The 56,869-nt window shown below is 66.4% G+C and carries 48 protein-coding genes and 2 pseudogenes (1 of these 50 cut by a window edge); 21 read left to right on the top strand and 29 right to left on the bottom strand.

Features of this window, described 5'->3' with window-relative positions; genetic code table 11:
* Positions 1–393 carry the beginning of a 2-oxoglutarate dehydrogenase E1 component gene (locus tag ARGLB_RS19640; protein WP_043419908.1) on the bottom strand. It extends 2,871 nt beyond the left edge of the window, so the window shows 393 of its 3,264 coding nt (coding positions 1–393); the start codon lies at positions 391–393; the stop codon falls past the left edge of the window.
* Positions 394–593: 200 nt separating this feature from the next.
* Between ARGLB_RS19640 and ARGLB_RS19635 the strand changes: the two genes are divergently transcribed.
* Positions 594–1,523, top strand: a complete 930-nt coding sequence (locus tag ARGLB_RS19635; RefSeq protein ID WP_003805805.1) for a LysR family transcriptional regulator — start codon at positions 594–596, stop codon at positions 1,521–1,523.
* Between the two features lie 45 nt (positions 1,524–1,568).
* Here ARGLB_RS19635 and ARGLB_RS19630 read toward each other — a convergent pair whose 3' ends face one another.
* Positions 1,569–2,741 carry an acyl-CoA dehydrogenase family protein gene (locus ARGLB_RS19630; protein ID WP_003805804.1) on the bottom strand — a complete coding sequence of 391 codons (1,173 nt, stop codon included), beginning with the start codon at positions 2,739–2,741 and terminating at the stop codon, positions 1,569–1,571.
* A 222-nt stretch (positions 2,742–2,963) separates the two neighbouring features.
* Here ARGLB_RS19630 and ARGLB_RS19625 point away from each other — a divergent pair, with 222 nt between their 5' ends.
* From ARGLB_RS19625 to ARGLB_RS19610, 4 genes are all read left to right on the top strand, one after another.
* Complete coding sequence (locus ARGLB_RS19625) at positions 2,964–3,530, top strand: MaoC family dehydratase (RefSeq protein WP_003805803.1); 567 nt, start codon at positions 2,964–2,966, stop codon at positions 3,528–3,530.
* On the top strand, positions 3,527–4,417 hold the full coding sequence (locus ARGLB_RS19620; protein WP_003805802.1) for an HpcH/HpaI aldolase/citrate lyase family protein: 891 nt from the start codon (positions 3,527–3,529) through the stop codon (positions 4,415–4,417). The genes ARGLB_RS19625 and ARGLB_RS19620 overlap by 4 nt, the downstream gene beginning before the upstream one ends.
* A complete protein-coding gene (locus tag ARGLB_RS19615) occupies positions 4,410–5,555 on the top strand; it encodes a CaiB/BaiF CoA transferase family protein (protein ID WP_003805800.1) in 1,146 nt (381 codons plus the stop codon). Before ARGLB_RS19620 ends, ARGLB_RS19615 begins: the two co-directional genes overlap by 8 nt.
* 70 nt (positions 5,556–5,625) lie before the next feature.
* Positions 5,626–5,841 carry a hypothetical protein gene (locus ARGLB_RS19610; RefSeq protein WP_139023422.1) on the top strand — a complete coding sequence of 72 codons (216 nt, stop codon included), beginning with the start codon at positions 5,626–5,628 and terminating at the stop codon, positions 5,839–5,841.
* A gap of 30 nt (positions 5,842–5,871) precedes the next feature.
* Here ARGLB_RS19610 and ARGLB_RS19605 read toward each other — a convergent pair whose 3' ends face one another.
* Positions 5,872–6,663 (bottom strand): IclR family transcriptional regulator, encoded by a 792-nt coding sequence (locus ARGLB_RS19605; RefSeq protein ID WP_003805797.1) that lies wholly within the window; start codon positions 6,661–6,663, stop codon positions 5,872–5,874.
* 112 nt (positions 6,664–6,775) lie between these two features.
* Here ARGLB_RS19605 and ARGLB_RS19600 point away from each other — a divergent pair, with 112 nt between their 5' ends.
* Positions 6,776–7,567 (top strand): alpha/beta fold hydrolase, encoded by a 792-nt coding sequence (locus ARGLB_RS19600; RefSeq protein WP_003805796.1) that lies wholly within the window; start codon positions 6,776–6,778, stop codon positions 7,565–7,567.
* Positions 7,568–7,569: 2 nt separating this feature from the next.
* Here ARGLB_RS19600 and ARGLB_RS19595 read toward each other — a convergent pair whose 3' ends face one another.
* The 5 genes from ARGLB_RS19595 to ARGLB_RS19575 form a co-directional block, all read right to left on the bottom strand.
* Positions 7,570–8,232, bottom strand: a complete 663-nt coding sequence (locus tag ARGLB_RS19595) for a carboxyltransferase domain-containing protein (protein ID WP_003805795.1) — start codon at positions 8,230–8,232, stop codon at positions 7,570–7,572.
* Between the two features lie 36 nt (positions 8,233–8,268).
* Complete coding sequence (locus ARGLB_RS19590) at positions 8,269–10,011, bottom strand: acetyl/propionyl/methylcrotonyl-CoA carboxylase subunit alpha (protein ID WP_003805794.1); 1,743 nt, start codon at positions 10,009–10,011, stop codon at positions 8,269–8,271.
* A complete protein-coding gene (locus tag ARGLB_RS19585; RefSeq protein WP_003805793.1) occupies positions 10,004–11,623 on the bottom strand; it encodes a 5-oxoprolinase subunit B/C family protein in 1,620 nt (539 codons plus the stop codon). Before ARGLB_RS19585 ends, ARGLB_RS19590 begins: the two co-directional genes overlap by 8 nt.
* Positions 11,607–12,944, bottom strand: coding sequence for an MFS transporter (locus tag ARGLB_RS19580; RefSeq protein ID WP_003805791.1), 1,338 nt, complete (start codon positions 12,942–12,944; stop codon positions 11,607–11,609). The genes ARGLB_RS19585 and ARGLB_RS19580 overlap by 17 nt, the downstream gene beginning before the upstream one ends.
* 68 nt (positions 12,945–13,012) lie before the next feature.
* Complete coding sequence (locus tag ARGLB_RS19575) at positions 13,013–13,771, bottom strand: LamB/YcsF family protein (RefSeq protein WP_003805790.1); 759 nt, start codon at positions 13,769–13,771, stop codon at positions 13,013–13,015.
* Between the two features lie 137 nt (positions 13,772–13,908).
* Between ARGLB_RS19575 and ARGLB_RS19570 the strand changes: the two genes are divergently transcribed.
* On the top strand, positions 13,909–14,625 hold the full coding sequence (locus ARGLB_RS19570; RefSeq protein ID WP_003805789.1) for a GntR family transcriptional regulator: 717 nt from the start codon (positions 13,909–13,911) through the stop codon (positions 14,623–14,625).
* An 83-nt stretch (positions 14,626–14,708) separates the two neighbouring features.
* Here ARGLB_RS19570 and ARGLB_RS19565 read toward each other — a convergent pair whose 3' ends face one another.
* From ARGLB_RS19565 to ARGLB_RS19540, 6 genes are read right to left on the bottom strand one after another with little or no spacing between them, the layout of a single operon-like run.
* Positions 14,709–16,247, bottom strand: a complete 1,539-nt coding sequence (locus ARGLB_RS19565; RefSeq protein WP_003805788.1) for an amino acid permease — start codon at positions 16,245–16,247, stop codon at positions 14,709–14,711.
* On the bottom strand, positions 16,248–17,147 hold the full coding sequence (locus tag ARGLB_RS19560; protein ID WP_003805787.1) for an alpha/beta fold hydrolase: 900 nt from the start codon (positions 17,145–17,147) through the stop codon (positions 16,248–16,250).
* A 10-nt stretch (positions 17,148–17,157) separates the two neighbouring features.
* The gene (locus ARGLB_RS19555; protein ID WP_003805786.1) at positions 17,158–18,321 is read right to left on the bottom strand and encodes a pyridoxal phosphate-dependent aminotransferase; all 1,164 of its coding nucleotides are present in this window, start codon (positions 18,319–18,321) and stop codon (positions 17,158–17,160) included.
* Positions 18,321–18,929: an RraA family protein gene (locus tag ARGLB_RS19550; RefSeq protein WP_003805785.1), complete on the bottom strand. Its 609-nt coding sequence runs from the start codon at positions 18,927–18,929 to the stop codon at positions 18,321–18,323. Before ARGLB_RS19550 ends, ARGLB_RS19555 begins: the two co-directional genes overlap by 1 nt.
* Positions 18,926–19,588, bottom strand: a complete 663-nt coding sequence (locus ARGLB_RS19545) for an RraA family protein (protein ID WP_003805784.1) — start codon at positions 19,586–19,588, stop codon at positions 18,926–18,928. Before ARGLB_RS19545 ends, ARGLB_RS19550 begins: the two co-directional genes overlap by 4 nt.
* Complete coding sequence (locus ARGLB_RS19540) at positions 19,588–20,256, bottom strand: RraA family protein (RefSeq protein ID WP_003805782.1); 669 nt, start codon at positions 20,254–20,256, stop codon at positions 19,588–19,590. Before ARGLB_RS19540 ends, ARGLB_RS19545 begins: the two co-directional genes overlap by 1 nt.
* Before the next feature lie 79 nt (positions 20,257–20,335).
* Between ARGLB_RS19540 and ARGLB_RS19535 the strand changes: the two genes are divergently transcribed.
* A complete protein-coding gene (locus ARGLB_RS19535) occupies positions 20,336–21,235 on the top strand; it encodes a LysR substrate-binding domain-containing protein (RefSeq protein ID WP_003805781.1) in 900 nt (299 codons plus the stop codon).
* A gap of 83 nt (positions 21,236–21,318) precedes the next feature.
* Here the strand turns inward: ARGLB_RS19535 and ARGLB_RS19530 are convergent, their stop codons facing one another.
* From ARGLB_RS19530 to ARGLB_RS19500, 7 genes are read right to left on the bottom strand one after another with little or no spacing between them, the layout of a single operon-like run.
* Positions 21,319–22,743: an NtaA/DmoA family FMN-dependent monooxygenase gene (locus ARGLB_RS19530; protein ID WP_003805780.1), complete on the bottom strand. Its 1,425-nt coding sequence runs from the start codon at positions 22,741–22,743 to the stop codon at positions 21,319–21,321.
* A 10-nt stretch (positions 22,744–22,753) separates the two neighbouring features.
* A complete protein-coding gene (locus tag ARGLB_RS19525; protein ID WP_003805779.1) occupies positions 22,754–23,905 on the bottom strand; it encodes an LLM class flavin-dependent oxidoreductase in 1,152 nt (383 codons plus the stop codon).
* Positions 23,902–24,768, bottom strand: a complete 867-nt coding sequence (locus tag ARGLB_RS19520; RefSeq protein WP_003805778.1) for a DUF1684 domain-containing protein — start codon at positions 24,766–24,768, stop codon at positions 23,902–23,904. The genes ARGLB_RS19525 and ARGLB_RS19520 overlap by 4 nt, the downstream gene beginning before the upstream one ends.
* Positions 24,746–25,912 (bottom strand): LLM class flavin-dependent oxidoreductase, encoded by a 1,167-nt coding sequence (locus ARGLB_RS19515; RefSeq protein ID WP_003805777.1) that lies wholly within the window; start codon positions 25,910–25,912, stop codon positions 24,746–24,748. Before ARGLB_RS19515 ends, ARGLB_RS19520 begins: the two co-directional genes overlap by 23 nt.
* Entirely contained in the window at positions 25,909–26,931 is a 1,023-nt protein-coding gene (locus tag ARGLB_RS19510; RefSeq protein WP_003805776.1) for an ABC transporter substrate-binding protein, read from the bottom strand. The genes ARGLB_RS19515 and ARGLB_RS19510 overlap by 4 nt, the downstream gene beginning before the upstream one ends.
* 11 nt (positions 26,932–26,942) lie before the next feature.
* Positions 26,943–27,767, bottom strand: coding sequence for an amino acid ABC transporter ATP-binding protein (locus tag ARGLB_RS19505; RefSeq protein ID WP_043419906.1), 825 nt, complete (start codon positions 27,765–27,767; stop codon positions 26,943–26,945).
* A gap of 5 nt (positions 27,768–27,772) precedes the next feature.
* Positions 27,773–28,864: an amino acid ABC transporter permease gene (locus ARGLB_RS19500; protein ID WP_003805773.1), complete on the bottom strand. Its 1,092-nt coding sequence runs from the start codon at positions 28,862–28,864 to the stop codon at positions 27,773–27,775.
* A 258-nt stretch (positions 28,865–29,122) separates the two neighbouring features.
* On the opposite strand from ARGLB_RS19500, the pseudogene ARGLB_RS19495 reads away from it, so the two are divergent.
* Together ARGLB_RS19495 and ARGLB_RS23735 are read left to right on the top strand one after the other, a co-directional pair.
* A pseudogene (locus ARGLB_RS19495) lies at positions 29,123–31,036 on the top strand (FAD/NAD(P)-binding protein); the annotation flags it as partial.
* A gap of 30 nt (positions 31,037–31,066) precedes the next feature.
* Entirely contained in the window at positions 31,067–31,591 is a 525-nt protein-coding gene (locus ARGLB_RS23735) for a GNAT family N-acetyltransferase (RefSeq protein ID WP_175305030.1), read from the top strand.
* Here ARGLB_RS23735 and ARGLB_RS19490 read toward each other — a convergent pair.
* The 4 genes from ARGLB_RS19490 to ARGLB_RS19475 form a co-directional block, all read right to left on the bottom strand.
* Positions 31,540–32,829 (bottom strand): ammonium transporter, encoded by a 1,290-nt coding sequence (locus ARGLB_RS19490; protein WP_003805771.1) that lies wholly within the window; start codon positions 32,827–32,829, stop codon positions 31,540–31,542. The two genes, ARGLB_RS23735 and ARGLB_RS19490, sit on opposite strands and share 52 nt — an antisense overlap.
* Before the next feature lie 201 nt (positions 32,830–33,030).
* Positions 33,031–34,218 (bottom strand): hypothetical protein, encoded by a 1,188-nt coding sequence (locus ARGLB_RS22535; protein ID WP_003805770.1) that lies wholly within the window; start codon positions 34,216–34,218, stop codon positions 33,031–33,033.
* On the bottom strand, positions 34,215–36,437 hold the full coding sequence (locus ARGLB_RS19480) for a multicopper oxidase family protein (RefSeq protein WP_003805769.1): 2,223 nt from the start codon (positions 36,435–36,437) through the stop codon (positions 34,215–34,217). The genes ARGLB_RS22535 and ARGLB_RS19480 overlap by 4 nt, the downstream gene beginning before the upstream one ends.
* A 303-nt stretch (positions 36,438–36,740) precedes the next feature.
* A complete protein-coding gene (locus tag ARGLB_RS19475) occupies positions 36,741–38,306 on the bottom strand; it encodes an FG-GAP-like repeat-containing protein (RefSeq protein WP_245531573.1) in 1,566 nt (521 codons plus the stop codon).
* A 156-nt stretch (positions 38,307–38,462) separates the two neighbouring features.
* Here ARGLB_RS19475 and ARGLB_RS19470 point away from each other — a divergent pair, with 156 nt between their 5' ends.
* Entirely contained in the window at positions 38,463–39,473 is a 1,011-nt protein-coding gene (locus ARGLB_RS19470) for a LacI family DNA-binding transcriptional regulator (RefSeq protein WP_003805767.1), read from the top strand.
* A 94-nt stretch (positions 39,474–39,567) separates the two neighbouring features.
* Here ARGLB_RS19470 and ARGLB_RS19465 read toward each other — a convergent pair whose 3' ends face one another.
* The gene (locus ARGLB_RS19465; RefSeq protein ID WP_003805766.1) at positions 39,568–42,252 is read right to left on the bottom strand and encodes a CBM35 domain-containing protein; all 2,685 of its coding nucleotides are present in this window, start codon (positions 42,250–42,252) and stop codon (positions 39,568–39,570) included.
* 189 nt (positions 42,253–42,441) lie between these two features.
* On the opposite strand from ARGLB_RS19465, the gene ARGLB_RS19460 reads away from it, so the two are divergent.
* From ARGLB_RS19460 to ARGLB_RS19415, 10 genes are all read left to right on the top strand, one after another.
* A complete protein-coding gene (locus ARGLB_RS19460) occupies positions 42,442–44,532 on the top strand; it encodes a glycoside hydrolase family 36 protein (RefSeq protein ID WP_003805765.1) in 2,091 nt (696 codons plus the stop codon).
* Positions 44,533–44,593: 61 nt separating this feature from the next.
* Entirely contained in the window at positions 44,594–45,904 is a 1,311-nt protein-coding gene (locus tag ARGLB_RS19455) for an ABC transporter substrate-binding protein (protein WP_003805764.1), read from the top strand.
* A 58-nt stretch (positions 45,905–45,962) separates the two neighbouring features.
* Positions 45,963–46,910, top strand: coding sequence for a carbohydrate ABC transporter permease (locus tag ARGLB_RS19450; RefSeq protein WP_003805763.1), 948 nt, complete (start codon positions 45,963–45,965; stop codon positions 46,908–46,910).
* Positions 46,907–47,791: a carbohydrate ABC transporter permease gene (locus ARGLB_RS19445; RefSeq protein WP_003805762.1), complete on the top strand. Its 885-nt coding sequence runs from the start codon at positions 46,907–46,909 to the stop codon at positions 47,789–47,791. The genes ARGLB_RS19450 and ARGLB_RS19445 overlap by 4 nt, the downstream gene beginning before the upstream one ends.
* A 25-nt stretch (positions 47,792–47,816) precedes the next feature.
* Entirely contained in the window at positions 47,817–48,932 is a 1,116-nt protein-coding gene (locus ARGLB_RS19440) for a LacI family DNA-binding transcriptional regulator (RefSeq protein ID WP_003805761.1), read from the top strand.
* 92 nt (positions 48,933–49,024) lie between these two features.
* On the top strand, positions 49,025–50,779 hold the full coding sequence (araB, locus tag ARGLB_RS19435; RefSeq protein ID WP_003805759.1) for a ribulokinase: 1,755 nt from the start codon (positions 49,025–49,027) through the stop codon (positions 50,777–50,779).
* Complete coding sequence (locus tag ARGLB_RS19430) at positions 50,776–51,486, top strand: L-ribulose-5-phosphate 4-epimerase (RefSeq protein WP_003805757.1); 711 nt, start codon at positions 50,776–50,778, stop codon at positions 51,484–51,486. Before araB ends, ARGLB_RS19430 begins: the two co-directional genes overlap by 4 nt.
* Before the next feature lie 57 nt (positions 51,487–51,543).
* Entirely contained in the window at positions 51,544–53,064 is a 1,521-nt protein-coding gene (gene araA, locus ARGLB_RS19425) for an L-arabinose isomerase (protein ID WP_003805756.1), read from the top strand.
* The gene (locus ARGLB_RS19420; RefSeq protein WP_003805755.1) at positions 53,061–53,975 is read left to right on the top strand and encodes an aldose 1-epimerase family protein; all 915 of its coding nucleotides are present in this window, start codon (positions 53,061–53,063) and stop codon (positions 53,973–53,975) included. Before araA ends, ARGLB_RS19420 begins: the two co-directional genes overlap by 4 nt.
* A 13-nt stretch (positions 53,976–53,988) precedes the next feature.
* Positions 53,989–55,005 (top strand): LacI family DNA-binding transcriptional regulator, encoded by a 1,017-nt coding sequence (locus ARGLB_RS19415; RefSeq protein ID WP_003805754.1) that lies wholly within the window; start codon positions 53,989–53,991, stop codon positions 55,003–55,005.
* Positions 55,006–55,094: 89 nt separating this feature from the next.
* Here the strand turns inward: ARGLB_RS19415 and ARGLB_RS19410 are convergent, their stop codons facing one another.
* The 3 genes and pseudogenes from ARGLB_RS19410 to ARGLB_RS19400 form a co-directional block, all read right to left on the bottom strand.
* Positions 55,095–55,304, bottom strand: a complete 210-nt coding sequence (locus ARGLB_RS19410; RefSeq protein ID WP_003805753.1) for a hypothetical protein — start codon at positions 55,302–55,304, stop codon at positions 55,095–55,097.
* A gap of 34 nt (positions 55,305–55,338) precedes the next feature.
* Complete coding sequence (gene mmsB, locus ARGLB_RS19405; protein ID WP_003805752.1) at positions 55,339–56,655, bottom strand: multiple monosaccharide ABC transporter permease; 1,317 nt, start codon at positions 56,653–56,655, stop codon at positions 55,339–55,341.
* Between the two features lie 6 nt (positions 56,656–56,661).
* Positions 56,662–56,869: pseudogene (locus ARGLB_RS19400) on the bottom strand (ABC transporter ATP-binding protein); the annotation flags it as partial.

Below are 56,869 nucleotides of genomic sequence, written 5' to 3'. Positions count from 1 at the left end.
ATGGCCGGCCGCAGTCTCTACGTCCACGGCCACGCCGAGGTTCACCGTTGCTTCTTCGACCAGGACCAGGTCCTTGTCTGCGGCTTCAATCCTGCGCCTGGCTGCGGGCACAGGACCCTGTGCCGCCCGAGCCATTGCCGTGGCAAGGACTGCGGCGATGGGGACGTTGAAGCCTTCCTCCCGCAGCTTCTCGCGCCACTGCATCAGCGCCGACACCTCGAACGTCCGGATGGTTGACGCTGTGGGGATTGCCAGGCTGGCCTCCATGTTCCGGGCCATCGCTGCAGACCGGCCGCGGAGCGGGCGCCGAACGTCGGTGCCCGTCGTGTTGCCGGTGCCGGAAGCGGACCCGGCGGAATTGGAATCGGGGGTGGTTACGTTGTGAAGCATCATCTTCGACTTTCGCGGGGGACAGGGTCTCAGGTGCCATGAGGAGGGAAGGCTGCGGCGGCACCCCAAACGGGATGCATTCCATACTCCTTGTTATGGATAGCGGCCACCAATACTTTTCTGTGATGGGTGTATGTCATAGTGTGATCGTGCGACTTCAGCTGGGTCGAGTACGGCATGGCCCAGTCAGGGACGGAGAAAACATGGAAATGAGGCAGCTCCAGGCACTGCTGGCCGTCGCGGACACGGGTAGTGTCACGCGAGCCTCCGAGCTCCTGCATGTTGTGCAGCCTGCCGTCACGCGGCAAATCCACAACCTGGAAACCGAGCTCGGGGCAATCCTTTTTGACCGGAGCCGGGCGGGGATGCGCCCGACGGACATCGGCATGCAGGTCATCGAACGCGCCCGCCGGGCACTCAGTGAGCTGGACCGTGCCCGGGAAGAGGCGCGATCATCGGGGGCGGGCCTGTACGGCATCGTCACTGTCGGTCTTCTCGCGAGCACTGCCGCGTTGCTCGCCGTGCCCGTGGTTTCTGCAGTGATGGAGCGGCATCCCGGCGTACGGCTGCGGGTGGTGACCGGATACGGAGGCCACCTCAGCCGCTGGCTTGAGGCCGGGGACCTGGACGTTGCCCTCACATACAACCAGCCGCCGGCAGCCGCCCTGGACGTGAAACCGCTTTTGGAGGAGGACCTCTGGGCAGTTGCGCCCCCGTCCGCAGGACATGTCGCGGCTGAGGGTGTGGACTTCCGCGAGCTGTTGCAGCGTCCCTTGGTCATGCCCAGTGCGCCGCATGGCATCCGCACGCTCGTTGATGGCGCCGCGGCGCGTGTCGGGCTCCAGCTGGACATTGCCGTGGAAACGAACGACGCGGGCGTCCAGAAACAGCTCGTGCGGGGCGGCCTTGGATGGACAGTGCTGCCAGGCATTATGGTGGCGCAGGAAGCAGCGGGCGGCGTCCTCAACGCGGCTCCCATCGTCAATCCGGTCATCCCGCGAAGGATCGTCCTCGCCAAGCCGACCAGCGTCCGGTCTACGAGCGCTGTCCGGATGGTTGCTGGGATTTTGGAGGAAGCTGTTCTTGGCCTGATTGATGCCGGACGGTGGCCATCCGCCCGCCTCGTCCAATAATGGGCTGGCCTTGAGTGCGCCGACGCGTCCCCAGCTGACGGCGTATCAGTAGGAGCGGGGCAGGCCCAACACCTTGGTGGCCACGAAGGACTTGATCATGTTGTTGTTGACCGGGGCCACCTGGAACATGCGCGTTTCGCGGAACTTCCGCTCGACGTCGTACTCATCCACGAAGCCGTACCCGCCATGGGTGTCCAGGCAGGCGTTGGCGGCCGCCCAACTGGCTTCAGACGCGAGGTGCTTGGCCATGTTGGCCTCGGCGCCACAGGGTTCGCCGGCGTCGAAGAGCCGTGCTGCCTCGTAACGCATCATGTCGGCTGCCCGGACCTTCATGTAGGCGTCGGTGATGGGGAACTGCACTCCCTGGTTGGTGCCGATCGTGCGGCCGAAGACGGTGCGGCTGTTGGCGTACTCGACTGCCCGGCTGGTGAACCAGTAGCCATCACCGATTGCCTCGGATGCCAGGAGGATGCGTTCCGCGTTCCATCCGTCGATGACGTAGCGGAAACCCTTGCCGACTTCGCCGATGACGGCAGATTGCGGCACGCGCATGCCTTTGTAGAAAATCTGGTTGGTGGCGTAGTTGAACATCGTGCGCACCTTGACGACTTCGAGGGTTTCCGGCTGTTCGGCGCGTACCTGGCGCAGATCCACCAGGAAGAGGGTCAACCCGTGCGTCCGGTCGGCTCCCTTGTCGCCGGGCTTGTCGGACGTGCGGGCAAGAACAAACGCCAGGTCCGATTCGTCGATCCGGCTGGTCCAGCTCTTGTGGCCGGTAATCACATAATCATCGCCGTCCTTGACCGCGGCGGTTTCGATGCTGGTTGTGTCCGAACCGGCCGCGTCCTCCGTGATCGAGAACGCCTGCAGGCGGAGCTCGCCCGAAGCAATCGCCGGAAGGTAGGCGTTCTTCTGCTGCTCGTTGCCGTGCCGGAGGAGGGCGCCCATGGTGTACATCTGCGCGTGGCACGCCGCGGAGTGTCCGCCGGACTTGTTGATCTCCTCCATGATCACACTGGCCTCGGTGAGCCCGACGCCGAGGCCGCCGTACTCGGCGGGGATAAGCGCCGCCAGGAGCCCTTCCTTGGTCAGCCTGTCCACGAACTCCTGCGGGTACCGACGGTTACGGTCCGTTTCGCGCCAGTACTCGTCCGGAAACAAGGCGCAGAGGGTGCGCGTCTTCTCCCGCAGCTGCTCAACAGAGGTTTCAAGTGTCATTGGGTGCTCCTTCGGATGTGTGGCTAGTGCGCCTTTGGTAGCCCGATGTCCACAATACAAAATATATTTGCGATGGCGCAAGGGCTGGTTTTGCTCTTCTGCTGAACCGCTCGGCTCTAGAAACCCTTGACAGTCCCGTGTTGAACCGGGAATTCTTGGTCTAGTACAAAATATATTCACGATTCATGAAGTCGTGAAACTGGTCGAAGGAGACGACAAAGCATGACTGAAACAATGCCGCAGCCCACCGCGGGCCAGACGCGGATAGTGCCGGGATGGACCGGACGGCTCTTTGAAGACTTCGCAGTAGGGGACCTCTACTACCATCCGTTCGGCAAGACCGTCACCGAAGCTGATAACCACAGCTTTACCCTGATGACGCAGAACGTCGCCAAGACCCATGTGGACAGGAACTTTGCAAAGGCCACCGAGTTTGGCCTGCCGCTCGTGAACTCGACGCTGACGCTGGCACTGGTCACCGGACAATCCACCATCGATCTGTCAATGAACGTGTTTGCGAACATGGGCTGGGATGAGGTCAGGATGCCCAACCCGGTCTTTGAAGGCGACACCATTTACTCACGGTCCAAGGTGCTGGCTGTTCGGGAGTCCAAGTCCCGCCCCAACCTGGGCCTGGTGACGGTGGCCACCGAGGGATACAACCAGGATGGGAAGATCGTGATCAGCTACCGGCGCACGTTCATGGTGTACCGGCATGGCCACCTTCCGGGCGTGGAGTCTGCTCGCCCGGACGAATCAAGCCTTCCTCAGACCGGGGATTTCCAGTGACGGCGGGGGAGACGACGGCACCTGCCGCAATGTCGGCCACGGCTACCGGGGCGGAGCTCGTTTCGGCAGCTGTGACCGCTCTGTTTGTTCCGGGTGACCGCCCCGAGAGGTTTGCCAAGGCAGCTGCCTCAGGTGCCGACGTCGTGATCATCGATCTTGAGGACGCCGTGGCTCCGGCGGACAAGCCGATGGCCCTGGCGTCAACTGTGGACGCGTTGGCGCGCGGCGGCATGCGCGCCCTGGTGCGGGTGAATCCCGTTGGAACGGCCAGCCATGACGCCGAGGTCTCGGCGTTGCTGGCACTCACTGAATGGCCGCATCACGGACTGCTGGGAATTGTGCTTCCCAAAGCTGAGCGGGCCGCCGCGCTGAACGGGCTGCGCGTCTCGCTCCCGGCGGATCTTGCGCTGGTGCCACTTGTCGAATCGGCGCTGGGACTCGTTCACGCCCTGGATCTGGCTGGCGTGCCCGGCGTGACCCGGCTGGCGTTCGGTGCCATCGATTTCTCCCTCGACATCAACGCTGACAGCGCCGACCGATTCCTTGACCACGCCCGCTCGGGGCTGGTCGTTGCTTCAAGAGCCGCGGGCATAGCGGCGCCGCTGGACACTCCGTCTACTGAGATCCGCGACGAAGGTGCCGTTGCGGCTTCGGCCAAACTCGCCCGCAACTTCGGGTTCGGCGGGAAGCTGTGCATTCACCCTGCCCAGATCGGTGCGGTGGATGCAGCTTTCCTTCCTTCCGACACGGAAATCGAGTGGGCCCACGGCGTGGTGGGTGCCGAGGGCGGCGCCACCCAGGTGGACGGTCAGATGATCGACCGCCCCGTCACGGAGCGCGCCAAGCGGATACTGGAGCAAGCGCGGAAGGAGCCCTCACGTGGCTAAACTTCCCCTGGCGGGTCTCACCGTAGTCTCGCTCGAACAGGCGGTCGCGGCCCCGTTCGCCACCCGGCAGCTCGCAGACCTGGGGGCGAGGGTCATCAAAGTGGAACGGGATACCGGCGACTTCGCCCGCGGATACGACCGCAAAGTCAACGGGATGTCGAGTTACTTCGTGTGGCTGAACCGCGGCAAGGAAAGCATCGTCCTGGACCTCAAATCCGACGAAGGCCTCCGAGCGCTCAAGGAACTGGTGTTGCGCGCCGATGTTTTGGTGCAGAATCTCGCGCCGGGAGCCGTCGAACGGCTGGGGCTCGGACCGGACGATGCCCTGGCACTGAATCCGCGGCTGGTGCATGTGTCCATTTCCGGGTATGGACGGGGCGGATCACACGAACAGAAGAAGGCCTACGACCTCCTGATCCAATGCGAGGCCGGGCTGTTGAGTGTCACGGGAACTCCGGACTCACCGGCGAAGGTCGGCGTATCCATCGCCGACATTTGCGCCGGCATGTACGCCTATTCGGGTGTCCTCACTTCCTTGCTGCAGCGTGCCACCACCGGACGGGGCGACGTGCTGGAAGTGTCCATGCTGGAAGCGCTTGGCGAATGGATGAGCCAGCCCTACTTTTATGCCGAGTACGGCGGTGCACCGCCTGTCAGCAGCGGGGCGCAGCACGCAAGCATTGCACCCTACGGTCCGTTTGCCACGGCCGACGGAACGGTGTTCTTCGGGATCCAGAACGAGCGTGAATGGGCGATTTTCTGTGCGGAGGTCCTGGGACAGCCCGGCCTCGCGGCGGACCCCCGGTTCAGCACCAACACGCTCCGGGTGGAGAACCGTGCCGAGTTGCATGCCTCGATCCACGAAGTCCTCGGCAGCCAAACCACAGATGACGCCGTCGCCCGGCTGGACGCTGCCAACATCGCCAATGCGCAACTGCGCGACATGCACGGCTTCTCGGCGCACCCCCAGCTCGAGGAACGGAACCGCTGGCGCGAGGTCGAATCACCTGTGGGGCCACTGCGAAGTCTGATCCCGCCGGTCACGTCCCGGGAGGCAGGTTTCCGCATGGGCCCCGTTCCGGAACTCGGAGAGCACACGGCGAAGATCCTGGCAGAGCTGGGGGTGACGGCCCGGTGACATCCCTTCGATGCCCTGGTGCCGGGTGCCGCGCGCCCAGAGGCAGGGTAATACGGTGCCGCACGTGCCGATGAACCGGGAAGACTGGGCCCACCTGGTAGGCGGCATTGTCGAAGTGCGGCTGAATGGCACCCTTATCCGCGTGGGCAGGGTAATCCAGGCCACTGCCGATTCCTCGATGCTCTGGACCGAGGCCGACGCCGTGGAGCAGCGGACGCTTTACTCCAAGGCTTGCGGGTACGAGGTGAGGCCCCGTTACGCCCTTGGTGGGGTGGGCCGGTACTGAATTTGGGCTCGTTTCGTCCCCGGAGGCACCCTACGCCTCGCCCGGAAACCGACCGCCGATCAGCCTGGTCATGTGCTCGGCGGTCGCAAGCAGCGGCTCCACCCAGGCCTCACAGGTCTCCAGGGGCATGCGCAGGGTAGGTCCGCTGATGGTCACCGCGCCCACCAGTCCGGCCGCGGAGTCGAAAACCGGTGCGGAAAGCCCCGAAGCCCCGTGTTCGCGCTCAGCCACCGTGATCGCAAAGCCGTCCGTCCGGGTCTGCTTCACCACGCTTTCCAGGTCTTCGGAACTGGTAATCGTGGACTCGGTTATCGGCTCCAGCGGATCCTTGAGGACGGCGTCCATGAGCTCGGGATCCCACGCCAGCAGGACCCGGCCCGCGGAGCCGGCGTAGAGTGGAAGCACCTTGCCAAGATGCATCTCCCGGCGCAGTGCGTGGCGGGTCTCAGCCATGGCGACACACACCCGGTAATGCTGCTCGGCCTTGAAGAAGCAGGCCGTCTCGCCAGTGGTGTCCCGCAGGGTCTTCAACAGGGGGCTGAGAACGTCGATGACTTCCATGCCCCGCGTGGCCGGAGCCGCCCAGTATGCCATCCGCATGCCGATGCGGTAGGCATCCTCCTCCCGGTCCAGGAAGCCCTGGGAGGTGAGGTTGGTGACCAGCCGCTGGACGGTGGAAGTGGGCATCCCGGTGTACTCCCGAATGTCGCTCAGCGAGAGCACCGGCCGGGAGAGCGAGAAGGCATCCAGGATCGACGTGATCTTCCCCAGGACGAGCAGGGGGTTGCTGCTGGATTTGGCTGAAGCATCGGCTGCCGACATAGGACTCACGCTAGACCGTGGCTTCACCACGGTCCAATTTCGCTGGCCAACCCCACAGCCCATTCTTCGCCCAGTCTGCAGTCCGGCCCTCTGCAGGTAAATTGAACGGGTGATGTTGAAAAGGGCCGTCGCTCCCGACGGGGCCGAGCTTGCCTGGGCTGAGGAAGGCCAAGGCGAACCGCTGCTGCTGGTGGCGGGCCAGGCCACAGGAATGGCCGGCTGGAACCCGGTGGTGCCCGGCCTGGCCCGGTCGTTCCGGGTCATCCGCTTCGACCACCGCGGCATCGGCGCCAGCACCGAAGGCTGTGCGGAAAACTACGGCACGCGGGCATTTGCTGCGGACGCGGTTGCGGTTCTCGACGCGGCCGGCGTCGGCAAGGCGCACGTCTACGGGCACTCGATGGGCGGCCGGGTCGCCCAGTGGTTGGCCGTGGACTTCCCATCCCGGGTGGTTTCGCTCGTCCTGGCGGCGACGAGCGCTGGCGACGCCGGGGGAGTAGGACGCGACCCCTCCGCGACCGCCGCCCTCATCAGCGGAGACCCCGCGCAGATGGCACCCTTGTTTTTCAGTCCTGACTGGACCCGCGCAAACCCGGCGGCCGTTGCCGCGTTTTTCCGGGTCCAGGCATCGGCCGCCGTGAAAAGCCGGCACTTCAGGGCAAGCCGGCTGCACGACGCCTGGGACGTTCTTGCCTCAATCCAGGCCCCGACCCTGATCATCCACGGCAGCGAAGATGCCCTCGCGCCAGTTGCCAACGCCGTCATGATGGCGGAGCGGATTCCAAACTCGCAGCTGATCCAGGTCGACGGCGGCCGGCACGGACTTCATCTGGACGAGGCCCGGGTCCAGACGTGGATCGAGGACTTCCTGTCACTGGCGGTCCCCGCGGGAGCCGCGCACTGAATTCAGCGCCGGGGCATCCGGAAGCGGATCCTGTCGCCAATGCGAAATGATGCTGTTTCCGGATCTACACAACGGGCCGGAACTGTTCCGATCACGAGGTCGTAGGTTGCTGTTCCCGCTGCCGTCACCGCGAAGCCCTCGCTGGATATGGTGAGCGTCCCGGGCAGTACCAGCCGTGCCACTTCCCGGGGCCGGTAACCAGCGGACAGTCCCCGGAAGTCCCTCCTGAAGAGCTGTGGCGAGATCCCCGGCGTCGCGAAATCCTGGACGATGTGCGTTCTGCGGGTAAGGCGGGCAACGAAGGCCTCGGGCGTGAGTTCGCTGGCGGCGGCAGCGAGCTGCAGGTCTGCATCCTCTGCTTCCAACGACAACGGCCACTCGAAGAGCTGGGCAGGCGGGGACTCCAGGGGTTGGGCGACAGTGGATTCAAGGGCGATCAGTGCTGCCTTGATGGAAGCGTGGCTCCACAGCAGGGGGTCGTAGTCCACCACCAAGGAGCGGCCCGCCGTCGTAACTTCCCCGATACCCGGCAATCCATACAATTCGATGGCTTTTTCCAGGGATATGATTTTGCGCCGGACGGCGAGGGCGTCTGTCCCGCTGATGATGGCGGAAGCTTGATTTTGTCCGGAGTTGATCACCGTGAACGTCGGTGAGAATCTCATGGTTCTTGCTTTCCTGACTTGCGTTGAACGGGGGCTTCAGACGACTGTGGCCAGCTTGGTTCCGGTCTGGACATCGTCGCCGGCCGCGACCGTGAGTTCTTCGACGGTTCCTGAGCGGGGAGCTGGGACCTGGGATTCCATCTTCATTGATTCGAGTACCAGCAGTGGCTGGCCCTGGGCCACTTCGTCTCCTTCATCGACCAGCCATTTGACGACTTTGCCGAACATGGGTGATTGAACCGTTCCGTCCGCCTCTCCAGAGTCAGCCTCGCGGCCGTTATGATCGCCGGGGGCGCCAATGCCTGGGGTCAGCAGCGCGAGGAGCTGTTCCGGCAGGCCGACGAGGTGGCGTCGCCCGTCGATCTCCAGCGGGAGTTGGCGGAGGGCCTGGTCGAGTGTGGGCTGCGGGGCGTAGGCGGGATCGGGCAGGATCCCGGCCTGGAATTCTGTTTCGATCCAGCGGGTGTGCACTTTGAAGGATGTGGACTCACAGAACTGTGGTGACTGGACCACAGCCTGGTGGAACGGCAGGACCGTGGGAACGCCGGTAATGGACAGTTCCGTGAGCGCGCGGCGTGCCCGCCGGAGTGCCTGCTGCCGGTCCGAGCCGGTCACAATCAGTTTGGCGATGAGGGAGTCGAACTGGGGTGGGACGTCGGAACCGCTGGTGACACCGGAATCGAACCGAACCCCTGGACCGGTAGGTATCTGGAGGGTGTCAACTGTTCCGGGTGTGGGCAGGAAGCCGCGGCCGACGTCTTCGGCATTGATGCGGAATTCAAAGGAGTGCTTCAGCGGGCGCAACCCGTCCTGTACTTCGAGCGGTTTGCCCTGCGCGATGTGCAGCTGCTCCATAACGAGGTCCACACCATAGGTTTCTTCGGTGACCGGATGCTCTACCTGCAGGCGGGTATTTACTTCCAGGAAAGCGATGTCCCCGGCCTCGGAGACAAGGAATTCAACTGTTCCGGCACCACGGTAGCCGGCTTCCCGGCAGATCGAGCGCGCGGCGTCATGGATGGTCTCTTCCTGTGCAGCGGTCAGGAAAGGCGCCGGGGCTTCTTCTACCAGCTTCTGGTTCCGCCGCTGCAGCGTGCAATCACGGGTCCCGATGACGACAACGCGGCCGGAGTTGTCTGCCAGGACCTGGGCTTCGACGTGCCGGGGCCGGTCCAGGTACTTTTCGACAAAGCATTCGCCTCGGCCGAAGGCCGCTTCGGCTTCCCTGACGGCGGAATCAAAGGACTCCTCGACGGTGTCGATGTCCCTGACGACCTTCAGCCCACGTCCGCCGCCTCCGAAGGCGGCTTTGACGGCCATCGGCAGCCCGTGTTGTTCGGCAAAAGCCTTTGCCTCGGCTGCGGAGCGTACCGGGCCGTCGCTGCCCACGACGAGGGGTACTCCGGCGCGGACGGCCAATTGTCGGGCCGTGACCTTATTGCCCAGTTCACGGATGGTTGCCGGCGGGGGTCCGATCCACACCAGGCCCGCGTCGAGCACGGCCTGGGCAAAGTCTGCATTCTCGGAGAGGAAGCCGTAGCCGGGGTGGACGGCGTCGGCGCCTGCGCGCCGGGCAGCGTCGATGAGTTTGTCGATGTTGAGGTAGGTCTCCGCGGGGGAGTTGCCGCCCAGGCCGTATGCCTTATCGGCGGTGCGGACGTGAAGGGCGTCGATGTCCACGTCGGCATAGACGGCAACAGATTCCAGACCGGCATCATTACAGGCGCGGGCGATGCGCACAGCAATTTCGCCGCGGTTCGCGATCAGGACTTTATGCATCGGTGGTCTCTTTCTGCGGTGAAGATATTCGGAGGCGCACGGAGCTTCCGGGGCGGATCTGGGCTGCCTTTTCCAGCTGGTTCTCGGCCAGGACGGCGATGACCGGGTAACCGCCGGTTGTGGGATGGTCGGACAGGAACACGACCGGCTGTCCGCTGGGCGGTACCTGGATACTGCCTGCAATGGTGCCCTCGCTGGGCAGTTCCCCGGTCCGTCCCCATTGCAGGACCGGACCTTCGAGCCGCATGCCCACACGGTTCAGGTCGTTGCTGACTTCCCAGCTGGTGCTGCCCAGCAGAGCAAGTGCTTCGTCGGTAAACCAGTCATGCCGGGGGCCAAGGGTGACATCGAGGACCGTCGCGTCAGGATCTGAGAAGTCCGGCTGTGGCTCCGGCCATCCCACGCAATGAAGACCTTTTACCGGGGCCACGGAAAGAAGCTGTCCCGGGGCAACGGGGGCAGGGCCAAGTCCGGACATGGTGTCCGTGGAACGGCTGCCCAGTACCTTGGGGGTGTCAAAGCCGCCTCGAGCGGCCAGATAGCAGCGGAAACCGCTGGTGGGCTTACCCAGGGTAAGAACCTCACCCGTGAGCAGCGCGAACGGATGTGCCATCGGAACGGTCCTCGCCCCGTGGGGGGATGTGATCCGGAGTTCGACCGGGGCGCCCGTAACGGCCAGGACCTGATCACCAGCGGCTTCCACGCTGAGCCCGCCGTCGACGATTTCCAGGCCCGCCGCACCTGGTGGGTTTCCGACGACGCGGTTCGCGCGCTTCAGGGAGGGACGGTCCATGGCTCCGGAGGTGGAGACGCCGACAGCTGCGTGCCCGGTCCGGCCGAGATCCTCGATCAGGGTCAGCGGAAGGGACTGGATGACGCGCAGCCCCTCCCCGGTCCCATCCTTCTTCTCTTCGGCGCGGGAGTCGGCGGAAATGGTGGAGGCCAACGCCCGGACGGGCTGGAACGCGACTCTCGTGCCGGGCATGACCAGGGCGGGGTTTTCCCGCCCGAGGTCCCACATGGTCGCATGGGTGCGGCCGATGATCTGCCAGCCGCCGGGTGACTGGCGCGGGTAGACCGTGGAGTAGTGTCCTGCCAGTGCGACCGATCCTGCAGGGACGGACGTGCGGGGGCTTGACCGCCGCGGGACGTCCAGGATGTTGTTTTCCCCGACCATGTACGCAAGTCCGGGGGAGAACCCGGTGAACGCGGCAGTCCAGGTCTGCGCCGAGTGGACGTTCACGACTGCTTCCGGCGTCAGGCCGCAGCGGTCTGCGACGTCACGCAGGTCTTCTCCGTCGTAGACGACGTCGATTGGTACCAGTTCACTGTCGCCCTGTTGGCGGGGCGGGAAGACCAAGCCAAGCAATGCTTTGCGGATGCGATGCGCGGCTTCGGGGTTGGCGCAGGTGATCAGGACGGTTTCAGCTGCGCTGATGACCTCGAGTTGGTCCGCCATGGGGTTGCGGGTGAGGTGTTCCTGGAGTGCCAGGACGTCGTCGGTGCGCTCGAGTTCTGCCAGGAGCGCCCGTTGGCCGACGAACCTGACTTCGCGGACCCGGCTTGCGCCGGCGTCAGGGGTGGCAGGTTGGGCGTCATACGTGGGCTTCATCGACCAGCCTCAGGTCTTCTTCGGGGCGCGGATCGCGGCCCAGGGCCATGCCGATGACGGTGATGATGGCCATGGCGCCGAGGTAGATCGGGATCAGGTTCCAGCTGCCGCCGCTGGCTGCGGTCAGTGCCGTGAAGACCAGGGGTGCGATGGCTCCACCGACGACGCCGGCGAGGGTGTAGGCCAGTGAGCTGCCGACGTAGCGGAGGCGGGCGGGGAATTGTTCGGTGATGTAGGCGGCCTGCGGGCCGTACATGAGGCCCTGGATGGACAGAGCAACGGCCACGCCAACGATGAGGGTCACCGGTGATTTGTCCTGGGTCATCATGAAGAACAGAGGGATGTAGATCGCGGCAGCGATGGTGCTGAGGGTGTAGACGAGTCGACGGTTGAAAATGTCCGTGAGGATGCCGGCCAGCGGGATGACGCACATCTGGCAGGCGGATCCGATGAGGATGGCGGCGAGGACGTTGCTGGCGGTCAGGCCGAGTTGGCTGGTTGCATAGACGGCGACGTAGACGGTGAAGAGGGAGTACATGACGTCCGGGAACAGCCGTGACAGGGCTGCCGAGATCAGGGCCCGGGGCTGGGTCTTGAAGACCTCGGACACCGGTGCCTTGGACCGTTCGTCCTTGGCGACGAGGGCCTGGAAGACGGGTGTTTCTTCGAGCTTGAGGCGGATGACGAGCCCGAAGACCACCAGCAGGGCGGAGGCAAGGAATGCTACGCGCCATCCCCAGCCCAGGAAGTCAGTGGTGCTGAGGCTTGCCGCCAGCAGGGCGAGGACGCCGTTTGCCATGAGGTTGCCGGCGGGCGGGCCGATTTGGGCCGCGGAGGACCAGAAGCCGCGGCGTCGGGGGTTGCCGAATTCGCTGGAGAGCAGGACGGCTCCGCCCCATTCGCCGCCGACGCCGATGCCCTGGGCCAGGCGCAGGAGTACCAGGAGGGTGGGCGCCCAGATGCCGAGGACTGAGTAGTCGGGCAGGACACCGATCAGGACTGTTGCGATGCCGATGAGCAGAAGGGTGATGACCAGGACGTGGCGGCGTCCGATCTTGTCACCGAGCCGGCCGAAGAAGATACCTCCAAGGGGGCGGGCAAGGTACCCGACGGCAAACGTGGAAAAGGACAGCAGTAGCCCGACGAATTCGTCATTTCCCGGGAAGAAGATTTTCGGGAAGACGAGGGCGGAGGCAACGGAGTAGATGGCGAAGTCGTAGTACTCCAAAGACGTCCCGCTAAGGCTGGCGACGTAGGCTTTGACCGCACTGCGGGTTTTGCGGCGCCTGAAGTCTGCGGTGGTCAGGTCTTGCTCTGGCATTGTTGCTCCCATGATGTGCTCCAAATGATGAGGGGGAGTGGGTTGATGTGCGAGAGGTGTTTCGGCTGTTAGACGAAACTCCTGATGACGATTCCTGCTGATTCGAGCGCTTTACGGACACGGCTGGCCATGGTGACGGCCCCTGCTGTGTCGCCGTGGACGCAGATACTCTCGGGGGAGACGTCGATGTCCACGCCGTCGAGAGTGGTGATCTTTCCTTCTGTGACCATGCGGACGACGCGTTCTGCGACCTCGTCGGCATCGTGCAGTACGGACCCGGGAAGGGACCGGGGCGCCAGGCGGCCGTCGGCGGTGTAGGCACGGTCGGCGAACGCCTCGGGGACACCCCGGAGGCCGGCGGCCTCTGCCCGTGTCAGGATCTCTGAGTTGGGCATGGCCAGGATGGGCAGCGTGGCGTCGACGGCCTTCACGGCGTCTACAACGGCCTGCGCATGCGCGGCGTGGTGGACGATTGCGTTGCCCAGTGCACCGTGCGGTTTGACGTAGGTGACGCTGGTTCCGGCCGTCTTGGCGATGGCCTGGAGGGCGCCGACCTGGTAGATGATCTCATCCGTCAGCTGGATCGGATCAACATCCAGGAAGCGCCGTCCAAAGTTGGCCAGGTCGCGGTATCCGGGGTGGGCGCCGACCTGGACGCCGCTGGCTGCGGCGGCGGCGCAGGTGGCGCGCAGGACGGAAGGGTCCCCGGCGTGGAAGCCACAGGCGACGTTGGCGCTTGAAACGGAACGGAACATTGCGGCGTCATCGCCGAGTTCCCACCGGCCGAAGGATTCGCCGACGTCGCTGTTCAAATCGATGGTGTTCATGGCTGTGATCCCTATCTCACGAGGTGTTCACACAATCATGCCCCAAAAACCAGAATCGTTCTACGATTTTTTCCAGATTTCTTAAATTCGTTCAACGATTGATGGACGCTGGCGGCGAGGAAGTGTAGATTCTGGGTATGGAATTGCTGAAGACCGCGGAAGTCGACCCTGGGGCGGAACCGGGTGCGGGCGTACCCGAAAAGACAGCCAGCACCGCCGTTGCAGCGAAAGTGGCAGCAGAGCTTCGGCGGCAGCTCACGAAGGGCCGGCTCAAGCCGGGGGAGCGCCTTAGCGAACCAGGGTTGACCAAGAGCCTCGGGGTGTCCCGGAATACCCTCCGAGAAGCATTTGCTGAGTTGAGCTCGGAGCGTCTGGTGGTTCGGCTTCCCAGTCGCGGGGTCTTCGTCGCATCTCCTGGCCCGGCAGATCTGCGGGACTTTTACGTCGTGCGGCGCACTGTCGAGGTCAGCGCGGCACGCAACGGGGGAACAGCGGAAAGAATTGCCGCTGTCGGCCAGGCAGTCGAAGAGGGCCGGGCAGCAGCAGCATCCGGGGATCTCAACGCCCTCGCAACCGCCAACCAGCGGTTCCATGGGGCCATTGTGGAAATGGCCGAAAGCGACCGGCTGAACAGCCTGATGCAGCAGGTCCTGGCCGAAATGCGCCTGTTCTTCCACAAGGAAACCGTGGACGTTGCCTTCTATACGCGGTACTTGCAGGAGAACGAATTGATTGCCGAAGCCCTGTCGGCGGGGGATTTCCGCGGAGCCGGTGACATGCTGTTGGAGTATCTGCGCCGGTCTGAAGACCACCTGATGTCCATTTACCTCTACGGCGAAGGGCGCAGGGACTGACGCTTTAAAACTGCACGGGGACGGGCGGCTGGTTGGCTGCCCGTCCCCGTGCATACGGCCGGGAATTTACAGGGTTATTGGCCCTAGCGTTCCGGCTGGTTTGTCACCACCGGGAAGCTGCCGGTGTAGCCCTGCCGTTCCCGGGCAGCGGCGTGGATCCCCTTGCGCGCGGAAAACCAGCCCGCGATCAGGAGCGGAATCACGATCAGAAGCGATGCCAGGACCCACCGGCCGGTTTCGGAGAACCCCATCGATGCCAGGACGAAGCCCAAAAAGGCCAGGGTCAGCCAGGCTGTGAACGGGGTGCCGAAGAGCCGGAAGGCTGGCCGGACCAGCCTGCCTTCCCGGGCCTGCCGGTGCAGCTTCATCTGGCACAGGATGATGGTGGCCCAGCAGCCGATGATGCCGAGCGCGGATACTTCCAGGACGATTTCAAAAGCCTGCGACGGGGCCAGTGCGTTGAGTCCTACACCGAGCAGGGTCAGCACGGTGGTGAGGAGAATTCCCCCGTAGGGGACACCGTTGGCGCTCATCCGGGCGGTGAAGCCAGGGGCCGAACCGTTCAGCGCCATGGACCGCAGGATCCGCCCGGTGGAGTACAGCCCTGCATTGAGGCTTGAAAGCGCGGCGGTCAGGACGACGAAGTTCATCACCGACGCGGACGCGACACCGGCGTCGGGGTTGCCCAGGTGGGAGAAGAACGTCACGAACGGCGATTCACCGGCCTTGTAGGAAGTGAAGGGTAGAAGCAGGGAGAGCAGGAGGACCGACCCGACGTAGAACACAGCGATCCGCAGCACCACGGTGTTAATGGCTTTTGGCATGGTCTCGGCGGGTTTTGCGGTTTCGCCGGCGGCCGTGCCGATCAGTTCGATGCCGGCGTAGGCGAAGATCACGCCGCTTGCCGCCAGGAGCGGTGCGATGCCTCCGGCCGGAAAAATCCCGCCGTTGTCGGCGATGACGCTGAATCCGGCCGGGCCGGCATCGGTGGCCGAACCAGTGAGGATGAAGACGACGCCGATGACCAGAAACCCTACGAGGGCGAGGATTTTGACCAGCGCGAACCAGAACTCCATCTCACCGAAGAGCTTGACGGACACCAGGTTCAGGGCGAGCACGACGACCAGCGCGATCAGGGCAAGGGCCCATTGCGGAACTGCCTGCAGGGGTTCCCAGTACTGTGCCCAGAACTTCAGGTAGAGGGCGGCCGCAGTGACGTCGACGATGGAGGTCATGGCCCAGTTCAGGAAATACAGCCACCCCGCGGCGAACGCCATCTTCTCCCCGTAGAACTCGCGCGCGTAGGAGACGAAGGAACCGGACGAGGGCCGGTGAAGGACGAGTTCGCCGAGGGCGCGGAGGATCAGGAAGCCAAAGAACCCGCAGACCGCGTAGACAAGGATGAGCGCCGGGCCGCTGTTGTGGAGCCGGGCGCCGGCTCCCATGAACAGGCCGGTGCCGATGGCGCCGCCGATGGCAATCATTTGAATTTGCCGGGGTTTGAGTGTCTTGTGGTAACCCTGCTCTTCGCTGGCAAAGTCGCGCACGGCGCTGCTGACGTCGCCGGTGAGTTCCCGCTCGTTTTCCAGTTCGTCGGCGCGGTCGTGTTGGGGTGCTTTCATTCAGTTTTCTCCGAAGGGTTTGGGCCGGCACATCCTTGTGCCGGAAGGGGTAGGGTCAGGCGCGCGCGGTCTCCGTTGCAGGTGCGGGTTCATGGCCCGTGCCTGGAAGGCGGCAATCCTGCGCCACATTTCCGGGGCGTTGGAGTACATCGGGAAGTGTCCGCTGTTGGGGATTTCGGCCAGCTCCACGCCGTTGGCGGCCAGGTGCGGCAGGTAACTCAGAGTGTTGTTCTGCTCGCCGTACATGAACATCCGCGGGAACGGCAGGGAGAGGAACTTCTCCATCAGGTCTGCGTTGTCTGAGAGGTCCACCATGGATTCAAAGATTCCCCGGACGGCCCGGGCGCGTACCTTGTAGCGGACACTCGTGGCATACAGTGGGCTGGAGTAGAACGGCGCTGCCCAGTTCCGGGCGATGAAGTCCTCCAGGAACTGCTCCGGGTCCTCATGCGGGTGCAGGAAAATCTGGCGGCTCAGGAAGCAGTCCTCCGGTGCGACGTTTCCCTCGATGTCGGTGAAGCTTGCCACGCGTTCCGGGTGTTGATGGGCGAGCATCAGGGAGGTCAGTCCGCCCATCGAGTGACCCACCAGGTCGAACCGGTCGATGCCCTGCTCGGCGAGTGCCGCCAGGGCCGTTTTGACCAGGAAGGGGATGGAGATCCTGTCCAGGTCGGCGCATTCTGACTCACCGCAGCCCGGCGCGTCATAGGCGAAGACGGGCCGGCCGGCGAAGGCAGGATGCAGTGCGACGTCGGCGTAATCCTCCTTGGTGGAGCCGAAGCCGTGCAGGAACACGATCGGGAGCCCGGTGCCTTCGCGGCTGATGCAGGACAGGCGCACCCCGGTCCCGTCGATGCTCAGCGGCAGCCAGTGCCGGGTCAGGCCTGCGTGGATGGTCAAGGTATTCCTTTCAGTTGGTTCGCGCGTCCGCGCGCGTCATGTCCCGGACTGTCGACGCGAAACGCACGAGCCCTTCTTTGAGGCTGTCGACGTCGGTGGCGAAGGAGATGCGTATGTGGCCCTCGCCGGAGGGCCCGAACTCGCTGCCGGACCGGACCAGGACGCCGGCCTCGGCAAAACGCGCGGCCATCTCGTCAGAGGTCAGGGATGAGGTGATCCTGGGGAAGGCGTAGAACGCGCCCTGGGGCGTGAGCATTTCGACGCCGGCCAGCCCGGTAAGGAACTCGACCACGATGTCCCGCCGCTGCTGGTAGGACAGTGCAGCGGCCTGAAGGTCGGCGTCGGGAATCTGAAGGGCAGTGAATGCCGCGTCCTGGATGAACGTGCTCAGGGGACCGTTGAGGGTGCGGTGAATGGTGTTGATCCGGCTGGCCAGTTCCGCGGGGGCCACCACATGCCCCAGCCGCCAGCCGGTCATGGCGTAGGTCTTGGAGAACGTGCTGCAGCAGACCACCTGGTCCCGGACGTTTGCCAGCGTCATGGCTGAGGTGAAGGCACCGCCGTCAAAGGTGATGTCCGCATAGGCTTCATCGGCCAGCAGCAGCAAGTTGGGGTTGTCCTGGAGGAGCTGCTCGAGCCGATGGAGGTCGCTGTCGGGGTAGACGCGGCCGGTTGGGTTTCCGGGATTGCAGAGGATGATCATCCTGGCCGTGGCTGCCTCGTGGCGGAGGGTGTCCAGGTCCAGTGAGCCGTCGGCGAGGTTGGGGACCCAGATGACCTCGGCCCCGATCATGGCTGCATGGTCGGCGTAGAGGGAGTAGGTCGGTTCGGGGATCAGAATCCTGTCCCCGGGGTTGACCAGGGCAAGCATGGTTGCTGCGAGCCCGCCGCTGCCGCCATGGGTGAGCACGATCTCCTCGGACATTGTGGGCCGGCCGTATTTGGCGGTTGTGTGCCTGGCGAGGGCGTGCTGCAGTTCGGGGGAGCCGGCCATCGGTGCGTAGCGGGTCCGGCCCCGGGACAGGGCGGTGATGGCCGCTTCGACGACGGCTGCCGGGGTGCCGGAGTCCGGTTCGCCCATGGCCAGGGAGATGGCGCCGGGTTTGCCGGCACCGAGGGTCTTGGGCCGGCGGCTGCTGCTGATGATGCGTTCCACGGCATGGCTGGCGGACATCACCAGCTCCCCTCAGTCTTCAGGCCGTACAGTTCGAGCGTGGTTTTGCCGGCCCTGATGTCGGCGATGATCCGTTGCTCGTCGGCGACGCGCTGGTCGGCGCGGCTGATGATGGCGGCTGCGGAGTCCTGGGGCAGGACGACGACTCCGTCCGCATCACCGACGACCAGGTCGCCGGTGTGGACCACGACGCCGCCCACGCGGACGGGGGAGCGCATGTCGCCTGGGTAGTCCTTGACGGTCCCGACGACGGTGACGTGCCGGGAGAAGACGGGAAAGTTCATGGCGGCCATTTCCTCGGAGTCGCGGACGCCGCCGTCGACTACCAGCCCAAGAATTCCACGGTGCTGCGCGGCGACTGCGAGCACTTCACCCCAGTGGCCGTAGGCCGCACCCTGCAGGTCGACAACGAGGACGCTGCCGGCGGGTGCGGCCAGGACGGCGTTGTGGAGGGCGAGGTTGTCCCCGCCGATGCCCCGGACGGTGAACGCGGGCCCGGCGACTTTTGCCCCGGCCCAGGCGGCGCGGAGGCCCGGATCGCAGGCGCAGGGCAGCTTGGCGGCTTCGTACAGTGTGGCCGCGGAGTGTCCGCCGGCTGCGGCGCTCATGCTTTCCTCCACTGGAGGTCGTGGTAGCCGAGGTCTGCGCGGGCCTGGACCAGGGTGGATCCTGCCTTGACGGCCTCGATGATCCTGGCCTCGACGCCTTCGATGCGTTCGGCGATCTCAGCGATCTCTTCGGCACGTGACGCCGGAACCGCCAGGGCGCCGTCGGCATCTCCGCAAATAATGTCCAGCGGGGAGATTTCGACGTCGTTGATGGTCACCGGGGCGTTGACGGCGACGAGCCGCACGCGGTCCTTGCCGGTGCGCATGAACCGGCCGCGGCTGAACAGCGGATAGTTCTGCCGGAGGGCAGCGTTCAGGTCGCGGCAGACGCCGTTGATGACAGTGCCGCCGATGCCGCGGGCGGCCGCGATTTCGGTCATGATGCCGCCCCAGACGGTGACGTCGGTGCGGGCGTGGTTGTCGATGAGCACGACGGCGCCCGGCGGGACGTCGTCCAGGAAGTCGCCGACGCTGCCGCGTTCGGAGCCTGCGGGTTCGTACTGGACGGTGAAGGCCGGCCCGCCGATGCGGAAGTCGTAGGTCAGCGGAGCGAGGCCGTGCAGGGTGCCGTGGATGCCGAGGGAATCCATGGCATCTGAAATGGACGCGGTGGGGATCGCCTTGAGGCGTGCGGCGATGTCTGAGGTGGTGGTGTTCATCAGTGTCCTTCGGTGGTTCCGGCCAGGCGCGCGTCACGCATGGCTTCATGGAGTGCGACGCCGGCGCGCAGGTCCGCGGCGATGCCGCGCTCCCGCTCGGCCACGGCCTGGGCCTTTTCCAGCACTTCTTCGGCGTAGGCGCGGGGCACGACGACGACGCCGGTCTCGTCGGCGAACACGACATCGCCGGGGGTAACGGTGACGCTGCCGAGCTGGACCGGTTCGCCGGTGGAGCGCTGCTGCAGCCGGCCCCGGGCGGTGGCCGGGATGCGTCCCTTGGCGAAGACAGGAAAGCTCATTTCGCGGGCTTCGTTGACATCGCGGCAGGCGCCGTCGGCTACTACGCCGCGGACGCCGTTCAGGGCTGCGCCCAGGCTCAGGAGCCCGCCCCAGCAGGAGACGTCGGTGCGCCCTTCGTTGTTCACCACGATGACGTTCTCATCGGACGCGGCGGCGACCGCGGCTGAGCCGATGTGGGCGCCGGAAGGGCCGGGCACATACGGCTCGAGCTGGACGGTCACAGCGAAGCCGACGATCTTGGGATGGCCCCAGACCGGCAGAAAGCCGGCCTGCCCGGGCGGCAGGCCGAGGGCATCGAGCGCGTCGGAGACGGCGGCGGAATCAAGCTCCGCGTAACCGCTGAGGAGCTGGGTGTTTTGGGAAGTCATGCATCCAGTACAGGCCATCCCGTTGATATAGTGAAGGTCTAGTTTTGACTCGCTGTGAGACGAAGGGCGACTTGATTTGATGGTGGAGGTACGCCAGGCCCGGTACTTCATTGCCGTGGCCGAGGAGCTCCACTTCGGCCGTGCCGCGGACCGGCTTAAGATGTCGCAGCCGCCATTGAGCCAGGCCATACTCCAGCTGGAGCGCCAGCTGGGCGCCACACTGCTCAACCGCTCCAGCCGCAGCGTGCTGCTCACGGAAGCCGGTCATGTGTTCCTCGAGCAGTGCCGGATCCTGGTGGGTGCCTCTGAGCGTGCCCGGGAAGTTGCTGAGCTGGCGAGCTCCGGCAGGTCCGGGACCCTCCGGCTGGGTGCCGTCACCTCGGCGTTCAGCGAACTGCTGCCTGATGTTCTGCGCCGGTTCCGGGAGTCACGGCCGCAGGTGGACCTGCAGGTTTCGGAGATCGACTCCCACCACGGCCGGGATGCGTTGATGCGCCGCGAATTGGATGTGGCGGTGATCCGGCAGTCGGTCACCGGGCGGCAGCTGAAATCGCTGCCGCTCCGCCGGGACCACTTCGTGGTGGCCATGCCGAAGGACCACCGGCTGGCCGGTGGCGGGAAATCCGGCCCGGAACCCGTCAGCCTGGCTGACTTCCGGGACGACCCGTGGGTGTGGCTGCCGCGGCACATCTCGCCCGACTATCACGACGAGCTCGTGGCGGCGTGCCGCCAGGCAGGGTTCAGCCCCGAGGCACACCACTATGCCAACTCCATCCATTCGCAGCTCGCGATGGTCGAGTGCGGGCTGGGCGTGACCCTGGTGCCGGAGAGCTCAGCCAGGCAGCATCCGGGCAGCAGCATTGTCTGGCGGGAACTGCGCAGACGGGTGGATCTTGTTGAGCTGTCCGTGGTCAGCCGCGCCGGCGGGGGTGAGCAACTGGTGGAACACTTCATCGAGTGCTTCCGTCCGGAGGGCTGACGCAATCACAAAAACTCTCATCGGTTGCTCCGTAGGTGCCCTTTCGGAGGGTGAAAAGGGCACCTACGGAGCAACCGACCGGGTTAAAGGAGCTGCTCCCCGACGGTCAGCTGGAGCCGGACCGTGTCGGCGTCCTGCCGGACCGGCGTGGCCAGGCCGAGGTTCTCCCGCAGCGTGGCTCCGGCGTACTCCGTCGGATAGACGCCACGTTCCTGCAGCGCCGGGACGAGGTGGTTGACGATGTCGTCCAGGCCGGTGGGGATCAGCCACGGCGAGATGTTGAAGCCGTCCACGGCGCCGGTGTGGGCATACTCCGCCAGGCGGTCCGCCACCTCGGTGTAGGAACCCGTGAAGCTGGAGTCCCCGCGGCTGGTCCGGGCGGAGACGAACTGCCGGATGCTGAGGCCCTTGTCCATTGCTTCGGCGCGCCACTGGTCCGCCAGCTGCTTGGCCTTGGCGCCGTGGAAACCGCTGCCGCGGGTCTCGGAGGTCTCCTCCACCACGGGGTCGATGTCCGGCAGGGGCCCGTCGGGATCGAAGCCCTGAAGCTCGCGGCCCCAGAACTGTTCGAGATACGCGATGGCCTGCTCGGGGCCGATCTGCAGGCTCCGCACCCAGTCCTTCTTCTCGAGTGCTTCCTGCGGGGTGGCGGCGAGGATGAATTCGCTCGCGGGCATGATCTTGACGTCGTTCGCGCCGCGGCCGGCCCTGACCGTGCGCCCGACGATGTCGCGGCGGAAGTCGAGGGCATCGTCGAGCCTCGGGTGGGCGGAGAAGATGACGTCGGCCTGCCGGGCAGCGAAGTCGCGTCCCTCCGGCGAGTCGCCCGCCTGGAACAGCACCGGCCGGTACTGGGCGCTGCGCGGCAGCCGGGGCACGTAGTCCACCGTGTAGTGCTTGCCCTGGTGGTGCACCGGCCGGGCTGAACCGGGTGCGGCCCAGGCGGGGGCGGCGGGCGTTTCAGCGATGGCGCCGTCCTCCCAAGAGTCCCAGATCCGCTTGGCCGTGGTGACGAACGCTTCGGCGTGGACGTACCGGTCGGCGTGGTCCAGGTAGCCGCCCCGGCGGAAGTTCGCGCCGGTCCAGGCGTTGTCCGTGGTGACCACGTTCCAGGCCGCACGGCCGCCGGAGAGCAGGTCCAGGCTGGACAGCCGGTGTGCCAGATCAGCGGGGTCGTTGTACGTGGTGTTCTGCGTGGCCACCAGGCCGATGCGGGTGGTCACGGCAGCCAGGGCGGCCAGCATGGTCTGCGCGTCAGGCCGGCCTACGACGTCCAGCGCGTGCGGGCGGCCGAGGTGCTCGCGGAGCCGCAGTCCCTCACCGAGGAAGAACGCGGCGAACAGGCCCCGCTCCGCGGTCTGGGCGATGCGGCGGAAGGACTCGAAGTCGGTCTGTGATCCGGATTCCGGCGACTTCCAGACCGTACCCGAGTTCACGCCCTGGAAGAAGATGCCGAGCTGGAGCTTGCCGGAGGGCACGAAGCCGTTGCCGATGTGTGTGTCTGTCATGGGTTTCTCCCTAGTTCTCGGCCGCGGCGGGCGCGGATACGGCGGCATACCGGCTGGTGGGCCGCGGCAGGCCCAGCAGGTCCCGGAAGGTGGCACCGGGCTGCTGCGGTGCCAGCACGCCGCGGCGCCGGAGGGCAGGAAGCACCAGCTGGGCCAGCTCCTCCAGGTCCACGTCCAGGACCGCGGGGTGGAGGCGCACGCCGTCGGCAGTCTCCAAAACAGAGGCCAGCAGTTCAGTGAGCTCCGCTGCGGTGCCAATGAAACGGGCGCGGCTGCTCTGCCAGGGAGTATGTGCATCCAGCTCGGCGAGGCGCCCGGCGGCGCTTTGCCCGCGTGCGTCAAGGACGACGTCGAGCTCGGCGATGACGGCCGCGGCGGGAGCGGCAGCGCGGGCCTCGGCGATCTCGCCGGCAAGCAGCCCGGGCGTGGGCGCTGAGACGAGCACGGCGTCCGCCGCCCCGGCGGACAGCTGGTCGGCGCCCAGCAGGCCGGCCGGTGCGAGGACCGGCAGCTGGCCCTGCAGGGGACGGGGGATGATGGACGGCCCTTTGACCGAGTAGCCGGCGCCGCCTTCAAAATCGACGTAGTGCAGCTTGTCGGCGTCGATGTACCGGCCGGTGGCGACGTCGCGGATCACGGCGTCGTCCTCCCAGGAATCCCAGAGCCGGCGGCCGACCTCGATCGAATCGGCGGCCTCCCGGCCCAGCCCGTCAGCAGGGACTAAAGAACGTCCGACGGCGGCAGCGTCAGCCGCCTGGTCCGAGGCAGCCACCAGCCAGCCGGCGCGGCCGCCGGACACGTAGTCCAGGCTGGCCAGCTGCGTTGAGATGTGGAACGGCTCCGTGTAGACGGTGTCCACCTCGGGGACCAGCACGATGGAAGCGGTGACCGGGCCGGCAAATGCCGCGCGCTGGAGGGCGTTCAGCCGGCCAGGGATATCGCGGCCGTCCGCCGAATCGGCCGCAGGCGTCAGCGGTCCGTCCGCGAACGTGGCCACGTGGAACCCGGCCGATTCGGCGGCCAGCACGGTGGCGCGGACCCGCGTTCCGTCCAGCAGCTCGGCGGGGGTGTGCCGGGCCTTGCGCCAGGCGGCGGGGTGCCCGCCGTCGCCGTCCAGTTCGAGCGCGAGGAAACCAGTAGAGGGGGTGGCTGCAGTGCTCACTGTCCGGCCTGCCTTTCGTGGGGGATCTGTTCGCCCGCTTCGATGGCCACCGGCAGGCGGTTTTCGGCCGGCGGCAGCGGGCAGGTGGCGAGGTCGGTGTAGGCGCACGGAAGGTTCACGGCGCGGTTGAAGTCCAGGGTCACGCGGCCGTCCGCGTCCGGTGCGCCCACCGTGAGCGAGCGGTTCGCCGCGTACGTGGTCTTGCCGGACGTCGCGTCCGTGAACAGCACGGACAGGGTGCCCGGCGCGTGGCCGTTGAAAGCCGTGAGGGTGAGGTTCCGGCCGTCCAGCTCGAACCGGATCTCGCCGGGTGCCTCGTACACGTGCACGATGCCCTCGACCGCGGCCCCTACTGTGGTGGGCCGGGGCGACTCGAACGGCACGTACACGCCCTCGACGGCGAAGCGCTGGTCCGGCGCGTAGGCCGGCGTGCCGCGGTACTCGTTGAGCAGCGGGTTTTCCGGGTGCCGCGGCCGGACGATGTATTCCCCGCCGCGCTTGGCGAGTTCGACGACGGCGGGACCCGCAGTGAGGATGATGCCCTCACGCTCGGCGATGGGATCGAAGACGACGGCGGTGACGCCGTCGGCTGTCAGCTCCCGGCCGTCCCGCAGCAAGCTTTCGCCGGCCTCCAAAACTACGGTGACGGCGTCGTCCTGCACGCTCCAGATGCCCGGAACGCCCTCGAGCCGGGAGGGTTCCGCACCCAGCCAGTGCAGGTGGGTGACGGCGAGGAAGCCGTGGGGGTCGGCGCGGCGGCGCTCGTGCGCGGCGTGCCACTGCTCCCATGCGGCGGCGAAGGCGGCCGCATCCTGTTGATCGGGCCTGTCGAGATCCGGTTCAGTGTGCGTAGACGTAGGCAATGTCGCTCCTGTGGTTGTCGTGGTCGGTGGTGACGGCGGAGGCGGCGTCCGGTTGGGTGGCTCCCGCAAAACCGGGACGGCCGCCAAAGGGATCCGCGGACTCCCAGAGGGTGGTGGGGGCTGATGCGCGCACGGCCGGGACCACCTCGAGCGCGAACCGTTCCAGGATGTCCAGCTGCTGCTCGAAGGGCAGGGTGGTGGGCAGCGAGATGGACTGCAGGCTGTGCCCGTACAGCTCGTGGTAGCTGAGGATCTTGTCGATCACCTGTTCCGGGCTTCCGACGAGTGCCGGGCCCTCCGCCACCGCGTGGTCGATGTCCCGGAACGGCGAGTTGTTGCCGGGAACATTGCGTGCAGCCGCGAGGCCCTCGTACACCGGACCGTACTGGCGCTTTGCCTCCTGCGTGGTGTCGGCAATGAAGACACCGCCGGCCCCGCTGCCTGAACCCACGTAGCGGTGCCGCGGATCGTGGCCGTGCCGCTCGTACTCCGCCACGTAGTGGTCGATGAGCACCTTGTAGTTTTCCCGCGGCTGGATGGCGTTCGCGGTGAACAGCGGGTCGCCCCAGCGCGCGGCCAGCGCCGCCGACGTCAGCGTTGTAGCAGACCCGTGCCAAATCCGCGGAGAACCGGCGTAGGGGCGGGGCGTGGTGGTGGTTTTGTCGGGCAGCGCCGGACGGAAGCGGCCGGACCACGTGACGTCCTCCTCGCGCCAGAGCCGGCGTAGCAGGGCGTACTTCTCCTCCAGCAGGCCCCACTGGTCCGCCAGGTCCAGGCCGAAGAGCGGGTACTGCAGCACCTCGTTGCCCTTGCCGATCACCAGTTCCAGCCGTCCGCGGCTGAGCTGGTCGATCGTGGCGTAGTCCTCGGCCACGCGCACCGGATCCAGGACGGACAGGACGGTGACCCCGCTCTGCAGCCGGATCCGGGAGGTGACGGCGGCGATGGCGGCAAGCACCGTGGTGGGGGAGGACGAGATGAACTCCCCGGCGTGCCGCTCACCGACGGAGAAGCTGTCATAGCCGAGCTCCTCGGCGCGCCGTGCGGTCTGCACCACCTGGTTCAGCCGGTCGGCGGTGGAGACGATCTCCCCGGTGACCGGGTTCTTCAGGTGCGGAATGATGTCCAGGACCTGGAACTTCATTTCGCAGCACCCGCCTGTGTGCCCGCGAAGTTGGCCTCGGTCACGGTCTTGGATTCCGGCAAGGCCTCCTCGGACAGCCCCCAGCGGGCCAGCACCCTGGCGTAGGAGCCGTCCTTGATGGCGGAGTTCAGTGCCTCGGTGATCACCGGTGCCAGGCCGTTGCCCTTAAGCGTGGTGGCGGCCACCAGGGTCTCGGACGGCCAGCCGGCGTTGACCTTGCCGACGATCTTGAGGTCGTCGCGGGTGTTTTCCCGGTAGACCGTCGAGGGGTAGGGTGCGATGTTCAGGTCGGTCCGGCCGGAGGACAGCGCCAGGATGGTGTCGGCGTCGGAGGAGTAGTACTGCAGGCTGGCGGGCTCCTTGCCCCTGGCCTCAAGCTCCTTGTTCCAGGCCAGCAGGATCTTCTCCTGGTTGGTGCCCGAGCCCACGGAAACCTTCAGGCCGGAGATGTCGTCGGCGCCCTCGATGTTGTAGGACGATGACTTCTTCGCCTCGAAGCCCATGTACGCCGCCCGGTAGCTGGCGAAGTCGAACAGCTTCACCCGGTCCTTGTTGATGCCCACGTTGGAAAACACGGCCTCGAAGTCGCCGGACTGGGTTTTCAGCGGCCAGTTCTCCCAGGAGGTGACCTGGACGTCGAGCTCCAGGCCCAGCTTGTCTGCCACCAGCTGGGCGATGTCCAGCTCGGAGCCGATGGGCGTCTTGTCGTCCGTGGCATGGAAGGACAGCGGGATGGAGGCGGCAGTGGTGGCCACCGTGAGCTTGCCGTCCTTGCCGATCAGCGCCGGTACCTTCGCGGCCAGCGCGGCGTCCTTTTCGGCGTGGATCCGCTGCTGGGCCGGTGACGTGTTGTAGACGACGCCGTTGCGGGCCGCCGTCGTCGCCGCACCCGATGCGGCGCCGGCTGAACCGCCGGAGGCGGCGGCGCCGGGATCGGAGCAGGCGGACAGGGCCCCGGTGCTCAGCAGCGTACCGAGAAGAACGACGGCGGGCAGCTGCCGCCGGGAGAAGCGAGACATGCGGTTTTTCCTTAGATATTGAAGGCGGGCTCGATCACCTTGGAGAAGAAGCTCCTGGTGCGTTCTTCCTGCGGGTTGGTGAAAATGTCCTGGGGTTTGCCCTGTTCAACGATCTGGCCCTGGTCCATGAACACCACGGTGTCGGCCACGTCGCGGGCAAAGCCCATCTCGTGGGTGACGATGATCAGGGTGGTGCCCGATTTGGCCAGCTCGCGGATCACGTCCAGCACCTCGTTGACCAGCTCGGGGTCAAGGGCGGAGGTGGGCTCGTCGAAGAGCAGGATCTTCGGGTCCAGTGCCAGGGCCCGGGCAATGGCGACGCGCTGCTGCTGGCCGCCGGAGAGCTGGCGGGGGTAAGCATCGGCGCGGTCCCGCAGGCCGACCCGGTCCAGGAGTTCCAGGCCGCGCGCGCGGGCCTCGGCCTGGGACCGTCGAGGTTTTCCGGGGCGCGGGGCGACGACGGGTGCCTCGGTCACGTTCTCCAGCGCCGTGAGGTGCGGGAACAGGTTGAAGTTCTGGAACACCATGCCGATTTCGGTGCGCTGCTTCAGGATGTCCCTCTCGGGAAGCTCGTGCAGCTTGTTCCCTTTGACCCGGTAGCCCACCAGCTCGCCGTCGATGGCGATGAACCCGGCATCCACCTTTTCCAGGTGGTTGATGGTCCGCAGCAGGGTGGACTTCCCGGAACCCGAGGGGCCGACGATGACGGCCACACCGCCGGGCTCCACCGTCAGGGAAATGCCCTTCAGGACTTCGGTGGGGCCAAAGGTCTTCCGGACCTTGGTGATTTCCACCAGCCCGCGCGTGGCGGCGGGGGCCTCAAGTGTTGTGCTCATCCGAATCATTTCCTTCCTGCGGTGTTAACCGGGGCGTGGGTGGCCAAGAACTTCCGGGCCTTCTGCAGCGGCGTGAGGGGCAGGGTGCGCACGGCGCCCTTGGAGTAGTGGCGTTCGATGTAGTACTGGAACACGCTGAGCACGGAGGTGATCACCACGTACCAGAGCGTGGCCACGAGCAGCAGCGGCAGGACCTGCTGGGTGCGGTTGTAGATGACCTGTACGGTGTAGAAGAGCTCCGAGTAGGCCAGGACGTAGACGATCGAGGTGCCCTTGACCAGTCCGATGATCTCGTTGAAGGCCGTGGGCAGGATGGCGCGCATGGCCTGCGGCAGCACGATCCGGGTGGACCTGCGCCAGGCGGGGATGCCCAGGGCGGCTGCCGCCTCGAGCTGGCCCTGGTCCACGGACAGAATGCCGCCGCGGATGATCTCGGCAGAGTAGGCGGCCTGGTTCAGCGTCAGGCCGAGCACGGCGGCCGCGAACTGGCTGATCAGGGTGGTGGTCTGCGCCTCGAAGAACCGGATGTCCGTGAACGGGATGCCGAGGCTGATCTTCTCGTAGAGGTAGCCCAGGTTGTACCAGAGGAGCATCTGGACCAGCAGCGGCGTGGACCGGAAGATCCACGAGAACGTCCAGGACACGGAAACCAGCAGCGGCGAGGCGGACAGCCGCATCAGGGCGAGGATGAAGCCCAGGATGAAGCCGAGGACCCCGGAGATTGCCGTGAGCTTGAGGGTCTCCACCAGGCCGTTCACCACGGACTTGGCGGTGAACCACTGGGCCACCACGCCCCATTCCCAACGCGGGTTCGTTGCCAGGGACCACGCCACGGCAGCCACCCCGAGTGCCACCAGCACGGTGCCCACCCAGCGCCACGGGCGGCGGGCAGGGACCAGCCGGTAGTCGGCGTAGTCGACGGCGGCACGCAGCCCGGCGGGACGGACCGGCTCCGTTGGAGACGGTGTCCCGGCAGCCGGAGTGTCGGGGGCGGCCGGCGCATCAGACAGGGCCGGCGCATCAGACGGGGACGGTGCGTCGCGTGTGGACTGTGCCTCAGGTGTGGATTGTGACGTCCTGGTTGCTGCTGAACTCATGCGCCATCTCGCTTCTTCCGGTCGGTCATTCGGGGTAGTTGGCTGCAAATCTAGGTGCGCCCGGGAGGTCCGGCAAAGCGCTCCGTTGCAATCGTTCACGCGGCTTAGCGGGGCGTCATGAGACGAATTCTTGCGCTGATTTACCCGCCGTTACGCGGGGTGAACGGGCGTGACAGGGCCCTCGACCGGGGGTTTGTCCAGACCTTAGATTGAGGGCCCAACCCCTTTCTAAGCGGCCCTTTCTCACCAGGAGTTCCGATGCCAGCGCAGCACCCATCCGTAGTCTTCATCGGCGGTGGCCCGCGCACGGCCGGCATCCTCGAACGGCTCGCGGCCAACAGGCCCCGGCTCACGGACGGCCCGGTGCAGATCCACATCGTGGAGCCGCACGAACCCGGTTCCGGCAGGATCTGGCGCTTCGACCAGGAGCCCGGCCTCATGATGAATTCCACCGCGGCGGACGTCACGATGTTCACCGACTCCTCGGTGCTGTGCGACGGGCCCCCCATCGACGGGCCAGGACTGGCCGCGTGGGCTGCAGGAGTCCGGGACGGTTCCATCACCGACGTGCCCGCCATCCCGCCGCACCTGCAGGAACAGCTGCGCTCGCTGACAGACAGCTCCTTTGCCACGCGGCAGTTGCAGGGCAAGTACCTTGAGTGGTTCTTCCGCCGCGCCGTCCGGGCCCTGGGCAGCGACGTCCGCGTCACCGTCCACCGCGACACCGCGCTCAGCGTCGAACCGCGCGACGGTGGCAATTACGTGGACCGGAAGTCCGACGACGGGGGGTACAGCGTGCGGCTGGCCGGCGGCGGCACGCTGCACGCCGACGTCGTGGTTACCGCCCTGGGGCACACCGACGCGGAGCCGGACCCCCGCTCCGCCGCCTGGACCGATTTCGCGGCCCGGCACGGCGGGTTCCATGCAGCACCCAGCTACACCACCGACGTCGACTATTCCCCCATCGCCCCCGGACAGGACGTCATCGTCTCCGGCATGGGACTGGCCTTCGTGGACCTGCTGGTGCTGCTCACCGAAGGCCGCGGCGGGCGCTTTGAAGAGACGTCCGACGGCGGGCTGCGCTACCTTCCGTCCGGGGCCGAACCCAGGCTCTGGGCCGGGTCGCGCCGCGGTGTGCCGTTCCACTCCAAAATCTCCGTGGCACTGCGCGGCGAGCAGGCGGGCGCGCCCCGCTTCTTCACCGCCGACACCGTCGGCGCGCTCTTGGCGGAGCACGCTGAACTGGATTTCCGCGCCCACCTCTGGCCCCTGATCGCGAAGGACGCCGGCTACGGCTACTACCGGGAGCTGTTCACCGGCAGCCCGGAACGCGTTGCGCTCGGCTGGGACGAGTTTGCCGTGCGGTTTGCAGCCCTGGACTGGTACAGCAGCGCGCGGCATGAGCTCGTCGCCGCGGCAGTGCCGGACGCCGGGCTGCACCTGGACCTCGAACGGCTGGACCGGCCGTTCGGCGGGCAGATCTTTTCCGGCCACGATGACGTACAGGAGGCGGTGGCCGCCTACATCGAGCGTGACCTCGAACTGCGGACGGGACCGGACCACCCGGAAACGCTGGCACTGTTCATGGCACTGCTGAAGGTGTACATGGAACTGGGTAGGATTGTCCCGCCCGAACGGCTGAACGCGCGCTCGCAGGAGGAAGTGCACGGCTGGTGGCACGGGTTCTTCAGCTTCGTGGATTCCGGTCCGCCGCCCCGCCGGCTGCGTGAGATGCTGGCCGTCCACCGCGCCGGGCTGCTGCACTTCCTGGGACCGGGACTGTCAGTGGCCGCCGACGACGCCACCGGCGAGTTCGTGGCGACGTCGGCGCAGTCACCAGTGAGCGTGCGGGCGAAGGCCTTCATCGAGGCGCGGCTGCCCGGTCCCGCCGTGGCCCGTTCCGCCAACCCGCTGCTCCGTTCGCTGCACGGCGCGGGCCTGGGAGCGGAGCAGCACCTGCTCACGTCGGACGGCGCCCACTCCACCGGCCGCCTCCTCGTCACCTCGGGCCACCGGATCGTGGGCCGCAGCGGTGACACCCGGAGCCGCCTGTTCGGCATCGGCCCGGGGACCTCCGGCTGGGGAGCGGGCGCGTTTGCCCGTCCCGGCACCAACGCGGCGCCGTTCCGGGAGAACGACGCCCTGGCCAGAAGGATCCTTACTGCCGTGTCTATTCCAGCTCTCACCGTCCTCGAACTGCCCATGCACGATCCCCGGGTCCGCCCGCTCCTGGACGAGCTCGCCGTCGAGTATGACACCCGCTACGGCGACCTGTTCGGCCGGGGCGCGGCGGCGGAGGAACTGAACAGGTATCCGGCCGAGGAATTCGAAGCACCGGGTGGCGCCCTGCTGATCATCCAGGAGAACGGCGAGTCCGTGGCCGGCGGGGCTTACCGCCGCTACGACGCGGAAACCGCCGAGTTCAAGCGGATCTGGACGCACTCGGCGCACCGGCGGCGGGGCCTGGCGCGGCGGGTGCTGGCGGAACTGGAGCGGCTGGCCGCGGAGCGCGGGTACCGCAGCGTGTACCTCACCACGGGCCCGCGCCAGCCGGAGGCCAAGCACCTGTACCTGAACACCGGGTACACGGCGCAGTTCGACCTCGCCGCCGACCCCGAAACCATAGGTCCGCTGGCGTTCACGAAGGACCTGGCTGTCCTTGCCGGGGGACCGGCTCAGGACCGGGGCGCGGAGCCAAGGTTCACGGGATCTTCGTCCGTCAGGTAGGCGAACTCGGAGTGGGCGGCGATGTCGATGCCGCGCAGTTCGTCCTCTTCGTGGATGCGCAGGCCCATGGCCATGTCCACCACCTTGGCGATCACCCAGGTCAGGCCGAAGGAGTAGACCAGCACGGCAACGGTGGCGAGCGACTGGATGCCCAACTGCGTCAGACCGCCGCCGTACAGCAGGCCGCTGACGCCGTTGGGCGCGCTGTCCGTGGCGAAGATGCCAATCAGGAGCGTGCCGATGATGCCGCCCACGAGGTGCACGCCCACCACGTCGAGTGAGTCATCGAAGCCGAGGCGGAACTTCCATTCGATCGCCAGCGAGCAGACAGCACCGGCGATGGCGCCGATGGCCACGGCACCGAGCGGGCTGACCGCACCGCAGGCCGGGGTGATGGCCACGAGCGCGGAAACCAGCCCCGAGGCTGCGCCCAGACTGGTGGTGGCGCCGTGCCGGATCCGTTCCACGAGAGCCCAGGCGAGCAGGCCAGCGGCGGCCGCCACGGCCGTGTTGAGGAACACCACCGACGCCGAATGGCCGGCGGTCAGCGCGGAGCCGGCGTTGAAGCCGAACCAGCCGACCCACAGCAGGCCGGCGCCCACCAGCACCAAGGGACGGCTGTGGGGCTTGGAATGCTCCATCTTGGGCCAGCCGGAGCTGCGGCCCAGGACCAGCGCCAGGGCGAGCGCGGCGGCACCGGCGTTCATATGCACCGCTGTTCCGCCGGCGAAGTCGATGGCCTTGATGCCGTTGGCAATCCACCCGCCGGTCACCGAGCCGTCCGCCGAATTGAACGCGAACACCCAGTGCGCGATGGGGAAGTAGACCAGCGTGGCCCATATCCCGGCGAACACCATCCAGGCGCCAAACTTCATCCGCCCGGCGGCCGCGCCGGCAACGAGCGCGGTGGTGACACAGGCGAAGAACAGCTGGAAGGCCGTGAACAGCGCCGCGGGCAGGGAGGCATCGGGGTTGTCTGTCAGCATCGGCTCGAGGCCTGCATACTGCGTGATGTCCCCGATCAGGCCCAGGCCGTTCACTGAGTTGCCAAAGGCCATCGAGTATCCAAAGAGTGCCCACAGCACGGCCACGAGGCTGGCCCCGCCGAAGCACATCATCATCATGTTCAGGATCCGGCGCGACCCCACCATGCCTCCGTAGAAGAGGGCCAGGGCGGGAATCATCATGCATACCAGTGCAGAACTTGCGAGGATCCAGGCAACATCTCCAGCGTTCATTTCGAACTCCACTCAAGAAATCGGTGGTGGCATTTTGCTGAGACCCGGACGAATGCCGTTTGTCCCCAAAACATAGGGCACCGCCATCTGCGGTGGGTTTCAGGAATGTAAATTTCTTGTTACCGGGACTGTTTGCCGCAACAGCGACGGCGGCCCCACACCGGGGACCGCCGTCGTCGGGCATTGAGTTGAAGAGTGCTCCTAATGCGTGCTGCTGTGGGTGACGTCCCCTGAGCTTGGCAGTTCACCCAACCAGCCTGGTACCGCTCCGGCCACGCCCAGGAAGCCAACGGCGATTGCCCCCACCACGGCCAGTGCGCGGAGGTGGGCCGACGTCGCCGTCCGACCTGCCCGCCGGACGGTACCCCCGCGCCTGGCGCGGAGCAGGACGACGGCGATCACCAGGGTGCCCAGCTCGAGGAGGCCCGCGGCCACATCGGCCAGGCCCACAGGCTCGGGCACGTTGGAGTTGGGGCCGAACGGCAGCCCGGACGTGCGGGACCAGACCCAGAGTGCCAGCGGAACCACGGCGGCGGCCGCGACGGCAACAAGGACGCTAAGCCCCGCCCGTCCCAGCAGCAGGACACCGCAGGCTATCTCCGCCATCGCCAGTGCAAGGAAGAAGGCGCTGGCGACCGGCCAATGATCCATGTGGTCCGGTATGACTGCGAGGTGGATGGCGGCGCAGCCGAACAGTGCCACCGCCGCCAGCATCTGTCTGAGGTCCATGGCGCTGAGGTCCGTGGCGCCTGTCCGGGCACGGCGTGCCCGCACCCGGCGCATGGTGCGCCCGGGCGTCGCCTTCTGCTGCCGGCTGACGTCCAGTCGCCCGCCCCGGATGGCCACCGTCCACCCGGTTACCACGAGGTTGGTGACCACGAGCAGGCAGACGCCATAGCCAAAGGCGGCTAGCTGCAACCCCAGCGACGCCTGGTCGAGCTGCTCCGCCGACTGGATGGAGGACGCATGGTGCAGGGTGCCCATGAGGTCGTGCTGCAGGGCATAGTCCCAGGCTTCACTGGCGGCCAGCGTGACCGTCCCGGCCAGGGTTCCGGCCGCTGCAACCAGCAGGGCCGTAGCGAGGAAGGCCTTCCTGCCCGCCAGCACCGGCCCGAACCACCGCAGCGCCAGGGTCACGGCCGCGATCACAGCCACGACAAACACCGGGAGCAGCACGGTTGACTCCCGGAGCCAGCTCGCAAAGGGCTCCTGGGTGCGCTCGATGGCACCCACGGCGCCCCTGAGCGACACCATCCAGAAGCCGTCGGCGTAGGCCATCATCGCCGCCAGCGGGATGACCGTGAGCCACGGGACCGCGGGGCGGGCCGGCGCCAAGGCGCCGGTCGCGCTGCCGCTCCAGCTGGCGGTGCCCGCGGGTACCGCAGTCATGGCGTGATTTCCCAGCCGAACATCATGGCGTGGTCCTCGTGCGCCAGGTTGTGGCAGTGCGCCACATACGGTCCCACGAAGTCCCGGAACCCGCGGTAGATGATCACCGACTCCCCGGGATCCAGGGCCACCAGATCCTCACGTGACACATCGTCCGGATGGCCCTTGTCGCCGCCGCGCGTCACGTCCCGGCCGTTGCGCATGACCGTCCGGTGTTCCTCCATGTGCAGGTGGAAGGGGTGGACCCAGCCGCCGCCGCCGTTGCGGATTTCCCAAAGGTTGTAGCTGCCCTTCTTCTGCTGGGCGAGCGGTGACCGTCCTGCGCGGTTCTTGAGGCTGGTGGCCACCGTATTGGGGATGAAGGGCTTGCCGTTGATGAGCCATTCGGTTTCGCCCCCGCCGGAACCGCGCTCCACCTCGAAGATCAGCCGGTTGTCCAGCATGGTCTGCCAGTTGCCGGGCAACGGCGGAAGGTCGCGCATTTTCACGGGGATCTGGCTGTCGTCCGGAGCGTCGTCGCCGATGACGAACTTCAGGACCGGGACTTTGTAGGCGGGGTCGGGCGAGAACCGGGACGAGTTGGTCCACATCCGGCCGTTGGGCATCTTCATCACGTTGGTCAGGTAGATGACGTCGCCCTTGGTGGTGGGCGTGCCGTCCTGGTACCGGCTGAAGTCGACAACCACCTCGCGGCGCTTGGCCGGCCACAGCTCGAAGGAATCACGCTTGATCGGGAATGGCAGCAGCCCGCCGTCGGACGCGATCTGGGTGAACTGCATGCACTGCTGGGCGTCCGGGATGCGGTACTGGCCCTCCAGCTCGTCGCCTGTGTAGCCCAGGGACACGGCTGTCTTGGGACCTTTTGTCGAACTCATCAGCTTGAACTCGTAGATCCTGGCAATGGACGCGTCCAGGAAGCGGAAGCGGTACTTGCGCCGCTTCACCTCCAACACAGGGTTGGCGGTGCCGTTCACAGTGAAGATGTCGCCCACGAACCCGTGGTTGGGGAAGTGCTTGTAGAACGTCTTGCCCCACCATTCGGGGTGCTTGGCGGGGTTTTTGGAGTCCGGGAACTCCTTCTGTATGTCGTGGATGTCCTGATGCGTCGTGACACCGTCATCTAGGCGGCAGTCGTAGAAGGCCAGCGGGATATCGTAGTCGACGTCGAAGGACCCGTCCGGGTTGTCCTTGCGGACACCCGGGAGCCGCAGGCCCTGGCGCTCATCGCCCATGTCCATGCCGTTCTTCGGGTCATAGATGGGGTACAGGCCCACCATGCCCTTGTAAACGTTGGACCCCGTGTGGTCCATCCGGTGGTCGTGGAACCAGAAGAAGCTCTGCTTTTCCCGGTCGTCATTGCCGGCCGGCCAGTTCAGGTACAGGTTGTCGCAGAAGGTCTGCGGCAAATACCCCTCGTATTTAGGTCCGCTCACCATGGTGTAGTGCGGGTTGCCGTCGCTCTCCGGAGCAGTGTGGCCGTTATGCAGGTGGGTCAGGAAGGACCAGTCGGGCGAGCCGAAGTCCTGGCGGTCCAGGTTCAGCGGATTCTCATCCAGATGGTTCTCGAACCGGACCAGCACAGGCTTGCCGTACTCGGCGTTGATCATTGGGCCGGGGAAGGTTCCGTTGAAACCGTAGATCGTGCTCAGGGGAAGGGTCCGCTTGGTGCCGGCAGGGTACGTCTTGCGCTTTTCGTCAAAGGAGATCGTGGGGCGGCCGTTGGCGTCGATGGGCAGCACCTGGGAAGTCGTGAACGCGTGCTGCCGAAGCAGCAGATCGATCTTGTACACCAGCGGGTCGGACGAGCCGATCTGGTTTGGCCAGATCTGGTGCCGTTCATTCTTGAAGGAACTCTGCTGGCCCTCGCCAGGGCCGGGCGGATCGTTCCACTCGGTATAGCCCTTGAAGAATTCGTCGCCCACGGCCGGCGTAGGGGCAAGGGCCTTGGGGACGGGCAGCTGGTCCTTGAACGGCGTCAGGATCAGCGGGCTGGTGGGAAATTTCTCGATGTAGAACAGCAGATCACCGAGGGCGGTGGACGAAGCGGCGAACGCCCCGTCGGGCGAAAGGAGTCCTTTCTGCGCGAGCAGCGGTCCAGCCCAGCCCTGGGCGGCGACGAGGGCGGCGCCCGCGCCTCCGGCCGCACTGAGCCGCAAGATATTGCGGCGGGACACTGTGTTTGTCGGCACTTCGTTTGTGGTTGCAGTTTCATCTGGCATGGGTACGCGCCTCCTTCGGGGCAAAAAAGTATGGCCTGCTGGCCCCGTATTCGAGCTTTCCCAGGGTCTTCCCCCGCGGTTTCTGCACCGCGAATCCTGGCCTTGCGGAAGCTGGCTGCGCTTGTCGTTGCCCCGCGCAACTACAGTGCGGGCCGGGGCTTGGGAAAACATTGGGCGGGTGCGGTGCATACCCCTCAATGAGATGGGTATAAGGGGGTGGCCGTCATAGGGCGGAGATCAGGCGCGGAAGCGGCGCTGGCCGGAGCCGTGCTGCTTGGAACCGTCCTGCTGGAACCGTGATGCTTAGAACAGCGGCGCGAGCCCGTTCCAGCCCGCGCTGATACGGACGCGGGAGGCGAACTGCCCCGTGCCCAGCCCGGGATAGAGCCAGAGGACCCCGGCCGCATCGCGCGCCAGCAGGTCCGGGTTGCGGTCGCCATTGAAGTCGCCGGGGCTTACGACGGCGGTCATGGAGTTCCAGCCGGCGCCCACCCGGACGCGGGGGAGCCAGCCGCCGGTGCCGCTGCCGCGGTAGAGCCACAGGACACCGGTGGCTGTTTCCCGCGCGAGGATGTCGGCAGCGCCGTCGCCGTTCATGTCGCCCGGACCCACCAGGGCATTGAAGCTGTTCCAGCCGGAGCCCACGCGGATCCGCGGCAGGAACGCCCCGGTGCCGTTGCCGCGGTACAGCCAGAGGAAGCCGGTGGAAGTCTCGCGGGCGAGGATGTCCACACGCTGGTCGCCGTTGAAATCACCCGGACCGATGATCGCGCTGAAGCTGTTCCAGCCAGTGCCCAGCCGGATCCGGGGCAGGAACCCGCCGGTGCCGTTGCCGCGGTACATCCACAGGTATCCGGTGGCGGCTTCCCTGGCAAAGACGTCCTGCGGGCCGTCACCGTTGAAATCTCCTGGTGTTTCAAGGGCGCTGAACCCGTTCCAGCCGGTGCCGATGCGCACGCCGGGCAGCCGGCCCCCGCGGCCGTTCCCCGGGTACAGCCGCAGCTCGGCCGTCGCCGTCACCCGGGCCAGGATGTCCGTGTTCCAGTCACCGTTGAAGTCAGCAGTGGACCGGGACAGCGTGGACGCCGGAACAGGCAGGGGAGTGAAGGCGTAGGGGTCGCAGGTCAGATCGTAATCCCGGACGTCGTCGTACCACTGGGAAAGGTACACGCGGCCACCGGAGAAGCTGGGGGAACGGCAGAGATTGAGGGCTTCGCCGGGGAAATCCAGCCGGCCGGCGGTGGCCCACACAGGAACGCCGGACAGCCGCCAGGAGCCGGTGATGCTGGCCCAGCCCGAAGCAAACGAGTACAGGCCGTAGGAATAGCCGGCATCGCGCAGCCCGCGCATGAGGCCCTCGACGATGTACCGGTTTTCACGCTGCTGCGCGGCGCTCGCGGTGGGCCACGGCTGGGCGGGGCGGGGCTCGACGTCGATCCACACCACGCGTGGCGCGAACCCGACCCGCGCCAGGCTGGCAACCGCAAAACGTGCTTCCGCATAGCCGACGTTGGAGAGCTGTCCCGCCCGGGTGGCGGCGGACCACGGTCCCTGGGACCGGTAGGTGGTGAGCTGGGCGGCCGTGGGGAAGGCCGCCATGGTGTAGGCCTGCGCCGGCTTGCGGTTGCCGGACGCCCAGGCGACCTGGCTGGCCAGGCACGGGTTCTCGGTGAAGGGCAGCCCCTTCGTCAGACCGATGACCACGAACTGGGACGACGCCGGCGGAAGCGGCAGGCCAAAGCCGCCCACCGCCGTCGGGCATTGGGGCCAGGAGATGTCGTGGCCGTTGAGCGATACGGCGCGAGCGGTGGTGGCGCCGGGCAGGTAGCCAAGGAGGAGGGCGAACAGGAGCAGCAAGCCCGTCAGCATGTGCCGTGCGGAAGGTCCGGCCCCAGAATGATGAACTTTTCCGTCCATCGCCAGCGCTCCTTTTGTTCCCATCAGTTTACGTCCGGCCGCGGCCATTCGTGCCGGGGGCGCCGCGCCTATTCGTGCTGAAGGCTATGGGTCACGCACAATTACCCCATGGCAAAAAGCAATGCCCGGCTACCCCGGCTTGAGGATGTGGCGGAGCGCGCGGGAGTCTCGCACCAGACTGTGTCCCGGGTGATCAACAACCATCCCAACGTCAGCAAGGCCACGCGCGAGCGCGTCGAGGCCGCCATTGCCGAGCTGGGCTACCGGCGCAACACCGCGGCGCGGAGCCTGGTCACGCGGAAGTCGCAGACCATCGGTGTGTTGGGCAGCGAGCTGTCCCAGTACGGCCCCGCCAACACGCTGCTGGGCGTGGAGCAGGCCGCGCGCGACGCCGGCTATTTCGTGAGCATCGCGGCGCTGAGGTCGGTGAGCCGGGAGGCGATTTTCGATGCCATCAGGCACTTCCTGGACCAGTCCGTGGACGGCATCGTGGTGATCGTGCCGCATTCGGAGACGCTTCTTGCCCTGGCCGAGCTGAAGCCCGGCGTGCCGGTGGTGGCCGTGGGCTCCCTCGGCAGTGAGGGAGTGAGCGGCGCCATGGTTGACCAGAAGCGGGGGGCTGAGCTCGCCGTCGGGCATTTGATTGAGCAGGGCCACCGTCGGATTGGCCACGTTGCCGGTCCGCAGGACTGGATTGATGCGGCGGAACGCGCCGCGGGCTGGAGCGCGGCACTGCGCTCGGCCGGGCTGGATGACAGCCTGGTGGTCGAGGGGGACTGGAGCGCGGGCAGCGGCTACGAGATCGGCCGGAAGCTGGCCGCCGAACGGACTGCCACCGCGCTGTTCGTGGGTAACGACCAGATGTCCCTGGGCCTGCTCCGCGCCTTCAACGAAGCCGGCGTCCGGGTTCCCGAGGATGTCTCCGTGGTGGGCTTCGACGACCAGCCGGAGTCGGGCTACTTCACGCCGCCGCTCACCACCGTGCGGCAGGACTTCGAGGAGCTGGGCAGGCGCTGCATGGACCTGATGCTGAGCGCCATCGCGAACGGCGACACCGTGAGCACCACCGTGGTGGCGCCCGAGCTGGTCGTCCGCCGGAGCACGTCAGCCCCGGCCTGAGGGCCTGACATCTGGCGCATGCCCCGGCGCGCAGGAGCGGCTGGCCGCAGACACCTGTCGGTGCCCGCGGCCAGCCGCTCTGGTTGTCTGGCGCCTACTTCCTGACGGTGGTGGGTGTGCCTGTGGTGAATTTGGCGAGGGTCACGGTGTCGATGTTCGGGGCGTAGGCCCGGGCGTTGCCCAGAACCAATGTGCCGCCGTCGGTGTCCAGGCTGAGCGGGATGGTCTTGTCCCAATAACTGTTCCACGCGTAGTTGTGCCGCATGGCACCGCGCACCGTCGATCCGCCCTGTTCGGTCACGTCGACGAAGCGGCTGATCACCTGCGGGTTGTAGTTGATGGCGGCCGACTTGTCCGCGTTCGCGGCGCCGAGCACCAGCTGGTACTCGCCTGCGCCGAAGCCCGCCGGCCGGGGGACGCTAAGGGTGTTGCCGGCCCCGTTCCCGATGTATCCGACGTCGCGGACCACCCCGGCTGCGTCAGCGGAACCGTTGGATCCGGGTCCTGCCGTCTGTACTGCTGCGGCGCCGGCGCGTGGCAGCGCCTCCGCCTCCGAGCGGAACACGTTGGACGCGTCCGAATCGGCGTTCTTCTGGTCGGCGCCGCGCAGGGTGGTGATGTCGTGGACGAGGGCGCCGGATGGCGCGCTGACGGTCAGTTCGTTGATCCCCTGTGGCAGGAACACGCGGACCGCCGAGTCCCAGGTGCCGGAGCGGGTGGCTGCCGGAAGCGTGACCGGGCGGCCGTTCACGGCGAGCTTCAGTGCGGATGCGCCGCTGGTCGTGTAGTGCGTGGTGATGTCGTAGTAGCCGGGTTCCGCCGTCGATGCGAAGAAGGTGGCGGTACCGTTGCCGGAGAGCTGGGCCGTCCCGGCCGTGTCTTTCTTCGCATACGACAGCTGGGCGCCGCCGGCAAGCCTGGCCTCGTCAGCCGGGTAGACGGCCTGCTCTCCGCCGGTGATGTCGAAGAGGTCAAAGCGGTCCAGCGTGATGTCCGCCCCCGGAAGCAGGGTGGACCCGTCCTTGCTCGCCCGCAGCGACAGGGTGTGGGTGCCTGCGGTCAGCGCGACCGTTGCTTCGGTGGTGCCCCGGTAGGTCCAGGACAGGCCGGCGGAATATTTGATGAGCTGGTTGAAGGTTCCGTCGACCAGCAGGGCGTGCTGGCCGGGTCGCTGGTTGGCACCCGCAAGAACGGAGAGCCGGTACGTTCCGTTTCGTGGAACGGTCACTTCCCACGTGGCAGCAGAGGTGGACCTGTTAAAGGAGCCCACGTCCTTGCCGGCCGAGGCCATGAAGGACCACTCACGGGAGGGATCCTGGTTATAAACGGTGGCGTCCGTCAGGTTCGTGTTTTCGGCCTCGGTGCTGTTGACCAGGTCGCTCGCGACGGGCTGCTGTTCGGCCTGTGCCGGGGTGATCTCCAGCCGGTAGGCGGAGTAGCGGTCGTTGTTGGGGACGGTGACTGCGATCTTGCCGTCCTTGACCCTGGCCTGGGTGGAGACGATGACCGGTGGCTGCAGCGAGGCACCCTCCGCGCCGTTGAGGCGGTCGGCCCGGACACGCACGTCCACGGAGTTGCCGAAGACATTCTTGTCTATGCCCGCGACGGAGACGTTCACGTCGCTGGAGCCGCCGCCCAGGAGCACGGTGGCTTTCTTCTTGGCGGTGTCGACGGCGGCGATGCCTTGAAGCGTGTCCGGGGCGTTCAGCTGGGGCGGAGTGACCTTTACCGTCGTCGAGCCGGTGAGGTCGCCGTACCACTTGAACATCCACCAGCCGCCGTTGGCGCCATTGTTGCGGGAGGAATTGTCGGAGAGGTTGCCGGCGTAGTTCCAGTAGGCGGTCTGGGCATCCACCTTCGCGTCTTCGAACATCGACATCCACTGGACCAGCTGTCCGGGCACGCCCATGTCGCGGAGCATGCCGTATTCGGTGATGTTGACGGGGATATCCGGAAGGCCCTGGGCGCTCAGGATCTGCTTGTATTCAGCGAAGTGGCCGCGGAACGTGGCCAGGTTGCTGGTGCCCAGCTCATGCCAGATGAAGACGTCGGGCAGCTGGTTCTTCTCCTTGGCGAAGGCCAGGAAATCGGTGCTGCGGTCCTGGTGCCACCAGGCGTCCCCGGGGCCGCCGATCTTCGCCTTGGGAAGCCCGTGGGCAGCGTACACATCCTGGATCGCCTGATAGGCGGCGCTCCAGTCGGCCAAAAACTGATCCTTCTGGTTCGCCCAGTCAGGATACCAGTTCCCGGCATCGGGCTCATTGAAGGGAATGAAGATGTAGTTCTCAGGGTGCTCGGACTGCGTCGCGATCTTTTCTGCCACGGAGCGGATGATCGGCAGGTAGTCCCACTCGCCGTCGCTGTTGGCATCGCTGGGACGCTTCCCGCCGTTGTAGGCCCAATCCGGGTATTCATCCTGGATGTAGACGTAGAGGTCCTTTCCTCCGGCCGCGAAGAAGGAGGACTCAACATCCAATGCGTCCCCGTTCGGATGCTGCGCGCCCTGGGGCGGCTTTTGCGAGGTGTTGGTGATGCGGGCGCCGTTCAGGACTGACTGGCTGGGAACGCCGTCGTCGCCGAGTCCGTACAGGGTGCCGGTAGCCCCGCCGCGGAAATCACCGGTGGATTGACCGAGATCGACGGACAGAGTCTCGGTGGGCGCCGCAGCCGCCGGCTGGGCGGCCAGGCCGCCGACGGTCAGGGAAAGTGCGGCCGCCGTTGCCGCCGCCGGGCCTGCCAGCTTGAGTCGCCGGCGCGGCCGTTTCAGGTTGCTGCTCAATTCGTACTCCTTTGTACCGGGCTTAGAGCCGGTGTCAGTTCATAGAACATGGCGTGGAAGGCACCTGGGCGGAACCCTTGTTAGCGCCAACAAATAGGAGCCTACTGTGGTTGACATCACTTTTGAAGACGTTATCATGAAAACGTCTTCAAAAATCTAGCGGCCCTCTTGAGGGGTGAGGAGAACGTTTTGTCCAGCCCTGTCCTGTCCTTCGGGCACGATGCACTGAAGGTCGAAATCCGTCAGGACCCAGCCGGAGCCCCCTACCTTGCGGCCCTGGCATTTGACGGCAACAAAGTCGAGATGCTTCCCGGCCAGCCCCTGGTCGAGATCCTTACGGTCGAGGAGGGGCGGTACCACCCGTCGGAGCGCCTGGGGCTCTCCTCGGTGGGGCGGCGTCTCCGGCACGTGGCGCACGAGGTACAGGAGGGGCCGCGCGGCGTCGAAGCGCGGCTGGCGATGGCGGACGCCGAATCCGGTTTGGAAGTTGAACTGCGGCTGTCGTCTCCCGCCGGCACCGCGGCCTTGAACGCCGTCGCAAGCGTGTCCAACGCCGGGGCGGAGCGGCAGACCCTGCTGGCCGTCACCACCTTGAGCGCCAGGATCGGCACCGGCTCCGCGGAGAAGTTCGAGCTCGCGTCGGGCGCCAATGACTGGCTGGGCGAGAACAGGTGGCACGTCCGGGCGCTGCGTTCGGCCGCGCCCGACCTGGCGCTGGCGGTCCATGGCGGTCAGGAGGCCCGCAGCGGCTACGTTGCCCGCTCCAAGGGAACCTGGTCCACCGGGCGCGACCTGCCTGCGGCCGTCCTGGCCAACGGGGAGGATGGCTTTGCCGTCGCCTGGCAGGTGGAGCACAACGGCGGCTGGCGGTGGGAGGTGACCGAGAGCCTTGAGGGTGTAGCCCTGGGGCTGAGCGGCCCCACCGACATCGACCACCAGTGGCAGCAGATTCTGAACCCCGGGGAAACGTTCACCACGGTTCCGGCCACCATCGCCTTGGGGCCGGACCTGCAGGGCGCTGTAGCGCACCTCTCCGGTTACCGACGTGCGGCCCGGCGGCCCCATGCGGACAACCAAAAGCTGCACGTTATCTACAACGACTACATGAACACGCTCATGGGGGACCCGACGACGGACAAGCTTCTTCCGCTGATTGACGGCGCCGCTGACGCCGGTGCCGAGGTGTTTTGCATCGATGCTGGCTGGTACGACGACGGCGGCGACTGGTGGGACAGTGTGGGGGAATGGGTGCCGTCGGCACGGCGGTTCCCCGGGGGGCTCGGAACGGTCATTGACCGGATCAGGGACCGGGGCATGATCCCCGGCCTGTGGCTGGAGCCCGAAGTCATCGGCGTCCGCAGCCCCATGGCGTCCGTCCTGCCGGCCGGGGCCTTTCTCAGCAGGGACGGCGTCCGGGTCAGGGAGGCGGGCCGCTACCACCTCGACCTCAGCCATCCGGCCGCCGTGAGGCATGTTGATGCCGTGGTGGACCGCCTGGTCGAGGAATTCGGCGTCGGATTTTTTAAGATCGACTACAACATCAACCCCGGTTCGGGCACGGACTGGGACGCCCACAGCGCCGGGGAAGGCCTGCTGCGCCACAATCGCGCCCATCTCGCCTGGCTCGATTCGGTGCTGGACCGGCACCCGGACCTGATCATCGAAAACTGCGGCTCCGGTGCGATGAGGATGGACTTCGCCCTGCTCTCACGCCTGCAGCTGCAGTCAACCTCGGACCAGCAGGACCCGATGAAGTACCCGCCTATCGCTGCCGCGGCCCCGATGCTGGTGCTGCCCGAACAGGCCGGAAACTGGGCGTATCCCAACGAGGTCATGGACGAGGAGTCCATCGCCTTCAACATGGCCACCGGGCTCCTGGGCAGACTCTACCTCTCCGGCCACCTGGACCGGCTGTCCGAGGCCCAGCAATACGTTGTGCACGAGGCCGTGGACGTCCACAAGGAGCTGCGTCCCTCAATTGCGGCAAGCACGCCGTCATGGCCCCTGGGGCTTCCCCAATGGGACGACGCGGCGGTGGCGCTGGCCCTGGACTCCGGCGCAGAAAGCTTCGTCACCGTCTGGCGGCGCCCCGGGGCACCTGAACTCCTGGACCTGCGCTTTCCGGCCCTCGCCGGCAAGGCTGTCTCGGTCCAGACCGTCTTCCCGAGCCATCTGACCGAATGGAAGACGGAATGGAACCCGGCAGCAGGGCTCCTGCACGTGCACTCCGCCTCACCCGCACCCTCGGCCCGGACGTTCCGGCTCACCGTGGAGCAGTAACCATCCGATTTTCTTAGCCATCCCCAATGACCCACACTTTCAAGTGACAAGGAGCACTTCAATGAAGAATTTCCTCAAGGCCACGGCGCTGCTTGCCGCAGGGCTCATCGCCCTGAGCGGTTGCAGCGATCCTGGCAGCGCCCCGGCCAACACTGCGCCGGCCGCCTGGCCTGACGCGGGCACCAAGCTGGACGGGGTCAACCTGACCATCTGGGCAGCGCAGAATTCCAACAGTGTGCCCAAGAGTGTTGTGACTGCATTCGAGGCCAAGACCGGTGCCAAGGTCAACGTCGTCACGATCCCGGACCCGTACGAGCAGGGTGTCCAGACCAAGATCGCTACCGGCGACAAGCCGGACCTGGCTTTCTGGCAGCCCACCGCCTCGATGCTGACCGCGATCAATGCCACGACCAACCTGCAGTCCCTCGACGGTGCCCCTTGGGTGGAGAAGCTCAAGCCCGCGGTCAAGGACATCACCGGAATCCTGGACAACACCCGCTACGCCGCGCTGATCACCAGCCCGGCAGTTGAGGGCGTGTACTACAACAAGGACGTTTTCACCAAGGCCGGAATCACCGAAACACCCAAGAACTGGGACGACTTCCTGGCCGCCGCAAGGACCATCAAGAAAGCCGGCACGGTGCCGTTCTTCGAGATGGGCGGTGACAAGTGGGCCACCCAGTGGTGGGTCCAGGTCCAGCTGGCCGACGCCGCGAAGAACGGACTCTGGGACAAGGTGAACCAAAACCAGGAAAAGTTCACCGATTCCACCATTCTCACCGCGGTGCAGAACTACAAGGGCCTGATAGATGAGGGCCTGTTCAACCCGAACATCAAGACGGCCACGTTCGCGGACCAGGCCGACGCGCTGCTCTCCGGCAAGGCCGGCATGGCCGTCCAGGTCAACTCCTTCTTCGGCCAGCTCCAGGCCAAGGCGGACACCGCCGAGCTGAACAAGAAGATCGGCTTCTTCCCGATCTCCCCGGCCGGGAACGTCGCAACCGTGATTCCGGACCAGTCCAACGCCCTGATCGCCTTCAAGACCGGCGACTCCGCGCGGGAAGCCGCCGCTCGCCAGCTCCTCAGCTACTGGATGGGCGAGGGATACCAAGACTTTGTGTCCGCCCAGAAGACCGTTTCCCTGGAAACGGATGCAAAGGACTCCGCCGACGTCCCGCAGGCGCTCCTCGACGCAGCCGCATCACTGTCCGACTCTGTCGGCTCCATGCAGTCGCTGGCCGTGGCCAACCCCGACCTCTACCTGAACCTGGCTGACATGATCCAGGGCACCAAGACCCCGCAGCAGGTCACCCAGGAAACCCAGACCCAGTTCGCCCAGCTCGCCAAAGCGCAGGGCGCGGCGGGCTTCTGACCGCCCAGATTCCTGGCTGGCACTGGCTTCGGCCGGTGTCAGCCTGAAAGGCCTCACCATGGCGCTCCATACCACCGTCCGCCCCGCCAGCAGGCGCCAAGGACAACCGGCAGTTCCGGCCCAACCCGGCCGGCAGCACCGCGACAGGTCGTCCCACCCAATGTGGTTCCTCCTGCCGGCCTTCGCGGTGCTGTTCGTCTTCTTCTTCCTTCCCACCCTCTTCAACTTCATCTATGCCTTCACCGACTGGTCCAGCTTCAAGTCCGCGATCAACTTCGCCGGCGTCAGCAACTTCGTCGATCTCCTGGGCCGCGGCACACTGATCAATTCGCTGTGGATAACGCTCCTGTACGCGGCAATGGTTGCCGTGTTCCAGAACGTGTTCGGGCTGGGGCTGGCGGTGTTGCTGGAGCGGGACACCAGGGTCAACCGCTTCTCCCGGGTGATGTTCTTCATTCCTGTGATCATGTCCGCGCTTGCCGTGGGCTACATCTTCCGCGCCCTCCTCAAGCCCGAGGGAGCCCTCAACGGGATCCTTTCCGTCCTGTTCCAGCAGGACGTGAGCATCGCCTGGCTGGGCTCCACGAGCTGGACAATCGTCGTCGTCGCACTGATCCACGCGTGGAAGTGGATGGGCCTGTCCATGCTGATCTACCTCGCCGGGCTCAAGACCATCAGCGGCGACGTCCTGGAGGCAGCCCGCCTGGACGGCTCCACCCCGTGGCAGACATTCTGGCGGATCAAGTTCCCGCTTATTGCTCCGGCCGTCACCTTCAACGTGGCCACCGCGCTGCTGGGTTCGATGAACGGCTTCGACATTGTCCAGGCAACAACGGAAGGCGGCCCGGCGAAAAGCACCGAGCTGCTCAATATTTTCATTTTCCGCACCTTCGGCCAGGGCCTTTTCGCCCAGTCCACCGCGATGAGCCTGGTGCTCTTCCTGACGGTGGCGATCCTTGCCTTCCCGGTGGTCCGGATGCTCCGCAAGCGTGAGGAAGTCCTGTGAGCGCTCCAACTGTCCTTCGTCCGGCCGGCCGCGGCCGCCGCGACGGCCGTGCCAATCAGCGCCGCCGGCCCGCCGGCTACATCCAGCCCGCGGCCGCGCTGCTCTCAGTCCTGGTCCTCCTCGGCATTCCGCTCTGGATGGTCGTTGTGACCGCGGGCAAGACCCAGGCCGAGGCGCTGAATCCGAACCTGCAGCTGCCCACCGAGTGGCACCTGATGGAGAACTTCGGCCAAGTGTTCGGTCAGGGGAAGATACCGACGGCGCTCCTGGGGAGCGTGGCGATCATGGTCCCCACCGTGGCTGTGGTCCTTTTCCTCGGCTCCCTGGCCGCTTGGATCCTCGCGCGCCGGAAATCACGCCTGAACTCGGTGCTGTACGCCCTGGCCATCAGTGGCATTGTCCTTCCGCCGGCTGTCGTCACCATCGTCCTGCTGCTCCGGCAGCTTGGACTGGCCGGAACCGGAGCCGGCATGGTCGGCGTCTACGTAGGAATGTACCTGTCCACGGTCATCTTCTTCGTCACTGGTTTCGTCCGGACCATACCGCTGGAGTTGGAAGAGGCGGCGCGGATGGACGGTGCCGGGCCGGTCAAGGTCTTCCTCACCATCATCCTGCCGCTGCTGGTTCCGGTGTTGTCGACGGCGACCATTCTGATCTGTCTCTACGTCTGGAACGACGTCTTCTACGCGCTGTTCGTTGTAGGAGGCCGGATCGACACCCTGCCATTGAACCTTTACCAGGTGGCCAGCTCCGGACTCTACCTGCAGAACTGGCACCTGATCTTTGCCTATATCGTCCTGATGAGCCTGCCGCTGCTTATCGTGTTCATTCTGGCCCAGCGGAAAATCATCGCCGGCGTCACCAGCGGCGCGGTGAAGTAAGCCGAAAGGCCATAACCCTAAGCTGGTGGTAGCACCGCAGTACCAACTCAACAACCAGGAAACGGAACCCAAACTGATGTCGATCCATTCCGAGGTGCGTCCGCCCTCCATTGGCGACGTGGCCCGTGTGGCCGGAGTTTCTGTGCCCACCGTCTCCCGTGTCCTGACCGGAAAGCAGCGGGTCAGCTCCGAGAAGACCAAGCGCGTCCATGACGCCATTGCCCAGCTCGGATACCGCCCGAACAGCGCTGCGCGCGCCCTGGTCTCCGGCCGCGGGTCAATCGTCGGGGTCATCGCCGGTAACACGTCCCGGTATGGGTACGCCTCGGCCATCCAGGGGGTTGAAGAGGCAGCCCGCGCCGCCGGCTATACCGTGGTCATCACGGTGGTGGAGAGCACCGAGGAGGCCGAGGTTCAGCGCGCTGTTGACTTGCTGCTGGGCCAGCAGGTTGCGGGAATAGTGGTGCTGAAATTCGACCCGGCCGGAGTCGCGGCTTTGAACGCGCTTCCGGTAGGCATCCCGGTGGCGGTCATGTCCGGAACCCGGGAGGCCCGGCACTCGCAGGCCGTGTTCGAGGAGGCCAAGGCGGCGGCCGCGGCCACACGATATCTACTGGACCTTGGCCATGAGACGGTGCACCACGTGGCCATACCCTCGTCCCGGCGTGAGGACGGCCGAACACAGGGCTGGCGGAAGGCTCTCAAGGACGCAGGTGCCCGGGTCCCGCCCGTGATGCGGGCGACCTGGGAACCGGCCAGCGCCCATACCCTGGGCCTGGCGATAGCCAACAGGGAGGACATCACCGCACTGTTCTGCGGCAATGATGACCTGGCGATCGGTCTCATCAGCGGACTGGCTACGCAGGGCAAGGTGGTTCCGCGCGATTTCAGTGTGGTGGGCTTTGACGACCACCCGCTCGCCCGCTTTTGGCTGCCACCCCTGACCACGGTGAGCCAAGACTTTGTCCGGCTCGGCCATGACGCGTTCAGCCTGCTGGAGCAGAAAATCGCCGGTACCGCCGCCAACAAGCTCGAGCGGCGCCTCCCCGAACTCATCATCCGGCAGACCGCTGCCGCCCCGCGTACGGGCGCGCACGGGCGGGTCGAGCCCCATTCATCAGGGGCCATTGCAGGAATCTGAATATCTGCCGGCCACGGCACTTGACGCAGTAAGTTGTTAGCGCTCACAATAGTTTCAGCCCGACAAGCAGCGGGCCTTTATCTGGAGGATTCATGGACGTCACAGCAGACGGCAGCGAAAACTATGTCATCGGGGTGGACTATGGCACCCTGTCCGGCCGGGCCGTGGTTGTGCGGGTCCGGGACGGCAAGGAACTCGGCAGTGGCGTGTTCGACTACCCCCATGCGGTAGTCACGGAAGCGCTTCCGGCGGATGTGGCAGGGGTGGCTGATGGAACAGCCGCCCGGCTTCCCGGTGAATGGGCGCTGCAGGTGCCCAACGATTACCGGGACGTGCTCCGGCACGCTGTTCCCGCCGCGATCGCGGACGCCGGGATCGACCCGGCTGCCGTCGTCGGAATTGCCACGGACTTCACGGCCTGCACGATGGTGCCTGTCAAAGCGGACGGCACCCCGCTGAACGAACTGCCGGGCTACGCGAACCGTCCGCACGCCTATGTGAAGCTGTGGCGCCACCATGCCGCGCAAGGCCAGGCGGACCGCATCAACGCTCTCGCCGCCGAGCTGGGCGAATCCTGGCTGCCGCGGTACGGCGGACTGATCTCGTCCGAATGGGAGTTCGCCAAGGGGCTGCAGCTGCTGGAGGAGGACCCTGAAGCCTACGCCGAAATGGACCACTGGGTGGAAGCCGCCGACTGGATCGTCTGGCAGCTCTGCGGCAACTACGTCCGCAACGCCTGCACTGCCGGCTACAAGGGCATCTATCAGGATGGCCACTACCCGTCCGATGACTTCCTCGCCGCCCTGAACCCGCAGTTCAAGGACTTCGTCAGCGCCAAACTGGACCACACCATCGGCCGCCTGGGCGACGCCGCCGGCTACCTGACCGCCGAGGCCGCCGCCTGGACCGGGCTCCCGGAGGGCATCGCCGTCGCCGTCGGCAACGTGGACGCCCACGTCACCGCCCCCGCAGCGAAGGCCGTGGAACCCGGCCAGCTCGTGGCCATCATGGGCACCTCCACCTGCCACGTCATGAACGGTGCCGAACTCCATGAGGTACCCGGCATGTGCGGCGTGGTGGACGGCGGCATTGTCGACGGGCTCTGGGGCTACGAGGCCGGCCAGTCCGGCGTGGGTGACATCTTCGGCTGGTTCACCAAGTACGGGGTCCCCCCGGAATACCACCAGGCCGCGGCTGCGGCAGGGCAGGGCATCCATGAATACCTGACGGACCTCGCCGCCGGGCAGGCGATCGGCCAGCACGGCCTGATTGCCCTGGACTGGCATTCGGGCAACCGCTCCGTGCTGGTGGACCACGAGCTCTCCGGCGTGGTGGTCGGCCAGACCCTGGCCACCCGGCCGGAGGACATCTACCGGGCGCTGCTGGAGGCCACGGCCTTCGGTACCCGCACCATCGTGGAGGCCTTCCGGGATTCCGGCGTGCCGGTGAAGGAATTCATCGTGGCCGGGGGCCTGCTGAAAAACCGGCTCCTGATGCAGATCTACTCGGACGTGACCGGCCTGCAGCTCTCCACCATCGGCTCCACGCAGGGACCGGCCCTGGGTTCGGCCATCCACGCGGCCGTTGCCGCCGGCAAGTACGCCGATGTCCGTGCCGCATCCGAAGCGATGGGCGCCGCACCCGGGGCCGTCTACACCCCCATCCCGGAAAACGTCGCAGCGTACAACGAACTGTTCCGCGAGTACCGGACCCTGCACGACTACTTCGGCAGGGGAACCAACGACGTCATGCACCGGCTCAAGGCCATCCAGCGCAGCGCCGCCCAGCCGGCTAACGTCCAGTCCCTGCTTACCGAGTCCTTCAACGCCGAGGAGGTTTCGGCATGAGCGCCCTGCTGGAAACCATTGCCCGCATCCGCCGCGAGGTCTGCGACCTGCACGCCGAGCTGACCCGCTACGGCCTGGTGGTCTGGACCGCCGGCAACGTGTCCGGCCGGATCCCCGGCTACGACCTCATGGTCATCAAGCCCTCAGGCCTCTCCTACGACGACCTGACCCCCGAAACCATGGTGGTCACCGACCTTTACGGCACCCCGGTCAGCGGTACCTCCACCGGCGGGGACGGCACGATTCTTGAGTGGGGCAACCCGGCCCTCACCCCGTCGTCGGATACGGCCGCGCACGCCTACGTCTACCGGAACATGCCCGACGTCGGGGGCGTGGTCCACACCCACTCCACCTACGCCACGGCCTGGGCCGCGCGGGGCGAGGAGATCCCGTGTGTGCTGACCATGATGGGCGATGAATTCGGCGGGCCCATCCCGGTGGGTCCGTTCGCCCTGATCGGCGACGATTCGATCGGCCAGGGCATCGTGGAGACGCTCAAGAACTCCAACTCCCCGGCGGTGCTGATGCAGAACCACGGCCCGTTCACCATCGGCAAGGACGCCCGCTCGGCGGTCAAGGCCGCCGTGATGTGCGAGGAAGTGGCCCGCACGGTCCACGTCTCCCGCCAGCTCGGCGAACCGCTGCCCATCGACCAGGGGCAGATCGAGTCGCTCTACGACCGCTACCAGAACGTATACGGACGCTAGGTCCGCCCCCGCCGCCGCCGCGGCCCCGCACACCCAAGACTTTCAAAGGAGACACCAATGTCCAGCGCCAACAACACCTCGCTCGAGCACTACGAGGTCTGGTTCCTCACCGGCAGCCAGCACCTGTACGGCGAGGACGTGCTGAAGCAGGTGGCGGCCCAGTCGCAGGAGATCGCCGCCGCCCTGAATGAGTCCTCGGAGGTTCCGGTCAAGCTCGTCTGGAAGCCCGTGCTGACGGACTCGGATGCGATCCGCCGCACCGCGCTGGAAGCCAACTCGGACGATTCGGTGATCGGCGTGACGGCGTGGATGCACACGTTCTCCCCGGCCAAAATGTGGATCCAGGGCCTGGACCTGCTCCGCAAGCCCCTGCTGCACCTGCACACCCAGGCCAACGTGGAACTGCCCTGGGCGGACATCGACTTTGACTTCATGAACCTGAACCAGGCCGCGCACGGCGACCGCGAGTTCGGCTACATCCAGTCCCGTCTGGGCGTTCCGCGCAAGACCGTCGTGGGCCACGTGTCCAACCCGCAGGTGGCCCGCCAGGTGGGTGTCTGGCAGCGCGCCTCCGCCGGCTGGGCCGCCGTCCGGAACCTGAAGCTGACCCGGTTCGGGGACAACATGCGCAACGTCGCCGTCACCGAAGGCGACAAGACCGAGGCGGAGCTGCGCTTCGGTGTCTCGGTCAACACCTGGTCCGTCAACGAACTCGCCGACGCCGTGCACGGCGCCGCGGAGTCCGACGTCGACACCCTGGTGGCCGAGTACGAGCGGCTTTACGACGTGGCGCCGGAGCTGCGCTCCGGCGGAGCCCGCCATGAGTCCCTCCGCTACAGCGCCCGCATCGAGCTCGGGCTGCGCAGCTTCCTCGAAGCCAACGGCTCCGCCGCCTTCACCACCTCCTTCGAGGACCTCGGCGAGCTGCGGCAGCTGCCGGGCATGGCCGTCCAGCGGCTCATGGCCGACGGTTACGGTTTCGGCGCCGAGGGTGACTGGAAGACGGCCATCCTGATCCGTGCGGCCAAAGTGATGGGCGCCGGACTGCCCGGTGGCGCCTCCCTCATGGAGGACTACACCTACCACCTGGTGCCCGGCCAGGAGAGGATCCTCGGCGCCCACATGCTGGAGGTCTGCCCCTCCCTGACTGCCACCAAGCCGCGCGTCGAAATCCACCCGCTGGGCATCGGCGGCAAGGAGGACCCGGTCCGCATGGTCTTCGACACCGACGCCGGCCCCGGCGTCGTGGTCGCCCTGTCCGACATGCGCGACCGCTTCCGCCTCGTGGCGAACGCCGTCGACGTCGTCGACCTCGACGAGCCGCTGCCCAACCTGCCGGTCGCACGCGCCCTGTGGGAACCGAAGCCCGACTTCGCCACGTCCGCGGCCGCCTGGCTCACCGCCGGGGCCGCGCACCACACGGTTCTTTCCACCCAGGTGGGCGTGGACGTGTTCGAGGACTTCGCCGAAATCGCCCAGACCGAGCTGCTCACCATCGACGAAGGCACCACCCTCAAGCAGTTCAAGAAGGAACTGGCGTGGAACGCCGCCTACTACAGGCTGGCCGGCAGGCTGTGACCGAACAGAGGGCCGGAACCGAATTCAACATCCGGGCGGGGGAGTACACCGCCGTCATCACGGCACGGGCGGGTGCCCTGCGCGAGCTGCGCCACCGGGGACGGGACCTCATCGTTCCGTTCCCGGCGGGCGGGCCCATCCCCGACTACCGCGGCATCGTCGCGGCGCCCTGGCCCAACCGGATCGCCGACGGCAGGTACACGTTTGACGGCGCCGAGTTCGAGGTGCCGGTCAACGAACCCGACCGCGGCTGCGCCCTGCATGGACTGGTGTTCCCCCTGGACTGGGACCTTGAATCGCAGAACGAGTCCTCAGTGACGCTTTCCTGCACCGCCGGCCCGACGCCGGGCTACCCGCACACTGTGCGGATCGTCGTCGAATACCGGCTGTCCGGGGAGGGCCTGTCCAGCCAGGTCACGGCGGTGAACGTCGGCGGTACCGCCGCGCCCTACGGGGTCTGCCCCCACCCCTACCTGGTCGCCGGTCCGTCGCCCCTCGATGAATGGACCCTCGAAATCCCCGCCGGGGAATTCCTCGAGGTCACCCCGGACAGGCTGCTGCCGAAGGAAGCGCGCAGCGTGGAAGGCCATGAGTTCGACTTCCGCGCGCCGCGCGCCATCGGCGCCACGGAGATCGACCACGCCTTCACGGATATAGCGTTCGACGGCGGCGGGCAGGCCCGCGTGCTGGTCCGGGATCCGGGCGGAACCGGCGTCGGAATGTCCTGGGACCGCACCTGCCAGTGGCTCCAGATCCACACCGCCGACAAGCAGCCCCCGGCCCCAAACCGGCTGGGCCTCGCCGTGGAACCCATGACCTGCCCGCCCGATGCCTTCAACAGCGGCGTGGACCTGATCCGGCTGGAGCCGGGCGCCACCCACGAGGCCTCCTGGAGCATCTTCGCCAGATGACCAATTCGACGCAGTGAGCGCAAACACCACGCCACGTCCTCCCGTCATGGAGGACGTGGCGCGCCTCGCGGGCGTGTCCCACCAGACCGTCTCGCGCGTGCTGAACACGCACCCGAACGTCAGCGCCCGGACCCGCAAGCGCGTGGAACGCGCGATCGCCGAGCTGGGATACCGCCGCAACACCGCAGCCCGCAGCCTGGTCACCCGGCGTTCGCAGGCCATCGGGGTCCTGGGCGCCGGCACGGCACACTACGGCCCTGCCAACACGCTGCTGGGCGTCCAGCAGGCGGCCCGGAACGAGGGCTATGCCGTGAGCATGGCCAGCCTCAGCGAGGTCACCACTGCCGGCATCCACGACGCCCTCGAACACTTCCTGCTGCAGTCCGTCGACGGGATCGTGGTGATCGTCCCGCACGAGACGATGCTGACATCACTGCACGCCATCGCACTGTCCGTCCCGCTGGTTGCCGTGGGCTTCGGCGCGGATGAACACCTGACGGTCGCTGCCGTGAACCAGCGCGTTGGCGCGGCCCTCGCCGTGCAGCACCTGGTGAACCTCGGCCACACGTCAATTGCCCACGTCTCGGGCCCGCAGGACTGGATTGACGCCGCGGCCCGGACCGAGGGCTGGCGGCGCTCCCTTGAACAGGCCGGGTTGCCGGAAGGCGTGCTGGTCCAGGGCGACTGGAGCGCCGAAAGCGGCTACCGCGCGGGACTCGAACTGGCGGCTGCCCGCAACGTCACCGCCCTGTTCGCGGCGAACGACCAGATGGCCCTGGGGGCACTGCGCGCGTTCAGCGAGGCCGGCCTGCGCGTGCCGGAGGACATCAGCGTGGTGGGCTTCGACGACCAGCCGGAGGCCGGCTATTTCGTCCCGCCGCTGACCACGGTGAACCAGGGTTTCAAGGAGCTCGGTGCGCGGTGTATCCGGATGCTCCTGTCCGACATGGCCAACGGCCCTTCGGCGGCGGCCTCGGTCCTCAACCCTAAGCTCGTAGTACGGGGCTCCACGGCACCGCCGGCCCAATAGAGCACCACTCGCTCTCTTAACCAGCAAAGCCCCCCGCGGTTATCGACCGCGAGGGGCTTTGCTGTGTTGCTTGGTCGGCGCGAAGCGCGTCAGTGAATCACTTCGCGCGTCATGCCGAACGGGACCTGATCGGAAAGCGCGGCCGTGTAGTTTCCCGGCCTGTGGCGCGTGACCAGGATGCCGTGAGTGCCCGTGAGCATCGCCAGTTCCTGCAGGTCTCTGACTGCTGCTTCGAGGTGCTCGTCCAGGGCGTGCCGGCTCGTGACGTGGATGTCGATGGAATCGAGGAGGGCTGTCATGGCGTGTCCTTTCTGCTGGCTGCGGGCCCGGTGCTTATGCGTCGCCGGAGTCGCGGCTGCCGGCTGCCACCGGCTCGGCCGGGGCCTTGGCTGACTTGGGTGCCACGGCCGGTGCCTTGGTTTCGGTGGCGGGTGGGGTGGTCCTGAGCTTGAAGCGCTTGGCGATGGAGGATCCGCCGCCGGCACGGTTCTTGTTGAAGATGTCGAAGCCGACGGCGAGCAGGAGCACCAGGCCCTTGATCAGCTGCTGGTAGTCGGTGCCGAGGCCGAGGATCGACATTCCGTTGTTGAGCACGCCCATGATCAGGCCGCCGATCATGGCTCCGGCCACGGTTCCGATGCCGCCCTGGACCGCTGCTCCGCCAATGAAGGCGGCGGCGATGGAATCCAGTTCGAAGCCGGTGCCGCCTGCGGGCTGGGCGGAGTTCAGCCGGGCCGTGAAGATGAGGCCGGCCAGTGCCGCGAGGACGCCCATGTTCACGAAGAGCCGGAAGGTTACGGCCTTGGTCTTGATGCCGGAGAGTTCGGCGGCGTGCAGGTTCCCGCCGATGGCGTAGGTGTGCCGGCCGAAGATGCTGTTGTTCATCAGCGCGGAGTAGGCGATAACCAGGGCCGCGAGGACGAGCAGCACGATCGGGGTGCCGCGGTAGCTGGCGAGCAGGAACGTGATGATGAGCATCAGCAGGGCGATGAACGCGGTCTTCACGGCGAACCAGGCCATGGGCTCGTTTTCCAGGTTGAACCTGCGGCGGACACGGCGTTCCTTGATGGACTGGAACAGCAGAGCCGCAGTGCCGCCGACGCCGAGGATTACGGTGAGCCATTCGAGCACGGAGGTGCCGCCCGAGATGTCCGGCAGGAAGCCGCCGCCGAGGGCACGGAGCTCGTCCGGGAACGGGGTGATCTGCTGGTTCTTGAGGGTGATCAGGGTCAGGCCGCGGAAGATGAGCATGCCGGCCAGGGTGACGATGAAGGCCGGGATGCCGACGTAGGCGATCCAGTACCCTTGCCACGCGCCGACCAGAGCACCGACGAGGAGGCAGGCCGGGATCGCTGCCCACCAGGCCCAGCCCCAGTGCACGATCATGACGCCGGCGACGGCTCCGATGAAGCCGGCGATGGAACCGACGGAGAGGTCGATGTGGCCGGCGATGATGACCATGACCATGCCGATGGCCAGAATGAGGATGTAGCTGTTCTGGACGACGAGGTTGGTGACGTTCTGCGGCTCGAGCAGGATCCCGTCGGTGAGGACCTGGAACAGCAGGACGATCAGGATCAGGGCGACGAAGATGCCTACCTGGCGGAGGCGGCTTGCCAGGAAGCCGAGGGATTCTCGTAGGGCGGACATGGCTCGTTATTCCTTCTCTTGGGTCATGTAGTGCATAAGGGTTTCCTGGGAGGCCTCGGCGATCGGGACTTCACCCGTGACGTGGCCGGCGGACAGGGTGTAGATCCGGTCGCAGATGCCCAGGAGCTCGGGGAGCTCGGAGGAGATCACGATGACGGCCTTACCCTGGGCGGCAAGCTCGGCGATGATCGTGTAGATCTCGAACTTGGCGCCG

Origin of the sequence: Arthrobacter globiformis NBRC 12137 (assembly GCF_000238915.1) — a bacterium.
GTDB lineage: Bacteria > Actinomycetota > Actinomycetes > Actinomycetales > Micrococcaceae > Arthrobacter > Arthrobacter globiformis.
The sequence above is the reverse complement of the archived record's forward strand: the minus strand, read 5'-3'. Positions and strand labels throughout refer to the sequence as shown.

Coding starts and splice junctions, on each gene's coding strand:
- ARGLB_RS19570 (WP_003805789.1), top strand. CDS start 13,909: ATGGAATTGCTGAAGACCGCGGAAGTCGACCCTGGGGCGGAACCGGGT.
- ARGLB_RS19575 (WP_003805790.1), bottom strand. CDS start 13,771: ATGAACACCATCGATTTGAACAGCGACGTCGGCGAATCCTTCGGCCGG.
- ARGLB_RS19480 (WP_003805769.1), bottom strand. CDS start 36,437: ATGCCAGATGAAACTGCAACCACAAACGAAGTGCCGACAAACACAGTG.
- ARGLB_RS19635 (WP_003805805.1), top strand. CDS start 594: ATGGAAATGAGGCAGCTCCAGGCACTGCTGGCCGTCGCGGACACGGGT.
- ARGLB_RS19605 (WP_003805797.1), bottom strand. CDS start 6,663: ATGTCGGCAGCCGATGCTTCAGCCAAATCCAGCAGCAACCCCCTGCTC.
- ARGLB_RS19535 (WP_003805781.1), top strand. CDS start 20,336: ATGGTGGAGGTACGCCAGGCCCGGTACTTCATTGCCGTGGCCGAGGAG.
- ARGLB_RS19625 (WP_003805803.1), top strand. CDS start 2,964: ATGACTGAAACAATGCCGCAGCCCACCGCGGGCCAGACGCGGATAGTG.
- ARGLB_RS19490 (WP_003805771.1), bottom strand. CDS start 32,829: ATGAACGCTGGAGATGTTGCCTGGATCCTCGCAAGTTCTGCACTGGTA.
- ARGLB_RS19630 (WP_003805804.1), bottom strand. CDS start 2,741: ATGACACTTGAAACCTCTGTTGAGCAGCTGCGGGAGAAGACGCGCACC.
- ARGLB_RS19550 (WP_003805785.1), bottom strand. CDS start 18,929: ATGAGCGCCGCAGCCGGCGGACACTCCGCGGCCACACTGTACGAAGCC.
- ARGLB_RS19470 (WP_003805767.1), top strand. CDS start 38,463: ATGGCAAAAAGCAATGCCCGGCTACCCCGGCTTGAGGATGTGGCGGAG.
- ARGLB_RS19540 (WP_003805782.1), bottom strand. CDS start 20,256: ATGACTTCCCAAAACACCCAGCTCCTCAGCGGTTACGCGGAGCTTGAT.
- ARGLB_RS19500 (WP_003805773.1), bottom strand. CDS start 28,864: ATGAGTTCAGCAGCAACCAGGACGTCACAATCCACACCTGAGGCACAG.
- ARGLB_RS22535 (WP_003805770.1), bottom strand. CDS start 34,218: ATGACTGCGGTACCCGCGGGCACCGCCAGCTGGAGCGGCAGCGCGACC.
- ARGLB_RS19580 (WP_003805791.1), bottom strand. CDS start 12,944: ATGCCAGAGCAAGACCTGACCACCGCAGACTTCAGGCGCCGCAAAACC.
- mmsB (WP_003805752.1), bottom strand. CDS start 56,655: ATGTCCGCCCTACGAGAATCCCTCGGCTTCCTGGCAAGCCGCCTCCGC.
- ARGLB_RS19545 (WP_003805784.1), bottom strand. CDS start 19,588: ATGAACACCACCACCTCAGACATCGCCGCACGCCTCAAGGCGATCCCC.
- ARGLB_RS19610 (WP_139023422.1), top strand. CDS start 5,626: ATGAACCGGGAAGACTGGGCCCACCTGGTAGGCGGCATTGTCGAAGTG.
- ARGLB_RS19590 (WP_003805794.1), bottom strand. CDS start 10,011: ATGCATAAAGTCCTGATCGCGAACCGCGGCGAAATTGCTGTGCGCATC.
- ARGLB_RS19565 (WP_003805788.1), bottom strand. CDS start 16,247: ATGAAAGCACCCCAACACGACCGCGCCGACGAACTGGAAAACGAGCGG.
- ARGLB_RS23735 (WP_175305030.1), top strand. CDS start 31,067: ATGCACGATCCCCGGGTCCGCCCGCTCCTGGACGAGCTCGCCGTCGAG.
- ARGLB_RS19410 (WP_003805753.1), bottom strand. CDS start 55,304: ATGACAGCCCTCCTCGATTCCATCGACATCCACGTCACGAGCCGGCAC.
- ARGLB_RS19515 (WP_003805777.1), bottom strand. CDS start 25,912: ATGAAGTTCCAGGTCCTGGACATCATTCCGCACCTGAAGAACCCGGTC.
- ARGLB_RS19430 (WP_003805757.1), top strand. CDS start 50,776: ATGAGCGCCCTGCTGGAAACCATTGCCCGCATCCGCCGCGAGGTCTGC.
- ARGLB_RS19455 (WP_003805764.1), top strand. CDS start 44,594: ATGAAGAATTTCCTCAAGGCCACGGCGCTGCTTGCCGCAGGGCTCATC.
- ARGLB_RS19600 (WP_003805796.1), top strand. CDS start 6,776: ATGTTGAAAAGGGCCGTCGCTCCCGACGGGGCCGAGCTTGCCTGGGCT.
- ARGLB_RS19530 (WP_003805780.1), bottom strand. CDS start 22,743: ATGACAGACACACACATCGGCAACGGCTTCGTGCCCTCCGGCAAGCTC.
- araA (WP_003805756.1), top strand. CDS start 51,544: ATGTCCAGCGCCAACAACACCTCGCTCGAGCACTACGAGGTCTGGTTC.
- ARGLB_RS19450 (WP_003805763.1), top strand. CDS start 45,963: ATGGCGCTCCATACCACCGTCCGCCCCGCCAGCAGGCGCCAAGGACAA.
- ARGLB_RS19585 (WP_003805793.1), bottom strand. CDS start 11,623: ATGAAGCCCACGTATGACGCCCAACCTGCCACCCCTGACGCCGGCGCA.
- ARGLB_RS19595 (WP_003805795.1), bottom strand. CDS start 8,232: ATGAGATTCTCACCGACGTTCACGGTGATCAACTCCGGACAAAATCAA.
- ARGLB_RS19505 (WP_043419906.1), bottom strand. CDS start 27,767: ATGAGCACAACACTTGAGGCCCCCGCCGCCACGCGCGGGCTGGTGGAA.
- ARGLB_RS19510 (WP_003805776.1), bottom strand. CDS start 26,931: ATGTCTCGCTTCTCCCGGCGGCAGCTGCCCGCCGTCGTTCTTCTCGGT.
- ARGLB_RS19475 (WP_245531573.1), bottom strand. CDS start 38,306: ATGCTGACGGGCTTGCTGCTCCTGTTCGCCCTCCTCCTTGGCTACCTG.
- araB (WP_003805759.1), top strand. CDS start 49,025: ATGGACGTCACAGCAGACGGCAGCGAAAACTATGTCATCGGGGTGGAC.
- ARGLB_RS19555 (WP_003805786.1), bottom strand. CDS start 18,321: ATGTCCGCCAGCCATGCCGTGGAACGCATCATCAGCAGCAGCCGCCGG.